Genomic DNA, 57,671 nt, shown 5'->3' on the forward strand with positions numbered 1-57,671 from the left:
CGCGTACGGAAAGCCGTGTGCATTGAAAGGTGCCCGCACGGTTTGGAGGGAGGCGTAGGGATATCCTCTCACGAGGTGTCCCGCGCCTACCCTACCGAGACGCTGCGCGGCTCGGTTCACGAGAGCCCGGTGCGGCTCTCGCCGCACGCGCCAAAACCTGAGCGAACGTGATGCAGGCAACGATACGAGAACCGCCCAGCATTTTCACAGGAGTCTCGCAATTATGGAAGAGAGCCCTGTGGGTGGAGTGAAAGCGAAGACGGGACGGGGCGAAAGAGGCACTCGCAGGAGGGTCAGCATAGCGCCGACGCGCAGCGGCGGGACCCAGGGCCGAGTGAGTGGCGAGACCGGTTAACAAGGCACCCGACCCGAAGGGCAGTGATAGCGACGCCGGCATGCAATGACGGCGGGCCCGAGGGCGAGTGCCTCCGGCGAGCGACTCAATGCGGCTTCACGTCTGCTTGGTATCAATTTTGCTTTTGTGATATCGTCTCACTCGTGCGCATGTCGATGCACGGCGTGGGCATGTTCACTGAGAGCCAATTCTTACAGAGGACGACATGGCCAAGAAAGCGAAGAAGGCAAAGAAGACCGCGAAGGCAGCTACCAAGAAGGTGGCAAAGAAGACTTCAAAGAAAAAGAAGTAGTCGTATCGGCTACTGATCTATCGCCGCCTCCGGGTCGCAACCCGGATGAAAAGCGAGACCTCCCAAAGGATATGAAGCGTCCTTTGCAGCCGTTCGGTATCGCGGCACGCTAAGATAAGGCCGGACCTTTGTGCAGGTGGCTGCTGCATAAAGGTCCGGTTTTTCGTTTCTGCACCGCGAGGAGCATGCTCTGCTCGTGCGCGACGGATCGAAGCCGCAAGGCCGAGACGCTGCGCGGCTCGGTTCACGAGAGCCCGGTGTGGCGACAGCCGCACGCGCAAAACGGATAAGACGTCTGAAATATCGGAAAGCAGTTTCTTCAGTTCGTTCTCGCCCACCCTGGCATCTGGCCGGCTGGAAAAGTCGACCTTTGAAGGACCACGAGATCCCACGATCCGGAATCCCAGTCGTGTGTTAGGGATGGGGAACGTCTGCGGGACTAAACGATTCGTCTCAGCGTGGGAGAACCTTTCAATGCTGATGACCAAGCAGAGACGGCCAGTGATCCGCACCCTGCGCGGTTGGGCGATCAACGTGCTGAACGAAGCTGGCGCCATCCGCGAGTGCGAGGAGCACGGTTGGATGCAGGACCGGGCCGATCCGCATGCCCGAGAGCGAGCCTTCGATATCGCCCGTCGAGATCCGCCAGCAGACGTATCCTGTCAAGCAGCGGAAGCCGCGCTTCGCGACGTGCTGGACTCGATTGGTGATGCCTGCCCAGAATGTCCCCCTGACGAGGAGGACCGGCGCTAGGTCCGACGCCGACCGATCTCCGAGTCAGCGGCCTAACCGTTTCTCTACGCGCTTGCGCGCGTTGCCGACCTTCTTGACGGCCTTTTTCACCGCTTGCGCCGACTTTCCAGTCTTCTTTGCCTCGTACTGCACTTCGTAGTCCTGCCCGCCGGCCACCCGCGCCCGGTCCTGTTTTCGTCCGCGCGCCGTCTTGCTCTTCTTCGCTCCTGCCATGGATGTCTCCTCCTGTTGTGACATCGAAGGCAACGCGACAAGGATTCGCAGGTTCCGGAACGATTCGAACTGTGCCAATTTGAATCGGCTGAAGCGTGGAGTTCTTCAGTGGCGTTTCACGCGTAAAAAGTCCGGCAGCTATCGGCGTCAAGGCGCTTTCCCCGGCTTCATCGAACCGGCCCTGTCACTTCGAGCGAAAAGGTGCCGTCCGTGCATTACGCAACACGCTCTGAAGGATTGGCCCTTGAATGAGCCGGACGTCGACCCTGCCCAAACGCTTACAGCCGATGCTCGCTACGCTCACCGACGCGCCATTCGATGACTCCGGCTGGGTTTTCGAGGATAAGTACGATGGCTTCCGGATGATTGCCGAAATCCGGCGGGGCAAGGTTGCGCTCTACAGCCGCAACGGGAAGATCATCAGCCGTAGCTATATCGAGGTCGCCAAAGCGCTGGAGGGCGTGAGGGGCGATGCCGTGATCGACGGCGAGCTCGTCGCAATCGGAAAGGACGGCGTCTCGCATTTCCAGCTGCTTCAGAACGCGCTCCGTCATGAAGCGAAGCTCCTGTATTGCGCCTTCGATCTCATGTTTCAGGACACAGTTGACTTACGCAAACAGCCTCTGCTCGAGCGCAAGGAGAGGCTGAAAGCGATCCTGCCGAGCCACCGGCTGATCGCCTTCAGCCGTCACCGCAAAGCGAACGGCACGAAATTCTTCGCCGAGGCCGAGCGGAAGGGTCTGGAAGGTATCATGGCGAAGCGCGCCAACAGCGCGTATGCGTCCGGAAGCCGGACGGCGGATTGGCTGAAGATCAAGACAGCAAAGCGGCAGGAGGTGGTGATCGCGGGCTTCACGGCGCCGAGGCGCACCAGGCCATTCTTCGGCGCCCTGGTCCTCGCCGTGCGGGAAGACGACACATGGCGCTATATCGGACATGTCGGCACTGGCTTCAGCCACAAGGTCCTGGCAGACCTCCATGCCAAGCTCGTGAAGCTGACGACCCCGAAATCACCCTTCCCTGCCAAAGTGAAGGACGAGGCCGCCACGACCTGGGTCAGGCCCTCGTTGGTTGCCGAGGTCAAATTCGCGGAGTGGACGGGCAAGGGCGAACTGCGCCAGCCCGTCTACCTTGGGCTCAGGTCCGACAAGCGGGCGAAGGAGGTCGTGCGCGAGCGAGAACGTCCGCGCAAATAGCGCTTCCCTCCGGGAGTAACCCGGCAAACGGAAGGATCGACGCACTCGCCTCCTCCGGCCCCCCGCAGTGGGCACTCAATCGCCTCCAAGGTCGTGGATTTCCGGTCGCATGCCGTCAGGCGTAAGTTCGAGCGTCGCAAACGTGATCGGCAGCTTGAAACGCCGAGGTCCCGCGCTTCCGGGGTTCAGATAGAGAACGCTATCGACCGTGTCGATCTTCGGCACGTGGGAATGCCCGGAGACGATGACGTCGATGCCGCCACCGGGATCGGCCTTCAGCGTCTTCAAGTCGTGCAGAACGTAGATCGACTTTCCCGCCAGGCGCACAAGGTTTGTGTCGGGGTAGTCGCGAGCCCACTCGCCACCATCCACGTTTCCACGAATGGCCGTGACGGGCGCGATTCGGCGAAGCGCGTCGACGATCTCCGGGCGCCCGATGTCGCCGGCATGGATGATGTGATCGACGCCCGTCAGACCTCGTTCCGCCTCGGGCCTCAACAGACCGTGCGTGTCCGAAATAATTCCAATCCTGAACATCATTTGACGGCGCTCTCAATCGCGATTGCCAGTAGACGATCGAGAAACTCTACCTGAGCGGACAGCATCTTGGTCCGCGCCATCTCGATATCAAACCATTCCGCGCGGTCGACTTCGGGAAAACTCTGGCGTCGACCGCTTCTGGGCGGCCATTCGATATCGAACCTATTGCTGGTCAGCGCCGCCGGGTCAAAATGGCCCTCGCCGGCGAATGCGATGACGCGCTTCCCTCCTCGCTGTCGGACTTCCCCTAGCGCCTTGAGTGGGCCAATCGAAGCGCTTGGGCCGAGTTCTTCGGCAAATTCGCGTCGAGCGACGTGCTCCGGAGCATCATTGGCATCGATTTCGCCCTTTGGAATGGACCAGGCGCCATCATCCTTCTTACCCCAGAACGGACCGCCGGGATGAACGAGCAGTACCTCGAGCCCACGAGCGCCCTTGCGGTATGCGAGAATGCCCGCGCTCCAGGTCGATCTGCTGGAAGTCTTTTTCACCGCAGCCATATCGCTCCTGCTTTGCAGAGCAATCGAGATTCGGCGAGCCGTCGCCCCACCATGCCGGACCGCGCTCGCCGAGCGCCTGCTTGGCCCGTCCACTGCCCTGTGCACCGTTGCTTCGGCCTCGCGGTCGGCCGCCTTCCTGGCGCGCGCGCCGACCCGCCGGGCCGCCATTGGACGGCCGACGAGAGCATCTCGCGTGACCACGTCGAGATTGGGATTTCCCATTCGCCAAAGCCTGCCGCGGACGACGAGGTAATGGCCGTCCGGCGTCACCGGATGCTTCACGACACCTAAGCCGACTTCCGCTGCGGTTTGGCTGCCGGCTTCTTCGCCGCGGTCTCCTTCGCCGGCTTCTTGCCTGCGATCGGCATCAGCATTTCCTTCTGCCCGGCCGCCGCCTTGCGCGGCTTTTTTCCGGATTTCTTGGGTGCCTCTGTCGCGGACGCGCCCTCTCTTCCGATGCTCTTTCGCAGCGCGTCCATCAGGTCCACGACGTTCTCGCCGCGGGGACGCGCTTTCGCGGTGATGGGTTTGCCGGCGCGCTTCTGATTGATGAGATCGATGAGGGCGGTTTCGTATTGGTCTTCGAACTTGTCCGGCTCGAAATGTGCCGCCTTCTGATTGACGATGTGCTTGGCAAGATCAAGCATGTCCTTGGTGACTTTGACATCCTGGATATCGTCGAAATACTCGTCCGCGGATCGAACTTCGTAGGGATAGCGTAGCAGCGTACCCATCAGCCCCTTGTCGAGCGGCTCTAGCGCGATGATGTGCTCGCGATTGGTCAGCACCACGCGGCCGATTGCAACCTTGTTCATCTCGCGGATGGTTTCTCGAATGACGGCAAAGGCATCGTGCCCGACTTTACCGTCAGGACGCAGGTAGTAGGGGCGGATGAGATATCGCGGATCGATCTCGCTGCGGTCGACGAACTCGTCGATCTCGATGGTTCGCGTCGATTCCAGCGCGACGTTCTCGAGCTCCTCCTTGGTCACTTCGATGAATGTATCTGTATCAACCTTGTAGCCCTTGACGATATCCTCGTTGTCGACTTCCTCGCCGGTGTCGGCATCGACCTTGGCGTATTTGATGCGGTGACCGGTCTTTCGGTTGAGCTGATTGAACGAGACCTTTTCGGATTCCGAGGTGGCTGGATAAAGCGCGACGGGACAGGTGACGAGGGAAAGACGCAGGAAGCCTTTCCAGTTAGCGCGGGGGGCCATGCCGGGGAACTCCGATACTAATACCGGATTCAAGACGAACGACCGGGCTTGGTTCCGACATCGCGACCTGTCCCACAGAAGGATTTTTCTCAGCGGTGGCTTGGTCGGACTCGACATTTGTTCCTGTTATGTTCTAATTCAGGCATGACCGAGCGACCCGCGAGCTGGCGCATGCCGACCCCGAAACAGATGGAAAAACTGGCCGTTGAAGCCGATCGTAGACGAGCGCCGTCCGCTGCGGGTCCAGATGCTCCCCTCCCGGCCGAATATTGGGAATCGGTCCTCCAAGATCCTCGCGCCGGCGCGACCCTGGCCCAGGCCCGACAGCGACGCCTTTCGGAAATTAAGGGTCACGTACTGCGCGTCTCATGCCGCCGCTGCGAGCGGACCGTGGAAATCCAGACCGCCGATGCCGTCCGCTTGTATGGCGGCAACGCGCTCTGGAAGGACGTGGCGCAGCGGTTGCTCGACAACACCTGCCAGCAGCGCACTGGCAGGCATGAAGAAGACGGGTGCTGGCCAGCGTTCGAGACGCCGTAGTGCTCTGGATTTGCCGATCCGATCTCTTTGCGCCTGGATGTCCGGATGGCCCCGAAGTATCACCCTACGCCCCTGTCGGGCGGCGATCGCAGGGCTCTGGCGAAAGAGCTCGGCAAGGCACGCGCGATGGCTAACATCCTTGCTACCCAATCGGCGGAGATGCGGGCCAAGGGCGAGGCGATGATCCAGCAAGCCGACAGGCTGCTTTGCGAAAGCTGGAACGAGCGGATGTGGAGTGACGGCGAACCGATCGATCCGTCGCCGACCATCGATCAGGCCGTGAACGGAGGCTTCCCCTGGCTGGAGATCAGGTGCGCGCGCTGCAAGACGCCAAGCGACGTGGACCTCGCGGCGATGAAGCACCCGCCGGCTACTTTCGTGCACGATCTCGCCAGCCGGCTGCGCTGCCGCAAATGCGCCAAGGCGGGCCGGCGTCCATCCGCGACTCTGCTACAGTTGACGTGGCAGCCGCGCCACCCTCGAACCGAATCCTGACCGATGTGCAATCTTTATTCGATCACGACCAATCAGGCTGCCATCAGCGCGCTGTTTCGCGTCGTGAACCGATACGTCGGCAACCTGGCGCCGATGCCGGGGGTTTTTCCCGATTACATGGCGCCGATCGTGCGGAACGGGGCCGAGGGCCGCGAACTCGCTACGGCGCGGTGGGGAATGCCATCGTCATCGAAGGCGTTGATGGACGCCACCAAGAAACGGGCCGAAAAGCTGCAGGCCAAGGGCAAGACGGTCGATTTCAAGGAATTGCTCAGAATGGAGCCGGACGGCGGAACGACCAACATCCGCAATGTCAAGAGCAAACACTGGGCGCGCTGGCTCGGCGTCGAGAACCGTTGCGTGGTGCCATTCAATTCCTTCAGCGAATTCAACAAGGCCGAGGGCGGCGACATCTGGTTCGCGCTCGATGAAACACGTCCACTCGCCTGCTTCGCCGGCATCTGGACCAACTGGACGTCGGTCCGGAAGGTCAAGGAAGGCGAGACGACCAACGACCTCTACGCATTCCTCACGACGGAGCCGAACGCCGAGGTCGGCGCCATCCACCCCAAGGCGATGCCTGTAATCCTGATGACGCCCGAAGAAGTCGATGCCTGGATGACGGCGCCGCCGGAGGCGGCGCTGAAACTGCAGCGGCCGCTGCCGGATGGATCGCTCCGGATCGTCGCCCGCGGCGTGAAGGAAGATCCTGCCGCCTCGGCGGATGAGTTACGGTCATGAAAGTTGAGGCGTCACTCCCTCGGGCGCAACACGCTGATCAGATCGCCAGCAACACGCCGCGAGCCGGCAATCCGGTCGACGCACTCACTGCCCTCGAATACAGTTGCACCTGCCGAACGTAACGATCATGGGCCTCAGCAAGCTCCCGATCCGTCTTGAAGTCCACCACTATCCATCCGGCGAAATCGGGCAGATCCTCTCGAAAAGCGAGGTCAACGACCCCTTCGACGAGGACTTCGTCTTGCATTAGCATTACCGGGATTTCCCGGCGCAATCGGCCGACTTTCGCCGCGTTCGCAGCTCGTTGCAATAGGGGATGCGCCTTGGCACGAGAGACGGTCGCAACCGCTGCGTCGATCTCTTCCTTCGTCGCGCCGACGATCTTGCCCTGAACAGTGGCGATCGCCGCTAGGTCAACACTGGACGACTGTAGGTCGATCAACGCCAGCACAGCGTGAACAAGTGTTCCAAAGCGTCGCCCCCCAGGACGATCAGTGCCATCCCGTGCCACCACGTGCACCTCGACGGCCTCAGCGCGCGGCTGTTGTGCTTCCCCGTCTTGAGACAACGAAGTGATTGTTCGCGTCCGCAATGTTGGCAACGATGATTTTGCCAACATCGTAAGTCGTTGCGCCTGCCAGGCATCATGTCTCCGAACGCTGTCAGTGGCAGTAATCTCGCCGGGATCCACTTCCAGAAGTCTCTGATGGCGAAGCGGCGCCAATTCTTCGGTCTGGAGATTGAGGGCAGCGGGGTCCCACCATGTGACCGGCACGTTGCCAGGTTCCCGCAGATGCAGGCCCGGCCTCACCGATCCGGACAGTGGCGGTTTGCCCTTTGGACCGCGGTCGAGGACGCTCTCTTCTCCGAAAGTTGGGCATCCAGCCGCAGGAACTGATGTCCGGCGCGCCGCATCCGCCGGATACAAAAGAGGGTTGAGGCTTTCGAACCATCCATCGATCGGTTCATCGCCGCAGGTCGGGACGACCAGAAGATCGCGGGCCCGCGTCGCAGCGACGTAAGCTACACGCACGGCTTCGGCCCGATCACGCTTCAGCTCGAGATCACTAGCTTCCAAAAGTTCGACTGGCGACGCCCCGCAGATTTGCTCCAACCAAATAGAACGGCTGGCATCAATGTGTCGGCTTGGGCGATCGCGCGAGGAGGGACAGGTTGGATCGCCAAGAATCACGACAGGAAACTCCAATCCTTTAGCCTTGAACACGGTCATTACGCGAACGCCTTCAGTCCCCTCCTCAACGATAGGAGCTTCGTCAACTCCACCACGCTCGGCGTCGATTTCGATGCTCTCGACGAACGCGCGGAACGAGGACGCGGTTCGCTCAAATCGCCGGGCTGTGTCTATCAGTCGTTGGCAATTGGCGAGCGCCTGTTCACCATTTTGCCAAAGAGCAATGCCAGCCTGCGCCCGGACTGCTTGCAAAAGCATCGTCAACGTTTCCGCAATCGGTCGGCTGTTACGGCCAGCGTGAAGTTGCCGAAGGAGATCAAGGGCGTCGGCCACCTCCAGCGCCGCCGGCCGGAGAGTGGCGCGATCGGCAACTCGCGTTGGATCGAGCCGCCGAATTATCAGGTTCCCTTCTTCATTGATTGACTGGCGATAGAGGAGAAGTGACTCGTCGCTCAAGGCGAACAGGGGGCCCCGGAGAGTCGCAAACACTTTGAGCTCATCGTCCGGCCATTCGATCGCAGTGACAGCATTTCGTAGCGCGACGACCTCCTCGCGGTCATGGAACGACCGACCGCCCACCAGCACGTGAGGTATGCGTCGGGCTTCCAGTTCGCGCACATATGGTCGCGTCACGTCAGTCCGGAAATTACGGAAACGGCGGAATAGAATGGCAATATGGCGAGGTCGGATCGCAGTTTCCTGGCCTGCCTCGTCGACCGTCCATCCGCTTTCGTTGACTAACCAATCAACGAAAGCACCCACGACGCCCGGCAAGGACTCGTTGATGCGCCAGTCGGTAACTTTACCGAAGTCTCCGTAGGGTCGCGGGGCAGGCAGTGCAACGATCGTCGGGCGGCCGCTCACCTCGGCTCGCGCTTGTTCCAGCGGAACGTAACCGTCAGCCTCTTCATCTGCGGCGATGGCGGGCGCGAACGCCGAGTTGATGAATGCCTGAATTGACGGCGTCGCGCGAAAGCTCGTAGTCAGATGAAGCAATTCAGCGCCTGTGCCGAGCAGGAGCCTCTTGATTTCTGCGTACAGCGCGACGTCCGCGCGTCGAAACCGATAGATGGACTGCTTCGGATCACCGACCAGGAACAGCTTTCCGGGCACGGCTCGACAGCCCGCCAATCCGTTACCGCGTGATCGTCGGCGGCAAGCAACATAAGAATTTCCGCCTGAAGCGGATCGGTGTCTTGAAACTCGTCGACAAAGAAATGAGAGAAACGGCCCTGCAGCTCCTTTCGGACCTTCTCATCGTTGCGGACGAGATTGCGCATCTTGATCAGCAAGTCCAGGAAGTCGAGAGAGCCCGTCTTCGACTTCAAGGATTCATAGTCCACGATCGCCTCTTGCAGGGCGTCGTGCACCAGAGGAGCAAGATCGGCGTCACTCGAGGCTACAAACGCCTTGAGCTTAGTCCGCACGCCGTCCCGGCGCGCCAGGACCTCGTCGCGGGACAGACGTCCGAATGTCGTCCTCGGAGCGCCCTTGTGATCCCAACCCTTGAACCGTCGTCGGTTCGTGGCAAGGTCGCGGAGATCCGCTTCAAGTCCGTCGTAATCGCGTCCGCGGACAGCTTCGAGACGTGTTGCCTCCCTGACGAAGGAAGCGATTTCAGCCAGATTGCGCGCGAGATAGTCGTCCGTCCAGGAGCTCAAGGACGCCAGCTCGCCAACTTCCGCCAACTCGTCGAGCAAAACGTCGATTGCCTTCTGGCGATCGAACGCATCCCGCCGCCAAGCCTGCGCGAAATCACGGTGGTTGCACAGCGCGTGCATCGCCATCCGGAGCTGTTCGTGCGGAGGCTCGCCGCCGGACCTCCTTCGCAGGATTCTCCTCGGGCCCTCGGGGGGATCCGCCAGGATCCTTTGCAGCCATCGCTCGAACGTCTGATCCGCGATCGCCTCGGCCGCCGCGTCATCGAGCATCTTGAAGGCAGGATCTATGCCTGCCTCCACGGGCCGTTCGCCCAAAAGGTCCCCGCAGAACGCATGGATCGTTCCGATATGCGCGAGCTCAAGCTCTTCGAGTGCTTTGTCGAGGCGATTCCGCTCCGCCGGGCCGGCATGGAGCCGAGCCTTTTCGAGCTCAAGGCGAAGGCGCAGCTTCATTTCGCCCGCGGCCTTTTCCGTAAACGTCACCGCGACGATGCGGGCCAACGTCCCTTTTCCGCTACGGATCAGGCCGACGATCCTGCCGACTAAGACCGTCGTCTTCCCCGTCCCTGCCGCGGCTTCGACGAAGAAGGTCGTTTCGTAGTCACTGAGAATCCGATCGCGCGCCTTGGCGTCAACTAGTTCGGTCATTCCCAAGCCCTCAGCGTCTTCAGCGTGTCAAGGTCGCTTTGAGGTTTTCGTCCCGAACGAATCTCCTCATAGGGACCGCAAACGGCCCGATAGTCACAGTGCCCGCACTGCCCTTCAGCGGGCGCCGCCGGGAGGAACGGTCTTTCGATGGCCCGTCCGATGATGGTCGCCACATCGAGCGCAGCGTCGCGCGCGTGCTGGTCGAGAGCAACGATTTGCTCAGAAAACTGACCTGTCGAAGTGCAGAAGTACAGGCGCCCCTCGGAGACCTTGTCGTCCTTGAATATTTTCTCCGCAGCTAGCGCGTACAAGACGGGTTGCAACGACTTCCCGCCGTCTATGACCACCTCGCCCACCACGGCGTTCCTTCCGGTCTTGTGATCGACGACTCTTAGCAAGCCGCTCGGATGGCGCTCCACAAGATCGATCGAGCCGCGAAGCCGAATGCCGCAGTCCAGCAGAACAGCGTCCGATACTGATCTCGGGTCTGCCTCGCCTCGGTCGGCACCCGAAGCGAGCCCGAACGAGAGTTCGAAATGCTTGGGAACGAAGCCTGACGTATCCTCGCTCATCCGTCGCAGCCACTCGCGGAGATCGGCCCGGATTTCGGTCACGGCGTTCTGCCAGACCTGATCGATGGCCGGCGCTAACTCGTCCTCGTAGCGATCGGTCACCTCTACCATGACCTCTTCGAGCAAGGCTCCCGCCCGTTCGAGATTGCCCGGGCGTACGGGCAATAGCCTCTCCGCTGTCAAGCGGGCGAACAAGGCGAACTGGACGTCATGAATCAGGGAGCCACGCTGGAGCGGATTAAGATCGTCGATCGCAAATGCGATATCACGAGGTGCGATTCTCTGAATGGCGTGAAGAAAGAAGCTGTATGGGCAGCGCGAGAAGGTCTGCAGCGCAGTCGGCGAATATCCACGAGCGTTGAGCGCGTGCTTGGCCATCAGAGATCGGACATCGGCCGAGGAACTGAGTAGCCCGTCCGCGACCGTCCAGCCCCGATTCCATCGCTGATAGCGGTTGCGCAAGGCTCGCGCGAGATACGGATTGGCCCCCAAGAGATAGCGCGCGCGGCCCGCGCCCCCGTCCGTCATACCCATCAGCCCGCCGAGGACCGCGAGATCGTGCTCCGCGTCGTCGATGGCCTCGTTCGGATCGTCCGGTGCCGGCCAACCGAGCCGGCTCGCAGCTACCGTCTCTGCTCGGCGCGTAAGTTCGGCGAAATCCGGCAGCCTGCCCTCCGCCGATCTCACAGCTTCCAGCGCGTAGAACGAGGGAACACGCGGACGCGATTGATCGAGATCGACGCGTGGGTAGGAGAAAAACATGCGCCGTTCGGCCGCGCCCACGGCAAGCACCAGCGCAAGCCGCTCCTGGTCGAGTCGGGACCGATTGGTCGCCAGACCGCTGCCGAGCTGCGCGCGGACGACATCGAGCAAGATCGGCTCCTCGACGATTTTTTTGGGAAACATCTTTTCCGCCAAGCCCGGGACGAAAACCGCCTCGAAGCTCAGTCCTCGAGCCGACTCAATGGTTCCAACAAAGAGCTTTCCGTACCGCTGCGAGGACGGCGGCTCAGCCGCCTCCAACAGAAGGCTTCTGAGGACAGCAAGAATCTCGTCTAACGTCACCGGACCCACCGACGCCATCGGCTCTAGCTCTGCCAGCACGGCGAGCACGCGCTGCGGCCGCCTGAGGCTTCGGGCCGCAAGGGCGCTCAAGCGGTCGAGCCATTCTCGCCAGGTCGCGGAGATCGGCAGGTTTTCAAGTTCATCGATGAGCGGGAGGGCAAAGCAGGAAAACGCCGTGAGGTCGTCCAACTCACGGGAGATCGCAGCGGCTCGCGCCTCCTCCAGTCCTTCAGTTGCCTCGAGTCTACGGCGCAGATCATTCGCGAAGCCGTCAAGTCGCCTCCGCCAACGATTGCTTCCACCTATGACCGCAGCCTCGACGAGCAGCCGTTCCCATCGCCGTGGCGCCCTGAGATGCCCATCCCGCACGGGCCCATCCGAGGGTTCCGAGACAGCCGAGCTCTGCGCTGGCACCGTCGTTGAGTGGCTCGTGCCAGCTAAAATCGAGGCCGGAGCGGTCTCGGCGTCAGGCGCGACCCACAAATCGCCCCGGAGCGGCGCCTCGGGAGGTTCACCCGCGACCGCATCGGGCACCTGGCCTAGCGAAAGGTATTCGGCGAATCTTTGCGCCGAAAGACCTTCGCTGGCACAATCGAGCAAACAGCAAAACGCTCGCCCGGCGGGCTCCGGCCTCACGGCACCGCGCGCAAAATGAACGGGGATCGCTGACCGCGAAAACGCTTCGGCGAGATGCGAACGATAGAGATCGGCCGACCGCAATAAAACGGCCATCCGATCGAACGGAAGACCATCCCGAGCAAGCAGTAGAATGCGGCGCGCGATCTCGACGCATTCGCGCCCCTCCCCTGGCGCCGAGAATATCTCGATCTCATCGCCCCCCTCTATCTCCGGCGGCTTGTCATTCTCGTTGAAGAGATGACGTTGAAGCCGCGCCAGCGCGTCGTTCGGTTCGCCGGCAGTCAGATCCAGATCATGGGTTTTGAAGCCCAATCGATCGCGAAACTGATGCAGAGTTTCCGCGTCGCCTCCGGGTACCGTTACCAGCGTTTCCTGAGCAGCGGAAACGAATGTGGAAAGAAATCCGAACTCCGCTTCGGTGCGTACCGCGACGTCGAACAACAGCGCTGGTAGTCCGACGAGACGATGCCGATCCAATCGAGCAATCGCACTCGTTGCGAGCTCGAGCGTGCCGGACCAATCAATAAAGCCGCCTTCCGCCAATTCGCGTTCATACTCGCGAACGATCAGCGCCAAATCTGGAGCGACGACATCGAGCTCGGCCGAACGGACGCCGGCGGAACGCAACTCAGCCACCACGCCGGCTATCGCTCGCGGAAAGCCGGGCGTGTTGCTTACGCAAGCATACCGGCCGAGCTTTCGCTCGCCCCTCAAACGGTGGATCAGCCGCGTCGAGATCGCGTCCGCCCCAATTTTAGTGAGCGGCACCACTCCCCGGCTCGCGAGCTCTTGAGCCGCCACGATCGAGACAAGTTGCGAAAGACTGATTCGATGCCAACCGAATACCGCGCCCCTTCGAGAGGCAACCTGGCGCGCGAGTTCATTGGCGGCGTCGACCGTGGCGCCCACTACGAGGAGTTCTTCATCTCGCTCGCGCGCCTCAAGCCAAACGAGGGCGCGCTCTAACCGGCGACGACTGGAGACCGAAGTGACAGCAAGCAAGCTCATCTAGATAGGACCAAATCCATGGACATACGAAGAGCTCCAGAAGCAATCAACGAAATTGGGCACGCGCACCTGTTATCGGCAGACACTCCTAATCGCGAGGCACATCCTTCTGACGAACCGCATCTGGCGGTTCGTCGCGGAACGCTTTCTGGTTTGGCAGTGGCTCAGCTGCTCCCCCAAATAGGGAAGCGGCAAGCCGGTCACCATCTTCCTCGCGCTTCCATTCTCTACTCGATCGATTTTTCGACGAACCCGAGCGTATTAGCGTTCTCGATCAGCGTTCGGACCTTTGCTCGGTCGAGCCCCGATGGGACTTCCGCCTCGATCTCGAGCCGGAGTTTTACTTGGCTGTTCGGCAGTGTGGTCAGCTGCTCGACAATCGCCTCGACGATCTGATGAATGTCCTTCGCCGGCCGCTCTGCCGAGATCATCACGGCGCCTGAGAATCGCGTCGGTTTCTTTTCCGCGGGAGGTGCCGTCAGCTCGCCGGCAGACGGTTCCGGCACGTTGTCGCCGAGTCCCGTGGGGGTGCCTCCGGTCTTGGGCTGTGACGCCGCCGGCCTGTGCGCTTCCGCAATATCCGGCTTGATGATGATGCTGTCGCCATCGATGACCACCGCCGCGTTAGCTGCCCGTTCGATCGCGAGCCCTAGATAAGTCTCTGTCTTCTCATCCCATCGTTCAGCGTAGGCGAAGGGGCCGGGTAGCATGCCGCTGACCGCCGCCTGCACTGCCTTGATCAGGACTTCTTGGTTCTTCAGACGCGGCAGATAGATGTAACGGTTGAGGTACTCGCGTAAGTCCTTCAGCGACAGGTGTGGCTTACCATTCCAGATATATTTCTGGAGCTCGCGATCAAGCCGTGCCGGGCCTAGCTCTGTGAGCAAGCCTTCCTCTGCAACAAGCTTCTTGCTCGCCCGGACGAGCAGGCCATCCTGCGCCGGAATCTTGCCCGACACCCACTCCACGTCGGCCTGGGCGCTCTCCTGTGCCGGATAGTGCAGGTAGCACCACGCCTCTTTCAGGCGCGTCTTCATCGTTTCGTTGGTCTCCGAAAGCTTGGCTTCGGCGAGCTTCTTGTCACTGTCTCGAAGATCGAGGCGCGCGGAGTCACGGACAATTTCTCCCCAGGCGATAGCGCCTCTGACGGCATCCCTCAGATTATCTAACTGCCGCGCATCCGCAGCGATGAACACCAGCATGTTGCGATAGACGCGCGGCGTGCTGCCGCGCTGCATCAGGATGTCCCTTGCCTCGGACAGCGCTTGCGAGTTATCGCGCCCGTTGTGGGGATGTGCGACGCCCAGCACTACCGCCCGTACACCGCCGGCTTCATCAGGCACCTCGGCCGACGAGGCTGGCGCGACCTGCCGAGTGTCAAAGTGCCCCCGGTCTGCGAGACCGTTCACATATTTTCCGAGCTCCGAGTCGATCGTCACATCGACCAACGCCGCCTCGATCTGCGCCGCTTTATCCGCTGCGATGCGGTTAAGGCTGGCCGACATGGAGTACCAGTAGCGGCCAAGATCGGCGTGCATAAACTTGGCCTGGTTGGTCAGCCGCCGGAGCGCATCTCCGAAGATCGACGGCCGCTCGCCGGGCTGCACGACACCGAGATTGATCTGCCGGTCGTCGAGCCCGGTGTTCTGCTGCTGGTGAGTTGGGGCTGTTGCCATGAAGACCGCGCGGGCAACGCGCCTAGTGGCCGAGTAGCGGTTCAGGTTCGGCGCGGACTGGTCGATCTTGTAGGGGGTGGACGTCGTGCCATCGACATCGCCGGCGATGATCGACTGCCAACTTACATCGAGATAGTGCAACAGCTCCGGCTCGACGCGTGGCGAGCTGACTCCGACGCTGCCCGGCATGATTATCACGGAGGGATCGCCATTCATCCAAAGCTCGTGGATGACCTGCGCCATGAGCCGCAGCACGCCTCGCGTGCGCTGGAATTTTTCGAGCGAGCCCCAAGTTGTGTAGAGTTGGTCGAACAGCTCGGGGTGGATCGGATACGCTTTCTCCAGCTTACGGCGATAGTCTTCGTCCGCGCAGCCCTGAGGGAAGTCGTTGGCATTCTCGCGGTAGAGCTTGGCGAACTGTTTCAGCGTATTGTCGCGGTGATGGAACCTATCTCCCGGGATTTCCTTGAACAGCCGCCGCCTAACGATCTCATAGCTCTCCTCCTGGCTCGCCGGACGCCATGAGGATTCGACGCGGCTAAAGGTCTGCTTCAGGCGGGCCAGAGCTTCCTGACCGCCTTCGCCGCCGACCTCGATCTGAGACGCCGGCAGCGAGGCCACCAGCAGCGTCCGGGGGCTGGCCTTCACCGCCTCGGTGAGCGACTGGACGAAAGAAAGGTTCGCATCGAACGAGCCGGACGGCAGCCCATCGACCTTGTAGATCTGGCGCAGATAGGCGACCCATTCGTCGATCAGGATCAGGCTCGGTGCATACTTCTTAAAGATCGCTTCGAGCACGTTGGAGCCTGGGGCGATGCCGCTGGCGTCGTTCTCGGCGATCATATCGAAAGCCTCGGCGCCGCCGAGCTGCCAAGCCAGCTCGCCCCAGGTCGTGCGAATCTTCCGACCGCCGTCGGCGCTAAGGACGTCTTGCGGCCCGCGCGATGTGCCGACGAGAACGGCCCGCTTAATGCTCTTGGACGCGCTTACCCCATGCTTCTCCAGCAACTGGTCCAGCCCCGGTAGATCGCTGACTGCCGTCGGGCCCGCCATGTGATAGAGGGCGAGCATTGAGTGGGTCTTGCCGCCGCCGAAGTTGGTTTGCAGTTCGACCACCGGATCGCCGCCGTTGCCGGCAAGCCGCTTGGCGGCGCCTATCAGGAGCGCACTCAGGCCCTCGGTCAGATAGGTGCGGCTGAAGAACTGCTTCGGATCGCGATACTCCGCTGGCGCGCTACCTGAGTGCACCTTAGCGAGATCGGCCGCAAACTCGGCTTGCTGAAACTCGCCGGTTGCAACATCCTGGTGCGGCTCGACCACCTCGCGCCAGGGGAGCAGGCCTGCCACGGTCTCGACCGAAATTTCGAGACGTTGCGTCTTCCTGCGCTCTTCGTTTCGTTGAAGCTCGCTGAATTTCGTGCGTAGGATGGTGTCGCGCATCTTGGAGAGCTGGTCGGCCGTCTCACCGGCGCTAATTGCTTCCATCAGGCGGCGCATCGAGTCGAGCGCGCGTTCGGCGTCGTCATAGGTAAAGCTCTCGTTATGCGAGAGCTTGTTGCGCACGTCGCCCAGCTCGTTCACCAACGATCGCTCGGCGCGGCCAAGAACCGCCCTGAACGCCTCGTTCCAAAATCGGTCCATCACATTAAACAGCGCGGCCTGGTCCCAGCCGACTTCGCCGTTGCTGTTGGGGCGAAGGCTAGGCAGCTTTTCAAGCGCCTGGACCTGCCAACGCTCCTTGAGCGAGCTTTCGAGCCTCTTCTCGACGAAGGGGACGAGCGCCGCCGGAAGCAGCTCCATCCCTTCGAAAACATATTGCCGCGTACTCTTGGCCACGTTCCGTTCCTCTCAAATGTTCAGCCGGATCTGGCGGTCGCCGCCTGTGTCCTCAATCGCGGCCGCCTGCCGCGTCAGCTCGGTCCAATCGGCGATCAATGCGTTGTAGGCCGTGGCCTCCTTGGCATCCTTCCGCTTGTTGGCGCTGATGTCGTACAGGCAGTAGGCGAGGTCCTTCACCGCCTCGGCAATTGCTTCGATCTTCTTCAAAACAACAGCGGTCTTGTGGGAAAGGCCGTCCTTTTCATGCTGTCGGACAAGATGCTGAAGACACTCCCACACCGTCAGGTGGCGGTCTTCTTCGGGGTCCCAATCGTCATCCAACTCGTCCCGCGAAAGGATGCGGACCTTTCCGGCCGAGCTTTCCACGATCCCGGCATGTTTGACGCTGTCGACTGCGATGCCCCGCGCACGGGCCAAGTTGTCGGCAACACCATAATCGCCCTTGCCACTACCGAACTGCTCGAACCAAGTGATCGCGAAGCGAGTGTCAGCATCGAATTCGCCCTGAATGCCGCCCAGATATTCGTCCAGTTCCTTGTTGATGAGCTGGAGCGCGGTTTTCACACTCATCGGGCTGTCGTCGGCTTCGAGCACGGCCTTGTAGCGTGAAAACACACCCATTCCAGGACCGATCGCTGACTGAGGCATATCGGCGGGAGCGATATTGGCGGCCTGAAGCTCGGCGATGGCCGGCGGCAACTCACGTTTAAGGGCGCGGATGAACTCGGCGCGAGTAATACCTTCGGCCGTGGCTTCCTTTTTCCGGCAAACAAGGACGACAGAGTTGGCGAGAGCGTTAGTGCCAGAGGCAATCATCCGACTCGCCATCTCCGTGCGGATCGGCCATGTGCCGACAACGGCATATCCGGCATCGATCACTGCTTGCAGGAACGTCGCCCAACCAGTCGAACTGATCCCGTCCTGCGCGACTTCGCTTTGCTTGAAGGCATAATAGATCGTCGCAGGAAACTGATCAGATGATTGAGTCGCCATATTGGTGAGAGCCCGCCTCATTCCATCAAGGAAAAACGCCTCTGCTGCTTCTTTCCCGCCATGCCGATACGGCGTCGCGATCAACTCCTCAGTTTTTGGGGTTGCCAGCACTCCAAAGGCATCTGGATAAACTGTACGGACAATCGGCTTGAGCCAACAGAAGAAGAAGTCTGATAGATCCGCATAACCTATGTTGTCGTAGTATGGAGGGTCGCTCGAAACCACCGCGCCGCTCGGCAGATCCACGGTTTGTGCATCATGCTGAATGATGAACCCTTCGGACGCCCGCTGCGGGAAGTACTGGATAGGTGTTACGAGGGTTTTCAGAACCGTCTCCAGCGCGCCGACGGATGAACTGAAGAAATTCACTTCAGCAAAATCCCATGTCATCGGAAGCGCCTGCCGCCCAAAGGTTACACGCACTGTCGCCACCCGCGCGGATCGTCCTGAGGCGGACTTGTTGGAGGTCGGACCTGCATCCCAAGTGCAAAGAGTCGAACCTTTGTCAGCAAGCTTAGAAATCAGAAAAGATAGATATATACTGACGGCCTCAGAGTACGCCTTGGCCCCCCTGCCACCATCGCGCAGCGGGGTGGCGTCGGCCGAAAGGCCTGCGGCTAGGGCGTTATCCTCTATCTCTGACCTTGCCTCACGTACGAGATCGCTGAAAGTATTAAGTGCTACCAATTGCCGGTCGGTGAACAGATCGCCGAAGGTCGCCATTCCGTAAGCCGGTGGCGAAAACCAGCGTGGATTCTCCGGTTGGCGCTGTTCCGGCTTCCAGCTTGGCTTGGCAGAGAAAGCGATTGCCTCGTGCTCCGCCTGCGGCGCCACATAGACGCGGCCGCCCTTGCCCTCCGCCACGATCGCGATCAACGCTTGGCCCATCTTCCCAGATTTGCCAGCCGAAGTTATGTGCTCGGCCGTGATCGCCGTATCCGACATCAAGCAGCGGAAATTCGCGCCGCGACCTGCCTTCGTCCCATCTTTGGCGGCAGCAATTTCGTCGTTCGTCCCACCATTCCTGATTCGGTAAGAGATGGTCTTAGCCTGCTTGTCGACGATTGGCTCCACCCATGCCTCTCTCCCTTTCATGGGAGTGAGTAAGAAACTAGATGCTATCGGCACCTGCACGTTCGAGAATGCGGGGTCAGGGCTGGGCACTGTCCGCGCCCAAATCCACGCGACCACTGTCGCTTTGCCGCCCCCATATTCCTTCGGCAGGTCTACCTGTGGGTAGAGATGCCCGATGCGTTCCCAAGCCTTCTCGCGCATCCACTCGCCATAGTATTTGACGTCCTCGGCCAGCCCCTCGGCATCGCGGTAGAAGTGACGTTGTTTAGCGCCTTCATGGATCGGCTTCATATCCTTAAACTTCGGCGGGATCTCGATCATCGCCTTGCCGACCATCACCGCGACCGGGTTCAGATCTGACCCGTAGGCGGGCAGACCGAGGCGTTGCGCCTCAAGCGGGATCGAACCCCCACCTGAGAAGGGATCGTAGATCGGTGGCAGGCTTCCGCCACAGCTCTTGCGGATTTCCGTCCGAGCGCGCTCCAGCACTTCCTCGTTGGTCGAATTCTCCCACTTCACTAGGTCCTCGATAATCCCGAACAGACGCTTGCGCTCACCCTCCTGTGCTTCGTGCGTCGGGAACGTCTTGAGATCGCTCGATGGATCGTCCACGAGTTGGGCGAACAGTACCGCGCGGCACGCCGCCAGCGGCCGCCTCGCCCACCACAGATGCAGCGTGGACGGATGCCCATAACGGATAGACTTCTCACGCGCCGAGGCCGCATTAATCGCTTCAAGAGGGATGGCGACCTCGATAAGCTTCTTCTTTGGGTTATTCGCCGAGGTCATAAACAAGCCTGTATGTTGCGGGATGAATGGTGATCTCGCCGCCGTCGCGGAGCGCGCGCAGGCGAACGCCAGTCATCTCGACGGGCTCACCATCTGGGTTGACGAGAACGAACGAGTAGACGTCGGGCTTTTGGTCGAGCAGACCCCAGACATCAGCTTCGATCTGGAGCGGCTCGTGCTCCAGACAATGTTCCTTCGGATAGTAGTGGCGCAGGACCTCGCCAACCGACGATCGCCGCTCCCAAGGAAACCTCGCTCCGTTGGCGCGACATATCCAGCTTCCGTCAGAGTGAAAGAATCGATCCTCGCCGTCGACCTTGTAACCTTGGGTCAACGCGAAACGCGTTATCACGCTCGGCCGTGATGGCTTCGCCGGCGGCCGCTGCCGTGCCACAGGCTCTGAGCCCAGCAAAACGCCTTCCTGGTCTTCCGGAGTCTGGTTCGGCTCCGCTGATGCCGCGGATCCATGATTCTCGGTTACGTGCGGCTCCTCCGCGATAACGGCGTCGCCAATCGGCGCAGCATCTTCACCGGCGACCCCGGAGCAGACGCCGGCTACATTCTCATCCACCGGCTCGGTTACGGGTCGCATCTCAACAACCGGTACGATCGCTTGCCGCTCGGAGCCGAGTGTAAAGTTCTCTTCGAGATACTCCTTGATGTCGTCGGGCGACCGCTCAAACGCATAGGCCAGCGCGGCCCGAATATCCACGTTCAGACTCCTTCCAATCTCCTCCGGCACGCGCTTGGCTAACTTGGCTTTCGTCAACGGGCTGACGAATAGCTTTCGGTCGAGCCACAGGATGTCCGCGAGCCGCGCCGTGCCAGCGGGCACACCGTCGAGATAGGGCAGGACCTCCAGCTTGGTCGCTGTAACCCAAGCTGTCGCCGCAATTGCTGCCGCAAGCTCGCGCACACGCTCGGTTTCGGCTAGGTCGAGCAACTCGATTCGCGCGAGATGCGTTCCGAACGCCGTCAGCCAGGCGCGCTGGTCTTCTGGGCCCGCGAGCAACGACGCCTGGTTGAACCTTTCTTCGACGAGATCCGACAGCGCCGGAAGCGCCGAGAACGGCGGCCCCTGCACGGTCTCCGCCGGCAGCCGCTGAAGGTCGGCGGTCTTACGCTTGACCCAGTCGTGTAGGTGGCCCCACCGGAATAGGGTCTGCATGCTTAGCCCGTGTGCGAGCATGTCGATTGGGACCCATTCGCCGAGCAGATTCACCCAATGGCCGCACTCTTCCCAGATGCGAGTTGGGTATCGCACCAGCAGCGAGCGGACCCGGCGAGCGTCATCGGTCGACAACGCTTTTCCCGAGGCCAGCGTGTCAAGCCATTGAAGCGCCAGGTCAGCGGAGGGCCTTTCGGCGACCCCGATGCGCCGCCACAGACTAAGATCGAGCACAGACAGCCGGATGACTGCCGCGCCGGGAACGTCTTCCTCATCACCGGCTAGGAAGACGCCGCCCGACGTCACCCAAGCTCCGTCTTGAGCGAGTATCAGCTTCTCGGTCTTGAAGACGTTTTTGATGTTCAGGGCGTCGGCGGTCGAGCAACCATCGAGCATTTGGTCGAGGCGGCGATACCACTTCTCGACTTCATGCACCGGGGCTTTGTCCGATTTCGCCAGCGCGCGCAGCCGATCGAGCAGGCGTCCGGAGCCGGTCGGCGTCCTGCGAACGCCAAGCAGGTCGAGCAGCGGGCGCGTCGTTTCCCGATCGAGCAGCCCATGCACGAAAGGCTCGACGTCGATCAACGCCTCGGTTTCGGGCGTCCTGCGTACCAGGTCCGCTGGAATCTGGATCATGTTGCGCGTGTCAGGCAGGCAGGGCTTCGCCCGCAGCTTCAGCAGCCAATCCACCAGCAGCGACTCTGAGGTGAGCGATCGTGTCGATCCCGTGGTCGCCACCTGCGACAGGCGGGCGCTCGAAGTACGCGACCAATAGGTGTCGCGCTGTTCCAGAACCTTTCCGGCGACCTTGGCCCAGACGCCAGGATCGCTCTTCGACAGCACCTCCCAGTGCTTCCAATAGTCGGCAGCGAAATCCCAATCTTCGATCACGAACTCGTTCGTGACATAGGGATAGTAGAGATCACCACGCAGCCCGCGCGCCTGCACTTCCGTCGTGAGTTGCTGTCGCCCATAGATTCGACGGCTCTTCTGAACTAGCGGCGCAAACGTCAGCAGACGGGCCCGGCCGGAGGCAACCCACCGAAGCCAGTCCTCCCGCGAGCAGGATTTGAAGGTTGCCACATAGTCGGCGTGCAGAAGCTGTGTCTTCTGGATAGCCTCCGGCAGTAACTCTTCCAGGGCGCCGTTCTCGTCAAACAAGACGTTATTGGCGACGGTCCGGAGCTTTAGATCTGTGCAAGCATAGCGGAAGGAGGCGCCGACGGTGACGCCGAGCTTGGCCGCGATCTGGGCAAGCTGGACGCACTCGGCCAGCTTCGCTTGGCCCGAGCTGAAATAGTCAGCGGCGACCCTCTCGATCACGGCATTGACGTCGCTCGTGTCATCGAGACCGATCTTCTTCAGCACCGCGAAAGCGCCCTGCGCGGGGTCTCCTCGGCCATCGCCGTCGGCCTTGTCGCGGCGCTGCTCGGCGAGGAAACGGGTCCAGTTCTGATTGAGGACGATCAGATGGCTGGCGAGAAACTCCCAATCCTCCTCCGACTGGAGGAGCTTCTTCTCACCGAGCCTAACGATTTCCGACGCCGCATAGAGTACCTCCTTGCCTTGGACGGGCACGATCCGCAGCCGGTCGGGATCGTGGCATTGCCAGCTCGTCACCTCGGGCGCGATGTAGGACCATAGGTTCAGCAGATGCCGCCAGGTCGTCGGCCGTGGGAGATGATTGCCCCGCAGCTGCTGAAGCAGGTCAGCTTTCGAGAATTCCTCGACCAGGCCCCAGCGGACGAGCTTAGTCCGGTCCTTGAACGACACATGCTGACACAACGCCGGCCGTGATTTGGCGTCGAGCAAGGCCATCGCCTGATCGGCCGGCCAGATGTCGAAGATCGGCTGCGGAACAGCGACCGCGGCCTCAGCAGCGACCAGGACGCCATCCTCGGTCAAAAGGATCGGCTTATCGTCGATCGCGTCGGCAAACGCCAGCTCAACGGTCGCACCGCAGGCTCCTTCGAGCGAGGTCGCTTCACGGTCCACATCGGGAAGCAGGCCATAAGCGTCAGCTCGATCCCGCGCGCTGGTCTTGGTCTGTTCGAGCCAGTCCATCATCGCGATCGCGGCGAGTTCGCCAGCGCGTTTCAGAAGCCAGCGATTGGTCGGCGAGGTCTCCGGGTCCTTGATCTTGAGACGCGCCGGATCCTGGATGAATGGGGCGTTGCAGGCGAAGGGAAGCGCCGTTTCGACTCCAGTAGGCAGCACAACGTAAAGCCTGCCTTTCGCCCCCAACACGATCTCGACCCGACAGGGTGGAAAATCGCCGCCGTCTTCGGCCCCGAGCATTCGTTCCTTGCGGATTTCATCAAGCGCGTCAGCCGGAAATGCCTCCTCGGCGGACCGCACCAGCAGGAAGTGGTCGTTCGCTTTCTTATCCAAAGCCATCCATTCGCTCTCAGCGATGGGGCCGGGGCCGAGGCTTTGCCAATGCACCTCGCTGTCACCGATCCGAAGGCGGCGAATCTTCTTGAAGAAGAGCAGCGACACCGGGCTCTTCAACCATTCGTCGAGGTTCCTCTCCACCTCGCGGCGGAGCAATGGGTTGGCGATGGCCACTTCGATGCGCGTGGTCCCGGACGTCAGGTGGCGGCCGTCAATCCACTGCGGCTGCGTGAATCGTGCGCGATCGAAGGCGACGGCCAGGGTTGGCGTGAAAAGCTCGACTCGATCGCCCAAGCTGAACGTGCTCTTAAACCCAATACCCCGAAACCCGATCGTGTGGAGCGCACGTTTATTGGAATAGCCGAAGCGGCAGATCGACGCGAAATGCGCCTCGATGAAGTCTTCACCGTTGTGCTCGAATACGAAGCGATCGTCTTCGATCGATACCCGCGCTTCGCTTGCGCCAGCGTCATCGGCATTCTGGAGCAGCTCGGAGAGAATATGCCGTGGGCTCTGCACCTGTTTGAATAGCTGGTGCCATGGTCCCGCAAGCTCCGGATCCGCCTCAAGCTGTTCCCACCGCTTGGACGCACGCTCCCTGATCGGCTGAAAATAGCCCGGTGGTGCGGCGACCGCCGCCTCTATCTGGCCGCGGGCACTCACAGCAGCAGTTCCAACGTCGACGGCGTGGCGACCAGTTCAGGTCCACGCGGTGGCGCGCTCTTGCGCCAGCCTCCCTTGACCGTCTGGATGGCGGAGATCGGCAGTCGTTGCGTGGCGGGTAGTTCATGCAGATCGCGAACGTGCCAGAACACTGCCCAATGGCCCCGATTGTCGGACGTGTATCGGCCGGTTGTAGGCGGGCGATGCGTCATGCCCATCGAATGCTTTCCATTGCTGCTTTCCTCACAGCCGACATACCAACCTACCCAGGACACGATGAGACTGTCCTTCGCCGGCAGGTCTTCATGCGAGGGATAGATCAGGACCGGAACGGGCGCCCCGCCGCGCAATTCGTCAACCTTTCGAAACAGCTCCCATTTGCGCGAGCCGAACGCGATGAAGCCCGCATTGCTGGCGATCTCAGCCCCCGATAGAAGGTGCTCCAGCGGCACGGGCGCGAGGATCGAGTAGTCCTGAATGTCGGTCATGTGGCCCCCTCTGCCGGCTCCCGCGCGCGCTCCAAGAGGCGCGGGAGGTCGAACTGAATCGCCGTTTCGAGAAAGCCCGGCTCCCGCTCCACGAGTGGGCCGTGCACATAGCGCGGCGCATGGGCAAAGCCGTCGGTAACGGAGACGATCGCGAGGATGAATTTTTCTGGCTCGTGCAGCGAAGTGATGACTTCCTGCCGCGTGATCATGACAGAGTCAGCCCCGTCGATCCGGCCCTTGACCTCGATGAAACGCAGATGCCCCGATTTCGGATCATGCGAGGCAATGTCGTAGCCGATCTTCTGCGCGGAAACGTCGACCGGAGCGTGCCCCAGAGCGCGCTCCGCGGCCATGACCGCCTGCATCGCGGCAAGCTCGATCTTCCTGCGGGCGACCGGATCTGCCGCGAATTGGTTCGGGGCCCGATGCGCCTTGCACACGTCGAGAAGGCCTCGCGGGATTACTATCATGCCGCCTCGCACGCGTGGCGGCTGCGATGAGATGAAACGCTCCTGCTGAAGCTGATCCATCCGGCGCTTCTGGCGTTCCGCCAGCTCCTCGGCGCGACGCTGTGCGTTCTGCCAGTTGAGGCGCGTCTTCTTGCCGGCCTTCTCCTCTTCCTTTAGCTCGAAGGCACGCGAATCCCAGTAGTTGATCTCCTTCTTGAGCCGGCCGCGCACCTCCTGCTCGACCTTTTCGATCTCGGGCAGGCGACGGGCCTTAACTTCGGCGACATGCCCCTGGGCCATTTCCACCGTGGCGAACCGGATGGCTGTCTTCTCTAATTCGCTCGTTAGCCAAGCCTCGCCAAGCTGGTCCCGCACACTTCCGACTTCTTCGGCCGTGGCCGGTCGAAGATTGAGGTGAGGGGCGATTCCGGCATTGACGGCCCCGCCTTTCTTATTGATCGCAGCGAATTGGAGGCGCTGTGAGATCACATGTGGCTTGCCCGCGCTCGTTGTGCGACCGTCCTGGACCGTATGTTCAAGTAAGAAGATCGCGGTGATCGCGTCGCCTGGATCGGTCTCGTCTACCAAAATCGCGCCCTGGCGCATGATCTGATCATATTGCTCCCGGATGAGGCTGATCACGGCCTCGAGCAGTGGGTGACCGGGACAGATGAAGGCCGCGACCGGCTGCAGATTGATGTGGCTCTTTTCGAAGCAGATCCTCTCATATTGCTTCTGGATCGGCGCGCCGGTACCGATCTGGCGGTCGCGCTCGCGAATTCGCACAGGAACGTGGGTGATCTCCCAGCGTCCTTCCTCGCGGCGCGTGAGGCGACCGCCGAGGTGCTGGAACGCCTCGACGAAGAAGCTCTGGATGTGATGCGGCTGAAGGCGCTGCGCTTCAGCTCGCTCCATCTCTAGCCGCAACTCGTCGACCTTGGCCGCGGGCATCGTGTCGTTGGTCAAAGCACGACGGCGAAGCAACTCCAGGAGATGTGATTGATCGACCGCTCCATCGACCTGGCGGAAAAGGTACGCTTTGACATCCTCGCGCTCGCCATATTGGATCGCTTGGAAAAGCAGGTCCTTAAGTGAGGTACCCTCAAACAGCTCGCCGAGTACGTCGTAAACGCGACCGCCCAGGGCCTCTCGCGCGGCTTCCAGCTTTTCCAGAAGACGGGCATAGACCTCGCCCTCGCGTGTATCGGCCGCCACCAGATTCCAGAGATGGCAAACCTCGGTCTGCCCGATACGATGGATGCGGCCGAATCGCTGCTCGATCTTATTCGGATTCCACGGCAAATCGTAGTTGACCATCAGATGCCCGCGCTGAAGGTTGACACCTTCGCCGGCAGCGTCATTGGCGATCAGTACCAGCAGGTCTCTGTCCTGCATGAACCGTTCGATCACCTTGCGGCGCTCCTCGCGCGACACGCCGCCGTGAATCACTTCGACAGCCTCGGGATTTCCGAGGCGTGCCCGCACCTTGTCGAGTAGATAGTGGAGTGTGTCCTTGGGCTCGGTGAAGATGATCAGCTTGCGGCGATTGCCCGCGGCGTCGATCATGAGCTCGTCGTCGAGAATGCGGTTGAGCTGTGTCCACTTTGTATCGACACCGGAGCGCAGCACGCCCAAGGCTTTAGACTCCAGATCCTTCAGCGTCTCGACTTCCAACGCGAGCTGTTCAATCGTCTCTGCTGTGGTCGCGCCGGTCGAAATCAGATCCTCAAGCTCGTCGATCTCCTCCTGACCGTACTCCTCGATATTGCCCAACACGTCCGCATTTATAGACGGCTCTCCGATTCCAGTCCGCCGACCTTTTGCAGCGAGACGCGCTTCACCCAGCTCTGTATCCAGCCGCTCGCGGCGGCGCTTCAGTGACTGGTAAATCGCGGCCGGCGACGAGGCGAGGCGTCGTTGGAGAATCTGCAGAGCGAAGCCGACGTTGTTGCGCTTCTTGCCATCGCCTTCGGCGAAACGCTGCACGCGATTCATCTCCGTGCGGACATATTCGGTGACAGCCGCGTAGAGGGCGGCCTCGCCCTGCGAGAGCTGGTATTTGACGGTGCGCGCCCGACGCGGAGGAAAAAGCGGTCGGCCGTCGAACTTGAGCAGCTCCTCCTTTGTCAGCCTTCTCATCATGTCTTCCGTGTCGGCATAGTGAACGCCGTCGCGGAACCGACCCTCGAAGCGATCACCGTCAAGCAGCGCCATGAAGAGCTGGAAGTCCTCTTCCTTTCCATTATGCGGCGTGGCCGACATGAGCAGTAGATGTCGGCAGACCTGTCCGAGCTTCTGCCCAACCTGATAGCGGCGCGTATATTTGACCTCACCACCGAAATAGGTCGCCGACATGCGGTGAGCTTCATCGCAGATGATGAGATCCCATTCGCGGGCGCTCATGAGCTTTTCCTGCAATTCCTCGTTGCGCGCCAATACGTCAAGCCGGACGATCAACCGGTCACGATCACTGAACGGATTGCCTGACCGCGATGTTTCGATCATGTCGCGAGTGAGGATGTCGAATTCCAAATTGAACTTCTGGCCGAGCTCGTCCTGCCACTGCTCGACGAGGCTGCCCGGCGCAACGACGAGACAACGTTCCAAGTCACTTCGGGCAGTCAGCTCCTTGATTAAAAGCCCGGCCATGATCGTCTTGCCGGCACCGGGGTCGTCCGCAAGCAAGAAGCGCAGCGGCTGTCGCGGAAGCATTTCGCCGTAGACCGCGGATATCTGGTGCGGCAGCGGATCGACTAGGCTGGTATGGATGGCGAGGTAGGGGTCGAAATAGTGCGCCAGCTTGATGCGATTGGCCTCCGTCACCAATCGCAAAAGCTCACCATCGGCGTCGAACGTCCAGGGCCGGCCGCTCTGCTCAATCTCGAGCCGATGCTCGTCGTCCCGGTAGAGAACTGCCTCTGCGACCGTTCCATTATGATCGCGGTAGACGACATTGATCGCCTGGTCGCCGATCCAATCGATCGAAACGATGTGTACCGGCTGCGCGGACGCGATGCCGCGAACCGACGCGCCGTTCTTTACGTCTTCAAGTCTTGCCCCCATCAGCTGACGCTTCCCCCAAATATCTTCACAGCTGAAGCTCCGCTTTTTCTAGCGCGGCCTCAGTCTCTTTGCGGTTTATCGTCACGATATGCTGCGTGCGAGCGCTTTGCTTTGCTGCATCGCCGAGCAAGCCAAGTCGTTTAAGAACATAGAATAGCATGGCGTAACGGACCGAGAGGATGCTGTTGCCGTGGTCCAAACCGTAGTCCTTGGCGACGACCCTCTTCTGGCCCTCGGTTAGATCTGGGTGCGGGCCGATGACGACGTCGAAGTAGTTGTTCCAGAGCCAGTCCTGCTCACCGGTCGCCCCAGCGGGACCCTTCTCGCCAACCTCCAAGATGCGTGGGAGCAGAAAATCCTTGAACTTGTGATCGACATGGCAATAGGCCCGGACATGCCAGCGGAGACCGTCATAGCCAAAGGCGTGCGGCGTGATCCTGCGCCAGATCGGGTCCGGACGCACCTTGTTCATTGACTGGTAAAAAACCTCCACGGAGACGCCTTCGCGCGCGGCGTCGAGAATCTTCCGCAAGACCGTAATGTCGATATCTCGCTTGGGGGTCAGCGCGACATCGGCTCTGGGAAGCGCCGCGATGAAGGAATCCCGGGAAGGAACGGTGCCTTCGGCAACGGCGCGGAGCTGCGCGAGATAGACGTAGGGGTCAGGATCCAGAAAGCGCAGCACGAACTTATCGGCGGCGACATAGCGCTTGACGCGGGTGTCATACTCTACGTTCCCAGGCGCGCGTTCTTGGTAGAGCGTCAGGTCTTTCGAGGCTTGCGGAACCGATACGCCAAAAAATTCCACTATGTCGGCGCGATTGATCGAGCCCTCCCAAAAGAGGCGAAACTCAATAAATTCAAGCCGTTGCTCGACACCCCAATGCACTCTTGCCACCTCATTAGTACATTAAGTATACTGACCTAATCGTAAATCAGTATAAAAACTATCTGGACACATATGAGTGTCCGTGTAATTATTATTCCCATCAAGGCTGCCCGTCAATGGTGGCGAGCGGTCGTTCCATTTGAGCGTAGAGGCCGGCTACGCAACAAAAATATCTAGGAGAACCGCGGTGACTGCCACCTTGACCTTTCACCCGCTCGGCAATGCCGATTGCACCCGCTTCGACCTCGCTGACGGCAAAAAGCTGCTCATCGACTACGCCGACATGAAGAACCGCGACGATCCATGGGATCGGCGCATTGACCTGCCGGCCGAGCTGAAGGCCGACCTGCGGGCGGCAAAGCGCAACGACTACAACGTCGTCTGTTACACACATCTCGATGACGATCATTGCCGCGGGTCGAGCGAGTTCTTCTGGTTCGACCATGCAGCGAAGTACCAGAGCAACGACCGCGTGAAGATTCAGGAACTTTGGGTTCCGGCGGCCGCGATTCTCGAAGACGGCTTGGACGACTGCGCCCGCGTGATCCGTCAGGAAGCGCGCCACCGCCTCAAGAAAGGCTTGGGCATCCGGGTCTTCTCCCGGCCGGCCAAGCTGAAGGCGTGGCTCGAGGCCAACGGCCTGACGCTGGAATCCCGCGCGCACCTCATCACCGATGCCGGCCAGTTCGTGCCCGGCTTCTCGCTCTTCGGAACGGAGCGGGTGCAGTTCTTCATTCACAGCCCCTTCGGCTGGCGGCAGAACGACAACGAGGTCGTCGATCGCAACCAGGACAGCGTCGTGTTTCAGGCGACTTTTCTCGAAGGCAGCCGCCAGACCCACGCGCTCTTCATGTCCGACATCGACCACGAGTCGATCGAGCAGATCGTGAAGACCAGCAAGCGGCATAAGAACGAGGACCGCTTGCTGTGGGACATCTTCAAGGTCCCGCACCACTGCTCCTACACTGCCATCGGCCCCGAGAAGGGCGTCGACGAGACCAAGCCGACCGACGAGGTCAAGTGGCTGTGCGAGACGCAGGGTCAGGAACGCCACACCATGATGTCCACCAGCAAGTCGATGCCGATCAAGGGCAGCGACGAGGACAAGGACGTCCAGCCGCCGCACCGGCAGGCCAGCGCCTACTACAAGCGGGTCGCCAACGCCAAGGACGGGCAGTTCAAGGTGACGATGGACCTGCCGTCCGCCCACAAGCCGAAGCCGACCAAGATCGAGATCACCGATCGCGGCGCGCGGCTGTTGACGGTGTCAGCCACCGTCGGCACGGCCAGCATCGTGTCGACCCCGGCGCGCGCGGGGTAGCATGGGACTTCACGGCTGGTGGTCCGAGTTCGGGCAGACGGTTGAAGCGGTGGGCGACCTTGTTTCCGTGCCGGCGCGGGAACTGGCCGCCGCCATAGGCGGCGGCATTCCGGGCGTCACCGTAAGCGGCTTCAAGGAATGCGCGACGACCGGCCACACCGCCGTCGGTCTTGAGGTCGAGGTCGAGCGGCCGCAGGACCTCGCGCATCCCATCCGCGCAATCGAACCAGTCGCGGTAGTGTTCACCGCGCAGGGGGGCCAACCGCGCGTTCTCGCGCTGCGCGACGACTTTCCCGACACCCCGCACCAGAACTGGACGCCCCAGGGCGCACCCTGTTCCCTCTGCATCGACGACCGGCCTTGGTCGGAGGCGAAGCTCACCTTCCGGCCTGCCGACCTAGTCCGGCGGATTCAGTTCTGGCTCGCCAAAGCCGCGCGCGGCGAGCTGCACGACACCGCGCAGCCGCCCGACCCGCTCTTCTTCATCTCGCAGCTTGCCATGATCGTTCCGCGCACGGCCTTGCTGCCGGCCGCGGAACCCGTCGAGCTCATCGGCTTCGTGCGACAGGATAATCCGGCCCTCATCATCACCCGCGTCGTCGCCGACACGGACCCGCGCCGCAGCGGCCTGCCGCGGATCGTGGTGGTAGCACTCCGTGCACAGCCGCAGTCGATGACGCGCTTGCGGCACGCGCCGGTGACCCTGGCTGCGCTCGATGCCGAACTGCAACAAGCCGGCATCTGTCTCGACGATGAAATCAGAACACGCCTGAAGGCCTGGGCGGGCATCGCCAACGACAGCGTTCGCCGTCTTTCTTCGCGGATCGCCATCGTCGTCACGTTTCCCGTCACCGCTCCGGACAGCACGATCACCGACGACGTCCGCGCCTTCATATCCTTCGAGACGGCTGGCCAGATCGGCGTCAAATGGGGACTGCTGGCGAATTCCAAGGCCGCCGGTGTTGCCGGCGCCGATAACGTCTTCGTCCGCGCCGTGCCCGAAGGCACGCCCAGCACGGATGACATCAAGATCGAACCGGCGCAGGTGCATCTCGCCTTCGACCGCGAACTTGCCGCCACGGTGGCTGGTCAGGAAACGCCTGACCGGCGCCGTGCAGTCCTGGTTGGAGGCGGCGCGCTCGGCTCGCAGATTGGCGTTAACTTGGCGCGCGAGGGTCGTTTTTCATGGACCGTCGTCGACAACGACCATTTGCTTCCGCACAACATGGCGCGCCACGCGTTGCTGGCCGATGAAATCGGGGCTCCCAAGGCTTTGGCGCTCGCGCGGCAAATGGGATGGCTCCTCAATGAATCTTTCACCGCCATGGCGGGCGACGTCACCAAGCCCGACGCGGAATTGGTCAAGGAATTGGCCGAGGCGGAGGTCATCATCGACGCCTCCGCTTCCGTCGCCGTATCGCGGTATCTCGCCGATCTGGAGAACGCCAGCGGGCGGCGGCTTTGCGTCTTCTTCAATCCGGCGGGGACCGCCGTGGTGCTTCTCGCTGAGAGCACCGACCGCTCGATCACCCTGCCGGACCTGGAAGCGCAATACCACCGCCTTGTTCAGACGGACCCGGTACTTGACGACCACCTCCGGGCCGAACCCGGTGTTCGCTACAGCGGCTCGTGCCGTGCACTGACCAACCGTATCCCCGCCACCAACGCAGCGCTGCTCTCCGCCTTGGGCGCCCGCGGGCTTGTCGAAGCGCTCAAGAGCGACCAGGCCGCCGTGCGTATCTGGAAGGTCGCCGATACCGGCGCCGTCCAGTTCATCGAGCGTCGCGGCGCCACGGCTCATCGCGCTGCCGTCGGCGATTGGACGATCATCTACGACGACGATTTCCTGGCAGAACTCGGCCGACTTCGCGACGGCCGCTTGCCGCATGAAACGGGCGGCGTACTGCTTGGCATCGCCGACATGAGCCGCAACTCCATTCATGTCGTGCACGCCTTGCCCGAGCCGGAGGACAGCCGCGGGAGCCCGGAAGGATTCGAGCGCGGCGTCGTCGGGCTTAAGGCTGCCGTAAGTCGCGCGGTCGAAAGCTCACTGCATCAACTCAGCTACGTAGGCGAATGGCATTCGCATCCGCGCAAATCGTCGCCGCTCCCAAGCGCGATCGATCTGGCGCAGATCGTCTGGCTAGGGGACGAACTCGAACACGAAGGCTTGCCCGGGCTCATGGCGATCGCCGCCGACGACGGCGCCTTCGCTTTTGTCATGCCCGGCCCAAGGTCTCACGCACCATGAGTGAAACCGCGGAACCCAAAATCGGCTTGGCGCTTTCGGGCGGCGGCGCCCGCGCAATCGCGTTTCATCTCGGTTGCCTACGCGCCCTTCACCGTCTCGGGCTTCTCGACCGCGTTGTGGTTCTATCGACGGTGTCGGGCGGCAGCGTGGTCGGTGCGTATTTCCACGCGCAGGTCAACGCAAAGGGCGACTTCGCCTCGTTCGAGGCGAACATCCGCGCCTTGCTGGCGCGGGGACTGGCCCGGCCGATGTGCCGCAAGCTGTTCAGCGTGCTTGGTATCAAGGTCGCTGTCGCATTCGCTATGATTGGCATCGTCGCGCTTGGCGTCACCTTGATCAAGATGCTGATGAAAGTCGCACGCTGGATCATACCTCGCGCGCTGGCGACGCATTTCGAGCGGTTTGAGATACGATCGCCGCTGCACCGTTTCGCGAGCCGAACGACTTTGCTTGAGGCGGTTCTCAACGACGAGCTGTTTAAGGAAGCCTCCCTCAACGACCTGCCCTCCCAGCCGCATCTCGTCATCAACGCCACGGAGCTCAGGACCGGCTCGGCTTTTCGCTTCGGCACCAAAGAGTCCGGTTCCTGGCGGTGGGGCAAGCTTCACCGCAATGACGCATCGGTCGCCCACGCGGTTGCCGCCTCGGCGGCCTATCCACTCTTTCTCCCAGCTTTCGACGAGACGCTGACCTTCGAAAAGGATGGCGCGCTCAATGCCAGCCGCATCATCCTCACCGACGGCGGCATATACGACAATCTCGGCCTCGGCTGTCTGTGGCCGGACCGCTCGCCGGACGTCAGCTTTAACGTCATTCCCGTTGACACGATCATTTGCTGCTCTGCAGGCTATGGGCTGAGGCAGGAGCCGCCGAGCCAGTTTTTGTTCGCGCGCATGCTGAGCGTATTCAGCGCGGTGTTCGATCGCGCCCAGAACGCGGCCATTCATCGGCTTCACGAGGCGCAGCGTACCAGCCAAATCAAGCGCTTCATCTTCCCTTATCTTGGGCAGCGGGACCGGCAGTTGCCGAACCCGCCCGCCGATTTGATCCGCCGCGAGGAGGCGCACGCCTATCCAACGGATTTCAACGCCATGCCGGACGAATGGATCGACCGCCTGAGCTTGCGCGGCGAGCAACTGACGTTGTGCTTGGCGCGAGCTTATCTTCCCGATCTGATCCGCGAACGAGCGGCGACCAATGCGCATTGAGATCTTTGATGTCGGACATGGCCATTGCGCCGTCGTCACTGCCCCGAATAGGCGGCGCCTGATGCCTGATTGCGGCGACCGCTAGGGCGAGCACAGATTCTGGACGTTCTCTTGGGCGATTTTCTCTAGTCCGAATATCGCCGATCGAGAACCGGTTCTGACTGCAGACGCGCGCCCTCTGGACGGTTGCAATTAAGGCCGCATGTAGCATGATGGAAGAAATCTGGGGGAAAGGCGATGCAAGGACCGGCGGTAACGCACCTTTCGGTGCGCGTGCCATGGCAGGACACGCGTTGGGATGGACGAGTTTGCACCGATCCCGCCAACAATCAATCCTGCGTGGTTCTGAAAGCTATCGCGGAAAACCGGAACGACGCCAAAGAAAGTGGTCTGCGCGGTCAATGGATGACCGATCTCGCCCTCGACGATAAGCCGCCCTGTTTTAAGGAGCGCGCGACCTTCCTGTCGGATCGCGAGGTTACGCTTCAGGTCAGACTAGATTACGCCGAATGGAGCGATCCACATAAGCATATTCAGCGCACGCCCGTAAGAGTGCCAGCCTATGGCGCGACCCTGGTTCCGTTTCGCTGGCTCTTGCGTGAAAACGCATACGACATTGCAAATGAGTTTGAGCTCGATGTCAGTGAAGACCGCGAGCCGACCGAGCCGGCGTTTCTCGCCAAAACGGATTGGGTGCAAAACCACGACAATCAGCAGGTGCTGCTGGATGCGTTTTCCGAGCGCTGCGTTGAGAATGAATCGCTTGTCTTTTTCTACGCCAAACGCACGCCACTTGCGGATGATGACCGCCGTGTGATCGTGGCGGTGGGCCTTCTCTCTCACAAGGGAAAGGTCGAGCAATACGACTATGACCGGCGGGCGCCCAAGGGCCATCTCCGCGCCATGATGTGGGAACGGCCGATCCAGCATTCGATCCGGCCGGACAAAGACAACCCCGGCCACTTTGTCGGCGGCATTGTGCTCCCTTATCACGCTATTCTGGAGCGCGCGGCTAGCGATGTGTCACTCGATACCGCGGCGTTTCTGGCCTGCGCGCCCGACGAAGCGCGGGCCCAGTTTTCGTACGCTTCGGAGCACGTATCGCACGGAGCTGCGATCACCTCGCTGACCGCGTGCAAGGCGGCCCTCGAGCGTGCCTCGAAGCATCTCACGGGGCCGTTTCCGCAACAGATCGCTTGGATCGACGAGCAGATCAACCGGCTCTGGAAACTGAGCGGTCCCTGTCCCGGTCTTGGCAGCGCGCTGTCCGCCCTGGAGGACGGCTTCAACGGCACGCTATTTGCGCTCGCCTTGTCTGCGACGCTCGAAGAAACCGACGACCCGTGGGCGATCACGGACAAGATCATTCGCAAGGAGCTTGCGCCTCCGTCTGGCGCGCCGAAGCTTTCCACCATGCTGCGCAAGCGCTGGGAACATCTTCACAAGAAAGAGCCTAAGCGCGCAGCGCTCTTGCGGCTCCTTTCACGCTTCGAGCTGACGCGCGATCAGGCGGTGCGGTGTTTTGAGCAGAAGGACGAAACGGAAGCCATCCTTAAGAATCCCTACCTTCTCTTTGAGCGCGATCGGACATCAGTCGATCCGATCGGCCTTTGGATGATCGATCGCGGGCTATTTTCGGATCACGAGGTATTCAAGCGTCATCGTTTGCCCGCGGAATGCACAATCGATCCTGACGAGCCCGACGATCCGCGCCGGTTGCGCGCGGTCGGCGTGATGATCCTTGAGACGGCCGCCAAAAATAGCGGGCATACGCTGTTGAGCGCGAACGATATCCACGAGATTGCGAAGGAATTGCCGGCAACGCGGCCGGTTCCGCTGGATGGCACCGCGATTGAAATTTGTGAGGACGAATTCAGCGACGAGATTGTCGTCACTTCGATCCCGACGCTGGGGGGAATGGCAGCGCAGCTCAAGCGGTATTCGGATTATGGCTCCGTCATCCGCCGAGCCTTGGGCGACCGGCTCGCCGGCAGGATTGCGCCGACCAAGATCGATTGGCGCGCAAAGCTCGACAAGGCGTTTGGGGCCATTGCGAAGGTCGATCAGGAGGAAGAGAAGGCGCGGAAGGAGAAGGCATTCGCGCTGGATGTGATGGCCAACAACCGCCTATCGGTCTTGATTGGTGCGGCCGGCACCGGCAAGACGACAGTGCTTCGCCATCTTCTGGAGCAACGCAAGATCGTGGGGTCGGGTGTCGCGCTGCTCGCGCCGACGGGCAAAGCGCGTGTCCGCCTTGGTCAGCAGACTGGCTTGCCCGATCAGACGCAAACCCTCGCTCAGTTTCTGAGGCAATACCAGAGGTACAACGGAGACACCGGACGCTATTTTGCGAGCAAAACGGCTCCCCAAGCGGATGGGGTGACCACTTGCATCGTCGACGAGGCTTCGATGCTGACGGAAGACCAGCTTGCGGCGCTGGTCGACGCCCTGCCGGTCTCGGCGCGGCTGATCTTTGTCGGTGACCCACGGCAGCTACCGCCGATTGGCGCTGGGCGCCCATTCGTCGATCTCATCTCGCATCTGGAACGCGAACACGGAAGACAGGGCGTTGCAGAACTGACCGTTCGCCGGCGCCACGCTTCCGCCAAGGCGGCGGCATCCGGATTGCGCGATCTTGCGTGTTCAGATGTGCAGCTCGCGGACTTATTCTCAGGCCGGGATCTCCCACCTGGCGAAGACGAGATTCTAGAGCGCGTCCTCACCGGGAAGTTCGACGAGCGCTTGCGAGCTGTCAGTTGGAAATCGCCGACGGATTTGCGGAACGTGTTGGATCAGGTGCTCATCGAGGAACTTGATCTTCCGAAAGACAAGGCGGAGAACGCGCTAAGCGTCTCGCTCGGCGGAAACGAGCAGAACGGATACGTCTATTTCAATCCCGGGCGGCAGATCAACAAGTGCGAGGAATGGCAGATTCTTACGCCACACCGGAACCAGTCTAGCGGCTCGCTCGATCTCAACCGGCATATCAAGTCGCGGTTTCGGAGCGGAATCCTGAGCTTCGCCAGAAGGTCGAACGAAGGACCTCCCTACTACATCAAATACCGCACGATCGTTCCGCGCGGTCCCGAGCAGATCACTTATGGCGACAAGGTTATCTGCATCCGCAATCACGATCATCAGGGCTATGACTTCGAGAAGGAAGAGAGACAGAAGGGTTACATTGCGAACGGCGAGATCGGGGTAGTTGTTGGGGACGCCTTCAAGGCAAACAAGCGTCCACGCCGGACAAATGTCCAGTTCGCCTCACAACCCGATCTGACCTACGGCTTCAGTGCCGGTTACTTCAGCGAAGAAGCGACCCCGATCCTTGAACTCGCTTACGCCGTGACCGTACACAAGGCACAAGGCAGCGAGTTCGGCAAGGTGTTCCTCGTATTGCCGGAGCGCAGCCGCCTCTTGTCGCGAGAAATGCTCTATACCGCCCTAACGAGGCAGATGGATCGTGTCGTCATCCTGCATCAGGGCGGTTTGACCCATCTTCGTGCCTACCGGTCCCCGTTCTTTTCAGAAGTCGCGCGCCGGGTGACGAACCTGTTCGCGCCCCCTAGCATGATCGAGGCTGCGCCGCCGTCCGGACTTACGGCGGGGCCGGTCGGCCGGACCTTCCTTGAGGAGAAGCTCATTCACCGCAGCGCGCGCGGCGACCTTGTGAGTTCGAAGTCCGAGCTGGTGATCGCGGACCTGCTATTAGAAGCCGAGACGAAATACGGAATCCGCTACTTCTTTGAACGCGCCGCTATCGGCGCCGACGGAGAAACGCGGTGGCCGGATTTCTCGATTGAAGATCGCAACGGCCAGACCTGGTACTGGGAGCATTGTGGAATGCTTGGTCAACAAGACTATGATGATCGCTGGAAGAAGAAGCTCGCGTTCTATGACCGCAACGGTGTGAAGCCTTGGAGAGAAGCAAGTCCGGGAGGTCGGTTGATTGTGACGGAAGACGGTCCGGAGAAGGGTTTGGACAGCGCGGCCATCCGCAAGATGATTGAAGCATTGTGGAGCCGTTAGCTGCTTCCGTCAGAAGCTTGGGATGAGCGATGATATCAGCTTAAGTCGCACGTCCATTAGTTCGACATGTTGGTGTCAAGCAGCGCCAGAAGTGAGCGCACCACTATTAATCGCCGACGCCCGATCGTTGTCGTGACGATACGCCCAGCTCCTATCAACTCGTAAAGCTTCGTGCGTCCCAAGCCGGTCACTTCGCATGCATCGCCAATCGTGCAGGTGAGCCGCTGTGCGAATGGCACCATGCTCGGTTCTGCGGCATTCGGAGCGGATAGACTGACTTGTGATCGTTGTCCGTCAAGTTTCTCTCGCCGACTGTATCTCACGTGGCCTCCTATTCGCACGATGCTCGACAGGACAAGGGTTGATTGTGCGACAAGCAACGTCAATGCGAACATCCGAGGGCGCTCGCGTACGACAGCGTACGTCAGCGGCGGTTTGAATATTTCTGGACACCAAGGGCGACGAGAAAATTTTAGCGCATGCGCCCGCCACAGCGGGGCATTGCGCCGAGGCCAGTCTGCTAAATGTCGGAGAGCAAATTTCTCAAGCGTTCGCCGCTGTTCACCAGCGTCTTATTCAACCATTATTCAACGAACGTGGCTGATGGCGACCTAAGTGCCTGAATTTGCTGGCGCTCCCTAGGGGAATCGAACCCCTGTTTCAGCCTTGAGAGGGTACAGCCGATCCGCTCGCGATAATCGTGAGGAGAGTCACGCGATGGAGACCTTACGGACGTCGAGCCCGGCTCGTCTTCTTGAGCACGTGAATTTATCGCGCGAGTCACGTGCGCAAATTGAATACCACCGACAGAACACGAACCGTCGGCGTCAGCAATTTCTCATGGCCGTGGACAAAGTTAGCATCGAATACAAGCGTATCTCCGTGATGCAGCTCCATTACTGCGTCACCATAACGGTAGATCATCGACCCTTCCAGCACATACATGAATTCGATGCCGGTATGCTGAAATCCGGGGTTGTTTGAACAATCACTTGTCAGCGTCACGAGATAGGGTTCGACATATTTCTCGCCAGACAATAGATGGCCGAGCAACTGATAGCTTAGACCAGAACGATGAGCCTGTCGGCGCACGTTGATGCCCTTACCCGATCGGACGAGAGAAAAATCGGTGGGCTGATTATAGGCCGCAAACAGTCGCGACACCGGCACCCTCAGCGCGGCCGACAACGAAGCCAGCGTCGTGAATGACGGCGTGGCGGATCCATGTTCTATCCTCGAGAGCATAGCGTTCGATAGACCCGCGGCGTCGGCAAGTTGATTTGCTGCCATATTCAGACTCAGCCTGAGGCTTTTGATCTCTTTGCCAACAGCCCGCGCCAGAGCATTGCTTTTCTCGGAGTTGTATTGGTCGGTGTCGCCCGACGCGTTCGTCTTCGCTGCGGGCCTGGTCATAACCGAGAGCGCGCCCCTGCGCATACGCTTGCCTGCAATCGGCTTCTGATCGTGCTTTCCACCGGCCAAACGATGCCCTCGCTACAGTGACTAATAGAGGAAGCATCACAGTATGCGATCTCGGCATCCAAACAAGAGGTTAGTACCAAGCACCGTACCTTGCCCTCGCTCTACCCGGCCGCGGCATGCCGCAGGAAGTCAGGCAGTCAGGCTGCTGATTTGCATCAGGTTAAAATATTCTCAGCGGCGTTGACGGTTCAAGCCCGGGGGCGGACATTTGAGCAGCTTGGCTGCACTTGAACGTTTGACGCGAGAGTAACATGAACATTTTGAGTCGTCGGATCGCTGCTCTCGGCTTTGCTCTTTTGACGCTCACTGCGTCAACTGCGATTGCTCAGGATTTGCGCATCGCTACTGAAGGCACTTATCCGCCGTGGAGTTATGTCGATGCCAAGGGTACTTTGACCGGCTGGGATGTCGATATTGCAAATGCACTCTGCGAAGTCATGAAGGCCAAATGCAAGATTGTCGCCCAGGAATGGGATGGAATTATTCCTGGCCTGAATGCCAAAAAATACGACATGATTGTCGCAAGCATGGGCGTGACCGAAAAACGCAGGCAACAGGTCGCCTTTTCCAAGAAATACAAGAACACGTCCAGCCAGTTTGTTGCCAGGAAGGGTACTTTTGCAGACACGAGCCCCGCCGCTTTGAAGGGCCGTGTGATCGGCGTACAGCGCGGCAGCATTCAGGACGCCTATTTGTCGGCGAGCTATCCCGATTCCCAGATTGTTCGCTATGACAAGACTACTGATGTCGAGATGGACCTAATTGCAGGGCGTATCGACTTGCTTCTGGCCAATCGCGTGACTTCGCTGCTTGGCTTCCTCAAGAGCCCGCAAGCGGCTGGCTATGAATTGGTCGGCCCGGAATATACCGGCGGTCTTCTCGGTGAAGGAAACGCCATCGCTTTGCGCAAAGATGACGCAAAACTTCTAGCGCAAGTGAATTCTGCCATCGATACGATTTTGTCGAACGGGACTTACGACAAGATCGTGAGAAAATACTTTGACTTCCCACTCATGTAGCAATCCAGCGTTCGAGACGATCAAGACGGATATTGAACGCTTTTAGATGTGCAGGCTAAATTCGATGATCACCTTCGCAACTCTCGGGCCGGCCGGGACCAACCATGAGTTTGTAACCAAAGAGTACATCAAGTTTCACGACATTCCGGAGGCCAACATTGTTCTCGTCCCAAATTTCAACGTAGCAATGCAGGGGCTGATCAATGGCGACTACGACTTCATCCTTCAGTGTGCCGTTCATCCCGATACGCCTCCGACACTCGGTACGCATTTCCAAAAGATGTTCGCCGTCGACAGCTTCATCTGTCGCAGCAAAGACCTAGCAGTTCTCACACGTTCGGATATCGAAACACCGAAGTCTATCGGCCTGCTGGCTCCGGCGACCGAGAGTTACATCGACTCCAGTCAGTGGCAGACTCGGGTATCCGAGCCTTCGCTGCCCATTATTTTTGAGAATCTTCTTAAGGAAAAATACGATTCCGGTCTCGTTTACCTCGAATATGCAGAACAATACCCGGATCGGGTGCGAGTGGACCAGGTGATCGGTTCTCCTGATGACGTCTGGATCGTCTACGCAAACGAGAGAACTTCCGGAGGAAAGCTTCAGGCCTGGCATGAAGGACCTATCCGTGAGTTGATCCGTCGGAAGGTTGAGAACAACACCTTAAAAGTCAGTAGGTCGACCCTATGACGATGGACTGGCTTTCCGGTTATGGCCTGCAGCTCATTTTTGGAGCGGTCACTATGCTCTCGGTGGCGCTAGTAGCACTTGTTGTCGGGACCGTGCTCGGCATCTCATTGGGGACCGCGAAAATTTATGGTGCGAAACCCCTTCGCTACAGTGCTGAAGCATACACCGCTGTAGTTCGGGGAGTGCCCGACCTCATCGTCATCTACCTGATTTATTTCGGCGGCACAGTAGCGCTGACCAAGATCACCGGCCAATATGTGGACATCAACGGGTTCGCTGCAGGTGTAGCGGCCCTTGCCTTCATTTTTGCCGCCTATGCTGGCGATATTTTTAGAGGCGCCATAGGACAAGTGCCGCGCGGACAAACTGAAGCGGCGCATGCACTTGGACTATCGCCACGGGCCGCGTTTTTTCGGATAATCCTGCCCCAGGCATGGCGGCTGGCCCTACCAGGCTTCGGGAATCTTGCCATCATCCTGATTAAGCAGACGTCTTTAATTTCGGTGATCGGACTTGAGGAACTACTGCGAGCGTCGTCCGTGATTTCCGGCGCGACTAGGCAGCCGTTCCTCGTCTATTCCGTGGCAGCGATCCTGTACCTCATTATTACGAGCATTGTCTCCTGGGGCTTTCGCAACGCCGGTATTCGGTCCAATCGAGGCTTTGCGTGAGAGCGCCATGCTAGATTTCTCAATCATGGCCGACGCGTTTCCGAACCTGCTTAAGGGAGCGGGAATGACAGGGCGGCTGTCCATACTCATCCTGCTTCTCGGGATGATGTTAGCTGTGCCTCTCGCTTATGCTCGCAATGCGCAATCGATTTGGCTCCATGGCCCTGCGAGTATCTACATTCTCGTCATTCGCGGGATCCCCTCTCTGCTGCAAGTCTTCATCGTTTATTACGGACTTGGCCAGTTCAGCTTCGTCCGAAACTCGGCTTTGTGGCCGATTTTTCGCGACCCCTTCTGGTGCGTCATCATCGCACTGGGTCTGAACTCAGCCGCCTATACGGCCGAAATCATCGCTGGTGCGCTGAGGCAGGTGCCAAAGGGGCTTGTGGAGGCCGCGCAAGCCCTCGGGCTCTCGTGGTTCCAGACTCAACGGAAGGTTACGATTCCACTCGCTGTGCGCGCAGCACTACCGGCCTATGAAAACGAAGTAATCCTGACGATCAAAGCAACTTCTCTCGCCAGCACAATTACCCTCCTCGATCTGACAGGCGCCGCACGCCTTGAGGTCTCGAATACCTTTGCGCCCTACGAGGTCTTTCTGACGGCGGGAGCAATCTACTTTTGTATCACCACCAGCTTGAGCTGGCTGTTGCGCAGGTTTGAGGTGCGGCTGTCAGCCGGCCACCGGAATGAGGAGCGGCGCGTCAAGGAGTTTCAACCCGTTTTGCCGGGCATACCCGATCATTAGTAGTGCCGGGCTCTCAAAGTGTCATTGTCGTTGATCCCCAATACAAAGCCAGAGAGATGGAGTTGAGCGTGCGAGTAATGGAAAGCTGCTCAAGCGAGGGCGGCACGGTCGTCATGTCCGCAGTCACCAAGCGATTCGGCTCGTTCGCTGCGCTCAAGGGCATCGGCCTGAGTGTGGATCGCGGAGAGAAGATCGTGATCTGCGGCCCCTCAGGATCTGGAAAATCAACATTGATTCGATGCATCAACCGTATCGAGAAGCATGATGGCGGCTCGATCGTAGTAGAGGGATGCCTGCTCGACCATCGGTTGACGAATATAGACAAGGTCAGACGAGAAGTCGGCATGGTGTTTCAGAGTTTCAACCTCTTTCCTCACATGACCGTGCTTGAGAATTGTATGTTAGCGCCGATGCTTGTCAGGGGGTTGAAAGCGGCCGAGGCAGAGGACGTCGCAATCAGCTATCTCAGAAGAGTAAGGATTGCCGATCAGGCTGCCAAATATCCCTCCCAACTCTCCGGTGGTCAGCAGCAACGTGTTGCTATCGCGAGGGCGATGTGCATGAAACCGAAGATCATGCTCTTGGATGAGCCTACTTCGGCGCTCGACCCGGAAATGGTCAAGGAAGTGCTGAACACGATGATAGAACTCGCAGGCGATGGTATGACGATGATCTGCGTGACCCACGAAATGGGCTTCGCCAGACAGGTCGCCGACCGGGTAATCTTCATGGATGAGGGCGCTATAGTCGAGGAAGGCGCGCCGGAGCAGTTCTTTCGTCAGCCCAAGACGCAGAGAGCACGAGATTTTCTGTCGCAGGTTCTGCATTGATCAGCCAGAATCTTCATGAAGCCGGTCGGCTGAGTTGCTCAGTTGCCGCATGCACCAGCTTGGCGTCAGTCGAAGCGCTCAACGCGATCGGTTGTACTGTGATGCCGGCCGGGGCTCTCGTGAGGTGATTGCATTTGCGAAGTGCTGACGCCATACGCCACCGTAGACTCTTGACCAGCAGCCACACCAGCCTGCCGCCGAGCCCTGCGCCAGTCGCTCGGATCCATACCGCGCGTGCTGAAGGGCCTATCGGCCATCATCGTGACGGCCCGGCCTCTATCATCTGCTCGCAACGGTTAAGCGCGAGCACAACGCGCAGCGATACTCGGCTAGGAGAACGGAAATGAAAGCACGCTTGTCGAAACGAATCGCTGTCTCTCTGGTTCTAGCCTGCACAGGATTGATGCTCGTCGGGCGCGCGCTAGCGGAGCAGGTGCTGAAACCACAAATCACTCAAGATCCGGTGTCGGATGTGCCGATCGGCATACAGAACCTTCGCTTCGGGATGCTCGATGCGGGCGTCAACGCGCTTACTTTCCATAGCATGGATACACTGTTCACGACACGCACGGTCGCACGCTCCGGTCCAGTCTGGCAGCTTCCGCGAGAAGAGCACGCACTTGATTTCAACTATCAGTACGACGGCAAAACGTTCCAGGCTAATCAGTTCCTTGAACGATCTTACACAAACGCACTTATCGTCTTGAAAGATGGAAAGATTGCCTTCGAGAGGTATCTCAACAATACGAACGATCGAACTCGCTTCATCGGCTTCTCCATGACGAAGTCGATAACTTCAATCCTGATTGGCTGTGCGCTGGCCGAAGGTCGGATCAAGTCGCTCGATGAGAGGATCGACACCTATTTACCGGAACTGAAAGGGGGCGGATACGAAAACGTGACGATCCGGCAGATCCTGCAAATGCGATCCGGCGTTGACTATGAAGAGCGGTACGATTTCCAAAACCCGGGGGTGGCGGCGAGTAGCTTCGTCGAAGCACTTGTCAAGAACGTCGTTCGCTTTGCGGATGCGGCACGCACGATCAGCCGAAAGCATTCGCCGGGCGAGGTTTTCCAATACAAGACGCTGGATACGGCGGTGCTTGGCCTTCTCTTGGAGCGCGTGAGCGGCGGCAGCAATTTGGCCGCCTATATGACGAAGCACATCTGGGAGCCGATTGGTGCAGAAGCCGATGGCTTCTTCATTATGGATGGAGCGCCGGGCGTAGGTCGAGAATTCAGCGGTGCAGGCTTCAACGCGACCCTTCGCGATTTCGCCCGGTTGGGCCTCATGATGCTTAACATGGGAGTCGCCAACGGTCAGCGAATTCTGTCTTCGGAGTGGATTGCGGAGTCGATCCGACCTACCGATCCGGCGCACTCGGAGCCACGGGGCTACGGGTACCAGTGGTGGACGATTGGCACCGGCGGTGCGTACATGGCAATTGGGCTGCAAGGGCAGTACATCTTCGTCGACCCCGCAACGCGCACGGTAATCGTCAAGCTCAGCTATTTTCCGCCAGCCGACAAGCTTGCTTCCGATGAGACCCTAGCGTTCCTTAAGGCGGCTTCGGTCTGGCAGCCGCATTGATGATGACAGGCCGGGAAAGCTAATGGTTCGGAGGAAACACATGCGGTGCAGAGGGCGGCGCTGCGTCCGGCACCCTACCTAGAAGGAGGCCTCCCGTCCTCAGGATTAGGAAGCGTTAGCCCGCGCCCGTTCTCGGGCTTCACGACGCTGCTCGCGACGTTCGCGTCGCCTCCTAGCGCGCTCCGCTGGCTGCGGAAGCGATGGTATGGGCGCATCCCTGTTCTCGGCTGACACCGTCTCTCTTGGTTGCTCGACGGCGGGGCGCGCCTCCATGAACTCCAGCACTGTCCGTCCCTTGAGGGTGATTTTCCAGCCGCCATTTTCGCGCTCGACGAGACCTTGCGAAAAGATGTCGAGATCCGGTACACGCGCAGCCAGCCGCTTTGTTCGATCGGCCCAGTCCCGGCCGCTGGTCGCCAGGATCGCCATGTCGCGCTTGAGATCGGCCATCGCGGCAAATCCATCCGGATAGCTCACGAGGATCTTCAGCACCGTGACCTGGAAATTCCCCCCCCGCCTCCGGTCAGCGCCACATGGTCGGCGCCTGCGAGAGAGCTTGGCGCCCGATCTGCTTGAGGCGATCCGGAGAGGTGTCCCCCTTGGTCGCGGCTTCCAGGATTTTCGAGGCCACGTGGGCACGGGCGCCCGTCTCGCTCCGCGAAACGTTTTCGCAGACCTCATCTAGGACCGCGCGCAAAAGTGCGGTGGTCACGGAATCGAACATGAGAACCCCACAAGCAAATTTACCATAACGCAATGGCGGCAGCGTCAAATTTAAGCGTGTTAAAAAAACCGTAAAACTCTACACCCCTGCTAGGACTTGGCAATACCGGCGCGAATGGCCGACGAACCAGAGGAACTATGAAGGCGACGGCTCCGGGTGCCTTGTCCGTCCGAGGTTTGCGAGCTGCGCCAGCGACTACGTCCCAGCTTACCGCGCGGACTGTCTCCGCCGCGTCAGGTTCCGGTCCACTGGCCTCGTTGCCGAGTCTTCGCACCTCGGCGGTAGCCGCCGTCTCCAATTGATCCGCATCGTCCTCTGCTGGGTCACAGTCACTTCCTTCGCAAAGGCCTTCCGCGGCGCGCCCTCGCGCCCGAGGCATGTAAGTCCGAATTGTCCTTTTCAGGCGCTGCACTACGCTCCTGTACGATCCGGTCGTCCTCGCGGTTTCAATCCTGCTGGTGATCATCATGATGGCCAAGACGAGCAAAGAGCGAATTTTTCAGCAGCTCACGCATATGCAATGACACGTCCTGCCATCATTCCAGCGGGTTCTTGGCCTCGCCGTATGTCTGCTGGAACCGCGGCAGCGTATTGCGGAGAAGCGACCGTGGAAGCCTTTCTCAAACGAGTCGGTAAGGAGTATCCTCGACCACGTGTGAAAGAAGGAAGGCGTCAGCTGTGGTTGAAGGACGATCTGGACCGGGCTATCGCGCCGGACATGGTGCCGGGCGACCTCGCCGAGGATTTGTGACCTTGGAACGGCCGCTTCCACGCTTTGTGGAGGTGCGTCGGCTTGCCTGCGGTTCGGTCGCGTTCTATTTCCGGATCCCCACCTATTACCGCAGTCTTGGCTGCGAGATGGCGAATGAGCCACTTGGGACGAGCTACGAAGCCGCATGCGGTCAAGAGGGAAAAGGCGGACGCGCTGCCACGCTCAATGCCCTCTTTGATGAATGGAACAATCACCGCAGGGGGGAGCCCGGTGAAGGTGAACAGGGAAAGATCGCGCGCTATGGCACGATCGATTGGCTATTCCGGCAATACAAGACGGAGAAGGCCTATACCGAGAAAGTCTCACCTCGGTCCCGCCCCGATTACGAACGGATCATGCAAATGATCTGCGACACGGTCGACAAGAGCGGACGGCGGATTGGTGAACGGCAGATCATGGAGGTTACGCCACGAGCTGCCGATAAGATCTACGACAAAATCATCAACGGGCCGAACGGCATCAGGCTGCGGCAGGGAGAAAAGGTCGTCGGCCTCTGCCGAAAGGCGTGGCGGATCATGCGTCGTCTACACCCGGAGTTGTTCGACAAAAAGCATCCGAACCCCTGGGACGATTTCACCCTCAAGAGCCGCACCAAGACCAAGAAGCACGCGGTGACTCGAGAAGAGGTTTATAAATTTGCATGGGGCTGCATCAAAGAAGGGCGGCCTGAACCCGCAGCCGTCGCGGTGATCTGCTTTGAATGGCTGCAACGGCCGGAGAACGTAGTGGCCGGGTTTTTGACGTGGCCGGACTACCGCAGCAAGAACTGGCCAAACGCGGTACGCATCGAGCACCACAAGAATAAGGCGCTGGTCTGGCATCCGCTCGAAGAGACTCTCGATGGTGAGACCGTCAAGTTTTATGCCGAAGCGGAGGACGTTTTGAGTCATCTACCAAAGCTTGGCGTGCCGATGATCATGCGTCGGATCCAAAAGGGTGAACGCAAGGGCGATGCCAAAGTGTGGTCCTACCCTGGCATGGAAAAAGTAGTGCAGCAGATGCGCAAGAAGATCGACGGCGTGTCAAAGCTGTTCACGCTTGATTCCTGTCGACACGGCGGCATGACCGAACTCGAGGAAGCGGAGCTGACAGACGGCCAAGGTCGTGCGCTCTCGGGCCACAAGACCGCACAGGCCTATCGCGGCTATGCCAAGGAGACGATGATGCGAGCGTTAGCTGCGACCCGTAAGCGGCATGCACATCTCTTGGCACAGAAGGAACTCGATCAGCAGAATGCTGATGGAGCAGCATCACCTCGAGACGAAGCGCAGACCTCCCCAATTTCGAATACTGGCGTCCGATCTCAAGGATAGACTTCGCGCTTCGTTGAACGCTGCAAAAGGCGGCGGGGTTCTGCGATTGTTGATCCCGCAAGCGACGTCAACGGCTGCGGTGGGAAGCTTCGAACGCGCAGACGGCGTTCATCCGCTCAATTCGTATTTTGATAAGTTGAGCGACGTTCCACGCGCGACGACTTTCATCTGGCTTCCGGCAAAAAACGAAACCAGCACAGAATTTCCAAATGGGAGGCAAACGGAATTTCCAAATGCGCGGGAAATTCTGCCTTGGGCAGAGCCGTTTTCGTAACAAAATCAGCGAGTTGTCTCTGGCTGGGGCGGGAGGGATCGAACCTCCGAATGGCGGAATCAAAATCCGCTGCCTTACCGCTTGGCTACGCCCCATCAGGTGGCCGAGGGAACGGCGAAGCACTCGCACCCGCAGATTCCCCTCGGTCGCAGCCGGTCTATAGGGAGCGGCGCGGCATTTCAACCGCCTGGAGGGCAAAATACCACCGTCCGGAATGCGGCGCGGCCACACCCCATTCTAGGTCCCGGCCAGAGGCCGATGCGGTCCCGTATCGCGGCCATTGAGACCTCTCCCGTTTCGTGAGAATACGGCGCCAAACCTGACCTCGGGAGTGAGCCATGACCTACCGCGCGCCGATTTCTGACATGCTGCTGTCGCTCAACCATGGCGCCGGGCTGAAGGCCGCCGTGGAAGCCGGCCATTACGGCGATTTCGACGCCGACATTACCGCAGCCGTGCTGGAAGAAGCCGCCAAATTCGCGACCGACGTGCTGGCGCCGTTGAACAAGGTCGGCGACGAGCACGGCATCAAGCTTGACGACGGCAAGGTCACCACCGCGCCGGGCTGGCCCGATGCCTATAAGCGTTGGACCGAGGGCGGCTGGAACGCGGTCTCGGGCCCGGAAGGTTTCGGCGGCCAGGGCCTGCCGCTCGCGATCAACGCCGCCTGCACAGAGATCTGGAGCGCCGCCAACGTCGCCTTCGGCCTCTGCCCGCTGCTGACGGCATCCGCGATCGAAGCGCTCGATGCGCATGGCAGCGACGAGCTGAAGAAGATCTATCTCGAAAAGCTCGTGTCCGGCGAATGGACCGGCACGATGCAACTCACCGAGGCGCAGGCCGGCTCCGATGTCGGCGCGCTGCGCACCCGGGCCGAAAAGCAGGCCGACGGCACCTATCGCATCAAGGGGACGAAGATCTTCATCACCTATGGCGAGCACGACATGACCGACAACATCGTGCATTTCGTGCTGGCGCGCCTGCCGGACGCACCTGTTGGCACCAAGGGGATCTCGCTGTTTCTCGTGCCGAAGTTCATGGTCAATCCTGACGGCTCGCTCGGCGCACGCAACGACATCTTTGCCTCGGGCGTCGAGCACAAGCTCGGCATGCACGCCTCGCCGACCTGCACCATGACCATGGGCGATCACGGCGGCGCCATCGGATTCCTGATCGGCGAAGAGAACCAGGGCATGCGCTGCATGTTCACCATGATGAACCAGGCCCGCCTCGGCGTCGGCCTGGAGGGCGTCGGCGTTGCCGATCGTGCCTATCAGCAGGCATTGTCCTACGCCCAGGAACGCAAGCAGGGGCGCGCAATCGGCAAGAAGGGCGACGGGTCGGACGCGATCTTCGTCCATCCCGACGTCAAGCGCATGCTGATGCGGATGCGGGCGCAGACCGCAGCCGCGCGCACTATATGCTATGCCACGGCGGTCGCGCTCGACGTCTCCATGCGCGCCAGGGATCCGAAGGTGCGCGCCGATGCGGCCGCGCGCGCGGCACTACTGACCCCGATCGCAAAAGCCTATTCGACCGATATCGGCAATGAGGTCGCCTATCTGGGCGTGCAGGTGCACGGCGGCATGGGCTTCATCGAGGAGACCGGCGCTGCGCAGCATTATCGCGACGCGCGCATTACCGCGATCTACGAGGGCACCAACGGCATCCAGGCAATCGACCTCGTTACGCGCAAGCTGGCCGTCAATGGCGGCGCGTCGGTGTGGACGCTGATCGAGGAGCTCGCGGCGATCGTCAAACAAGTCGAGGCCTCCAACGATCCCGCTTTCGGCACGACAGGCGCGAAATTGCGCGAGGCACTGGATGCGCTGACGCGCACCAGCAAGTGGTTGCTCGAGCGTGTCGCGTCCGCGCCAAACGAGGCGCTCGCCGGGGCGACGCCGTATTTGCAGCAGTTCGGCGCCACGCTCGGCGGCTGCATGCTGGCCTCCGAGGCGCTGGCCGCCAAAGCCGGCGGCATCTCGGACGCCACACGCTACGTCGCGCTGGCGCGCTTCTTCGCGGAAAACATCACCGTGCAGGCCGGCGCGCTCGAGCGTACCGTCACAGAAAGCGCGGAGTCGGTCGCGGCGGCGGATGCGGTGCTGTTGGGGTAAGGCATCGGCGAGCGTGGACTAATCGACGCTGCTTTCCTGTTCGGGCGCGAGAGCTCGCGCGCCAGCTGCGCGTCTCCCCGGCCGCCACAGCACGAGCCCGGCCGCGACGACATCGAGCGCTGCGCACATCGCGAACGCCATCGTGTAGTCTCCGCTCACGCTGCGCACGAGGCCGACGATGCCGGGGCCGAACGCGCTGACGATGCCGCCAATCGACGTTCCCAGTCCCATTGCGGCTGCGAAGGCCGTGCTGCCGATCTCACGCTGGATGATCAGGGGTGGGAACGTGATCATGTTGCCGATCGAGAAGCCGTAGACGGCGCAGCAGCCGAGGAGCACGACGGGGCTGGTGCTCTGGAGCAGCACGAGGAGCGCTGCCGCCTGGCTGGTCATCGATGCCGCGCAGGCGAGCCGCGGATCGAGCCGGTCGACAAACAGGCCGAGCGACAGCCGCCCGACCACCGCCATCGCCGCCATGATCGTGACGGCGAAGCCCGCACTGGCGCGGCCGATCAGCGGTTCGAGAAACGTCACCTGATGAATGATGAATCCCATCTGGGCCAGCAGCGCGAGCGCGATCGGCACCACCATGGTCCAGAACGATGCGTTGGCGAGCAGGTCCTTCCGAGAATGCCGCGCCGGCTTGCCTCTGCCGGGTGAGCCTTCGGCTGAATTCAGAGCCGCATCGGCCGGCCAGCCGGTGAAAACGACAACCACCGGCAACACCAGCACCACCATGGCGATCGTGGCCGCCAGCATGGCCGAGCGGAAGCCGACGCTGCCGCTCAGCGCCAGCAGAACCGGAACGAGGACGATGCCGCCGCAAGTGGCGCCGTTGAAGGCAAGGCTGAGCGCGAGCCCGCGCCGCCGCACGAACCAGGAATTGAGCACGGTCGCGATGACCACCGTACCCATGCCAGTCCAGCCGACCGACATCAACGCATAGGCAAGATAGAGCTGCCAGGGCGCCTGCATCAGCCCCAGCAGGGCTGTCGAGGCGCCAAGCGCGATCAGCCCGCACAGGACCAGCGCGCGCAGCCCGATGCGGACGAGCAGATCGTCGGTGAAGATGACGAGGACGGAGGTCAGCAGGAACGACAAGGTGCTGGCTGCCGACACCAAGGTGCCGGGCCAGCCATGGACGCGCTGAAGCTCGGCGAGATAGACGCCCTGACCGTAGAGGCCGAAGCCGAACATGAAGAAGGCCATCAGGAAACAGGCCAGCACCACGCGCCAGCCGCGGTAATGCAGCGAGGATTCGTCAACGCCCGTTGCGGCAATCATCGATCGAGTATGCGCCAAAAGGAACGAGATGGCCGATCGTGCCGCACAACCCTCGGTCTTTCAAATGAAACATTGTCGCCAGTTGTTGCAACGCGCAAAACACCGCATGAGATTTAACCAGCTTCACCGCCGCGGTTCCCCCATGAATGCAACCGCCGGACGGGTGTCATGCAACCGCCCACGGGGGGTTACTGCCGAAATGGCCGATCGCAGCATTGGCAGGCCTGCCGGATCATGTAGGCTGAGCCTTGCAAGACTCGCCGATGGCATTCGCCGCGGCGGCCGCAGGGAGTGTTCATGCCGAACGGCAACATCATCGTCACGGACGAGGGCGCCACGCGCGTCATCACCCTGCGCCGGCCGGGCAAGAAGAACGCGATCACCCAGGACATGTATCGAGAGATGAGCCGCGCGATCGATACCGCGCAGAACAATCCCGACATCCGCTGCATGATCATGACCGGCGGCTCCGGCGTATTCACGGCGGGCGACGACATCGACGACTTCTTGAAGGCGGACGCGTCGCGTCCCGAGACGTTATCGGACGGTGCCAAATTCCTGTATTCGCTGGCGCTCAACGTCAAGCCGATCATCGCAGCCGTCGACGGCGCATCGATCGGCATCGGCACCGTCATGCTGTTTCACTGCGATTACGTGCTCGCATCCAACGCCGCGACCTTTTCGGCGCCTTACATCAATCTCGGGCTCGTTCCCGTCGGTGCCGCCAGCCTCTTGATGCCGAGCACGATGGGCTACCAGCGCGCCTTCGCCATGCTGGTGATGGGACGCAGCTTCACCGCCGCCGAGGCCCATGCCGCCGGCTTCGTCAACACCGTGGTTTCGCCGGGACATACCGAGGTCGAAGCCCGCAAGGTCGCGCGCGAGATCTGCCGGCTGCCGGCCGACGCGGTCGCGACGTCGCGCAAGCTGCTGCGCGCTCCTCCGGAGGAGCTGACCCGCCGCATCGACCAGGAAAGCCATCTGTTCGGCGAACGACTGAAATCCGACGAGGCGATCGCTGCGTTCAATGCGTTTGCGAACAGGAAGAAACGGTAGGGCTGTCCGGCGCCTCATCAATCCCTCGTCATTCCGGGGCGCGACGAAGTCGCGAGCCCGGCATCCATTCATCCACGGTCGCTGCCGCCCGAGGATTCCGGGCTCGCGCTACGCGCGCCCCGGAATGACAGCGACAAGTTTCGTGAAATCTTTGCGCTGAACGATTAGTCTTGCTCCATGCGACATCTTCTCCGCCTGACCAGCTTCGCCCTCGCGTTCTGCACCCTGCCCGCCGCGGCCCAGACCGGGGCCCCGGTCGAGCTGCGCATTCTCGCGATCAACGACTTCCACGGTAATCTCCGTCCGCCGCCGGGCGGCATCCGCATCAACGACCCAGAAGACGGGAGCAAGAAGGTGACGGTGGCCGCCGGTGGCGCCGAGTACATGGCGACGCTGGTCAAGCAATTGAGCGAGGGGCACAAGAACACCATCTTCGTCGCCGCCGGCGATCTGATCGGAGCGAGCCCCTTCCTGTCGGCGATGTTCCACGACGAGCCGTCGATCGAGTCGCTCTCGATGATGGGGCTTGCGATCACATCGGTCGGCAACCACGAATTCGACGAGGGCAAGACCGAGCTGCTCAGGATGCAGAACGGCGGTTGCCATCCGGAGGACGGCTGCCAAGGGCCACATCCTTTCACCGGTGCCAAATTCCACTATCTCGCAGCGTCCACCGTCGAGAGCGCGACAGGCAAGAGTATATTGCCACCCTATGAGATCAGGGAGTTCGAGGGCATTCCGGTCGCCTTCATCGGGCTGACCTTGAAGGAAACCGCCGGCATCGTTTCTCCGTCGGGGATTGCCGGTCTCGAATTCCGCGACGAAGCCGAGACCGTGAACGCGCTTGTGCCGCAATTGAAGGCGCGGGGCGTCGAAGCCATCGTGGTGCTGATCCACCAGGGCGGCGAGCCTTCGGGCGGCTACAATGAATGCCCTGGGATCACGGGGCCGATCGTCGACATCGTGAAGAAGTTCGACCGCGCTGTCGACGTCGTTGTCAGCGGCCACACCCATCGTGCCTATGTCTGCGACATCGACGGCCGGCTCGTCACCAGCGGCGACAAATACGGCACGCTGGTCACCGCAATCGACCTCAAGCTCGATCCTGCAACCCGCGACATCATCAGCGCCAAGGGAGAGAACGTCATCGTCGCCAACGCCTCGCTCGCCAAGGATCCTGAGCAGACCGCGCTGATCGATGCTTATGACAAGCTCTCCGCACCGATCGCCAATCGCCCGGCCGGATCGGTGACGCAGACGCTGTCGCGCATTTCGAACGAGGCTGGCGAAAGCGCGCTCGGCGATGTGATCGCCGATGCGCAGCTTGCCGCCACCAAGGATGCCAAGAATGGCAGCGCTGTCATCGCGCTCACCAATCCCGGCGGCATCCGCACCGACATCGTCCCCAAGGAAAACGGCATGGTGTCCTTTGGCGACCTGTTCGCCAGCCAGCCGTTCCGCAACCGTCTCGTGACCATGACCCTCACCGGCAGCCAATTGAAAGATATGCTGGAGCAGCAATGGCTCGATCCGAAGCGGCCTCGGATCCTTCAGGTGTCGAACGGGTTCAGCTACAGCTGGGATTCGTCCAAGCCGTTCGGCGAACGCGTAATGGCTGAGAAGATGACACTCAATGGCAGGTCGATCGAGCCAGCCACCGGCTACCGCGTCACCGTCAACGATTACCTCGCCGTCGGCGGCGATGGCTTTACCGTCGCCAAGCAGGGCACTTCACCGCAATATGGCGGTTACGATGCCGATGCGCTGTTTGCCTTCTTTAGGGCACATGGTCCGATCGGTCCGCTACCGCCGACCCGCATCCTGCGCGTGAATTGATCCGGATCAAACGGTGAGGCCCGGGACAGCCCTTTGCCATTGGCTAGGGAAAGCATAGATTGGATTTTGCATTGCGTTTTGGCGCCGGATGCGCCAAGCGACGTCGAGAGTTCGTTCCCTGCGAGGCCGACCTGATGAGCACGCTTCTCCTCTCCCACAAGGCCTGCCTCGACCACGTCACGCCGCCGGGACACCCTGAAAGGCCGGACCGCCTGCGCGCGGTCGAGGAAGCGCTGTCGCATGAGCGCTTCCAGTTCCTCGCTCGCGACCTCGCGCCGGAGGGCGATCTCGATCTCGTCACGCTCTGCCACAACGAACATTACGTCACCGAGCTGCGCCACATCGCGCCGACTAGCGGTCAGGTCTATGTGGACGGCGATACCTCGATGTCCCCCGGCACCTGGGAAGCGGTGATGCGCGGCGTCGGCGGCGCGGTGGCAGCGACTGAAGCGGTGATGAAGGGCGAGCATCGCAACGCCTTCGTCGCGGTGCGCCCGCCCGGCCATCACGCCGAGATCGGCAAGCCGATGGGCTTCTGCTTCTTCGACAATGTCGCGATCGCCGCGCGGCACGCGCAGCGCAAGTACGGCATCAAGCGCGCGGCCATCGTCGATTTCGACGTGCATCACGGCAATGGCACCCAGGACATCTTCTGGTCGGACCCATCAGTGATGTACTGTTCGACCCATCAGATGCCGCTATTTCCGGGCACCGGCGCCAAGAGCGAACGCGGCGACCATGACACCATCGTCAACGCGCCGCTCGCCTCGGAAGACGGCGGCCCGGAATTCCGCAGCGCGTTCGAGAATCTGATCCTGCCGCGCCTGACGGAATTCAGTCCGGAGCTCCTCATCATTTCGGCCGGCTTCGACGCGCATTACCGCGATCCGCTGGCCTCGTTGAACCTGCGCGCGGAGGATTATGCCTGGGTGACGCGCAAGCTGATGGACCTCGCGGACAAGTCCGCCGGCGGGCGCGTTGTTTCTGTGCTGGAAGGCGGCTACGACCTGCAAGGACTGAAAGAATCTGTTACGGCGCATGTCGGCGCCCTGATGGGCGCTTGACGGACCCGCCACATTAAGCCCGCAAAACTCTGTTGTTTTGCATCAGAAACGAATCGGGCAATCGGAAAGTTATATGGCCGAAAATACCCAAATCGACGTCGGCAGGCTCACCTTCGAGCGCGCGATCGAGGAACTCGAAACGATCGTGAAGCGGCTCGAGGATGGCAAGGTGCCGCTCGAGGAATCCGTCACGATCTACGAGCGCGGCGAAGCCCTGAAACGGCGCTGCGAGGAGCTGCTGCGCCAGGCCGAGGCGCGCGTCGACAAGATCACCACCGATGCCAGCGGCCAGGCGACCGGCACAGCTCCGCTCGACGTGCAGTAGGGGACGCCATCGACAGACCCATTTGGGCGGGTACGCCTGCGTTTTTCAACATCGCACCCCGGCCGTCTCCCTCTCCTGGAAACGCGGTTGCGGATACCAGAATTGAAGAATTGTCTCGCCGGCGCTTTTCGGTCCGCGAATCCCGCCAAAATATCTGTCTTTTCGCCCGGAATTCTGCCAGGGAACCGGGTAGAACTGGAACCTCCGCCCCGGGGCCGCAATTAACCAAATTGGCCCGCCGGTTGCATCTGCATACCCCTAATCTGCCCGGCGGGTTGGCTTTGACCCAAGCTTTGGTGTAAAGCTGCGCGGAGTGTGGCTTTTTGTTTGCCTTGACGTGGGGACCGATCACCAACGACAAGCGCCTCAAATCGCTGATGAAATTGGCTTGGACGGACGAAGCCGATCTACGTGACAGGGATCACAGAGACTGAACCGGAGCGCACTTAAGCTCACCTAAGCTTGAAGACGGGGCATTGCCCCATGCAGGTGGCTCCGACGGTTTAAGGACTCGCGCTGCGCCGATATTGTGCAAACCCATCGCGCACCGGAATGACCTTCCGGCGCTGAAAAATTGGAAATCGCCGTGAACGCATACAGCAAGACGCCGCTTCTCGACACCATCCGGACGCCGGAAGACCTGCGCAAGCTCAAGGTCGAGCAGGTTCGCCAGGTCGCTGACGAGCTGCGTCAGGAGACCATCGATGCCGTCTCGGTCACCGGCGGTCACTTCGGTGCAGGTCTCGGCGTCGTCGAGCTCACCACCGCGATCCACTACGTCTTCGATACGCCGCGTGACCGCCTGATCTGGGATGTCGGCCACCAGGCCTATCCGCACAAGATCCTCACCGGGCGCCGCGACCGCATCCGCACGCTGCGCACCGGCGGTGGGCTGTCCGGCTTCACCAAGCGCAGCGAAAGCGATTACGATCCGTTCGGCGCCGCGCACTCGTCGACCTCGATCTCGGCCGGCCTCGGCATGGCCGTGGCGCGCGATCTTTCCGGCGGCAAGAACAACGTGATCGCGGTCATCGGCGATGGCTCGATGTCGGCAGGCATGGCCTATGAGGCGATGAACAATGCCGGCGCGATGAACTCCCGCCTGATCGTCATCCTCAACGACAACGACATGTCGATCGCTCCGCCGGTCGGCGCCATGAGCGCCTATCTGTCGCGGCTCTACTCCGGCAAGACCTACCGCACGCTGCGCGAGGCGGCGAAGCAGATCAACAAGCGACTGCCCAAGATCATCGCCAACCGCGCCAACCGCGTCGAGGAATATTCCCGCGGCTTCATGATGGATGGCGGCACGCTGTTCGAAGAGCTCGGCTTCTACTATGTCGGCCCGATCGACGGTCACAACCTCGACCATCTGCTGCCGGTGCTGAAGAACGTGCGCGACATGGAGACCGGCCCGATCCTGGTCCACGTCGTGACGCAGAAGGGCAAGGGCTACGGGCCGGCGGAAGCCTCCGCCGACAAGTACCACGCCGTCGTCAAGTTCGACGTCGCCACCGGCACGCAGGCCAAGGCCAAGCCGAATGCGCCGGCCTACCAGAACGTGTTCGGCCAAAGCCTCGTCAAGGAAGCGCAGAAGGACGACAAGATCGTCGCCATCACTGCGGCCATGCCGTCGGGCACCGGCGTCGACATCTTCAACAAGGCCTTCCCGGACCGCACCTTCGACGTCGGCATCGCCGAGCAGCACGCCGTGACTTTCGCCGCCGGTCTTGCGACCGAAGGGTACAAGCCGTTCTGCGCGATCTACTCGACCTTCCTGCAGCGCGGCTATGACCAGATCGTGCATGACGTGGCGATCCAGAGCCTGCCCGTCCGCTTCGCCATCGACCGCGCCGGTCTGGTCGGCGCCGACGGCGCCACGCATGCCGGCTCGTTCGACAACGCCTATCTCGGCTGTCTGCCGAACATGGTGATCATGGCGGCGGCGGA

At 60.8% G+C, this 57,671-nt stretch carries 42 protein-coding genes and 1 tRNA gene (1 of these 43 running past the window's edge); 24 read left to right on the forward strand and 19 right to left on the reverse strand.

Going from position 1 to position 57,671, the window contains the following annotated elements:
* The first annotated feature begins 1,121 nt into the window (after positions 1 to 1,121).
* A complete protein-coding gene (locus tag BM374_RS24805; protein ID WP_092298913.1) occupies positions 1,122 to 1,400 on the forward strand; it encodes a hypothetical protein in 279 nt (92 codons plus the stop codon).
* A 24-nt stretch (positions 1,401 to 1,424) separates the two neighbouring features.
* Here the strand turns inward: BM374_RS24805 and BM374_RS24810 are convergent, their stop codons facing one another.
* A complete protein-coding gene (locus BM374_RS24810; RefSeq protein WP_092298916.1) occupies positions 1,425 to 1,613 on the reverse strand; it encodes a DUF3606 domain-containing protein in 189 nt (62 codons plus the stop codon).
* Between the two features lie 248 nt (positions 1,614 to 1,861).
* Here BM374_RS24810 and ligD point away from each other — a divergent pair, with 248 nt between their 5' ends.
* On the forward strand, positions 1,862 to 2,809 hold the full coding sequence (ligD, locus tag BM374_RS24815; RefSeq protein WP_092298081.1) for a non-homologous end-joining DNA ligase: 948 nt from the start codon (positions 1,862 to 1,864) through the stop codon (positions 2,807 to 2,809).
* Positions 2,810 to 2,884: 75 nt separating this feature from the next.
* Here the strand turns inward: ligD and BM374_RS24820 are convergent, their stop codons facing one another.
* From BM374_RS24820 to ku, 3 genes are all read right to left on the reverse strand, one after another.
* Positions 2,885 to 3,349, reverse strand: a complete 465-nt coding sequence (locus BM374_RS24820; RefSeq protein WP_092298084.1) for a metallophosphoesterase family protein — start codon at positions 3,347 to 3,349, stop codon at positions 2,885 to 2,887.
* Entirely contained in the window at positions 3,346 to 3,849 is a 504-nt protein-coding gene (locus tag BM374_RS24825) for an NUDIX hydrolase (protein ID WP_092298087.1), read from the reverse strand. Before BM374_RS24825 ends, BM374_RS24820 begins: the two co-directional genes overlap by 4 nt.
* Positions 3,850 to 4,136: 287 nt before the next feature.
* A complete protein-coding gene (ku, locus tag BM374_RS24835; protein ID WP_092298093.1) occupies positions 4,137 to 5,069 on the reverse strand; it encodes a non-homologous end joining protein Ku in 933 nt (310 codons plus the stop codon).
* A 144-nt stretch (positions 5,070 to 5,213) separates the two neighbouring features.
* Between ku and BM374_RS24840 the strand changes: the two genes are divergently transcribed.
* Genes BM374_RS24840 through BM374_RS24850 form a run of 3 tightly spaced genes read left to right on the forward strand, consistent with a single transcriptional unit; the run spans position 5,214 to position 6,845 of the window.
* Positions 5,214 to 5,609, forward strand: coding sequence for a hypothetical protein (locus BM374_RS24840; protein ID WP_177248518.1), 396 nt, complete (start codon positions 5,214 to 5,216; stop codon positions 5,607 to 5,609).
* Between the two features lie 45 nt (positions 5,610 to 5,654).
* Positions 5,655 to 6,104, forward strand: a complete 450-nt coding sequence (locus BM374_RS24845) for a hypothetical protein (protein WP_092298096.1) — start codon at positions 5,655 to 5,657, stop codon at positions 6,102 to 6,104.
* A gap of 3 nt (positions 6,105 to 6,107) precedes the next feature.
* A complete protein-coding gene (locus BM374_RS24850; protein ID WP_092298099.1) occupies positions 6,108 to 6,845 on the forward strand; it encodes an SOS response-associated peptidase in 738 nt (245 codons plus the stop codon).
* 37 nt (positions 6,846 to 6,882) lie between these two features.
* On the opposite strand, the gene BM374_RS39510 is transcribed toward BM374_RS24850, so the two are convergent.
* The 9 genes from BM374_RS39510 to BM374_RS24890 form a co-directional block, all read right to left on the reverse strand.
* Positions 6,883 to 9,138: a UvrD-helicase domain-containing protein gene (locus tag BM374_RS39510; RefSeq protein WP_349509999.1), complete on the reverse strand. Its 2,256-nt coding sequence runs from the start codon at positions 9,136 to 9,138 to the stop codon at positions 6,883 to 6,885.
* On the reverse strand, positions 9,021 to 10,346 hold the full coding sequence (locus BM374_RS39515) for a UvrD-helicase domain-containing protein (protein ID WP_283807089.1): 1,326 nt from the start codon (positions 10,344 to 10,346) through the stop codon (positions 9,021 to 9,023). The genes BM374_RS39510 and BM374_RS39515 overlap by 118 nt, the downstream gene beginning before the upstream one ends.
* On the reverse strand, positions 10,343 to 13,630 hold the full coding sequence (locus BM374_RS24860; protein ID WP_092298102.1) for a PD-(D/E)XK nuclease family protein: 3,288 nt from the start codon (positions 13,628 to 13,630) through the stop codon (positions 10,343 to 10,345). Before BM374_RS24860 ends, BM374_RS39515 begins: the two co-directional genes overlap by 4 nt.
* A 227-nt stretch (positions 13,631 to 13,857) precedes the next feature.
* Entirely contained in the window at positions 13,858 to 17,142 is a 3,285-nt protein-coding gene (locus BM374_RS24865; protein WP_092298105.1) for a DUF499 family protein, read from the reverse strand.
* Positions 17,143 to 17,154: 12 nt separating this feature from the next.
* Positions 17,155 to 20,001: a DUF1156 domain-containing protein gene (locus BM374_RS24870; protein ID WP_092298108.1), complete on the reverse strand. Its 2,847-nt coding sequence runs from the start codon at positions 19,999 to 20,001 to the stop codon at positions 17,155 to 17,157.
* The gene (locus tag BM374_RS24875) at positions 19,985 to 24,226 is read right to left on the reverse strand and encodes a sacsin N-terminal ATP-binding-like domain-containing protein (RefSeq protein ID WP_092298111.1); all 4,242 of its coding nucleotides are present in this window, start codon (positions 24,224 to 24,226) and stop codon (positions 19,985 to 19,987) included. The genes BM374_RS24870 and BM374_RS24875 overlap by 17 nt, the downstream gene beginning before the upstream one ends.
* Positions 24,223 to 24,714: a hypothetical protein gene (locus tag BM374_RS24880; RefSeq protein WP_092298114.1), complete on the reverse strand. Its 492-nt coding sequence runs from the start codon at positions 24,712 to 24,714 to the stop codon at positions 24,223 to 24,225. The genes BM374_RS24875 and BM374_RS24880 overlap by 4 nt, the downstream gene beginning before the upstream one ends.
* On the reverse strand, positions 24,711 to 28,226 hold the full coding sequence (locus tag BM374_RS24885; protein ID WP_092298117.1) for a DUF8742 domain-containing protein: 3,516 nt from the start codon (positions 28,224 to 28,226) through the stop codon (positions 24,711 to 24,713). The genes BM374_RS24880 and BM374_RS24885 overlap by 4 nt, the downstream gene beginning before the upstream one ends.
* A 25-nt stretch (positions 28,227 to 28,251) precedes the next feature.
* The gene (locus BM374_RS24890; protein WP_092298120.1) at positions 28,252 to 29,115 is read right to left on the reverse strand and encodes a BrxR family helix-turn-helix transcriptional regulator; all 864 of its coding nucleotides are present in this window, start codon (positions 29,113 to 29,115) and stop codon (positions 28,252 to 28,254) included.
* A 187-nt stretch (positions 29,116 to 29,302) separates the two neighbouring features.
* On the opposite strand from BM374_RS24890, the gene mblB reads away from it, so the two are divergent.
* The 4 genes from mblB to BM374_RS24910 all read left to right on the forward strand — a co-directional run bounded on the left by mblB (position 29,303) and on the right by BM374_RS24910 (position 37,924).
* Complete coding sequence (gene mblB / locus BM374_RS24895; protein WP_092298123.1) at positions 29,303 to 30,436, forward strand: anti-phage 6A-MBL system MBL-fold protein; 1,134 nt, start codon at positions 29,303 to 29,305, stop codon at positions 30,434 to 30,436.
* Between the two features lies 1 nt (position 30,437).
* A complete protein-coding gene (gene cap2-3 / locus BM374_RS24900) occupies positions 30,438 to 32,687 on the forward strand; it encodes an anti-phage 6A-MBL system cap2_3 protein (protein ID WP_092298126.1) in 2,250 nt (749 codons plus the stop codon).
* Entirely contained in the window at positions 32,684 to 33,895 is a 1,212-nt protein-coding gene (locus BM374_RS24905) for a patatin-like phospholipase family protein (RefSeq protein ID WP_092298129.1), read from the forward strand. The genes cap2-3 and BM374_RS24905 overlap by 4 nt, the downstream gene beginning before the upstream one ends.
* Before the next feature lie 237 nt (positions 33,896 to 34,132).
* A complete protein-coding gene (locus BM374_RS24910) occupies positions 34,133 to 37,924 on the forward strand; it encodes an AAA family ATPase (protein WP_092298132.1) in 3,792 nt (1,263 codons plus the stop codon).
* Between the two features lie 56 nt (positions 37,925 to 37,980).
* Here the strand turns inward: BM374_RS24910 and BM374_RS40295 are convergent, their stop codons facing one another.
* Together BM374_RS40295 and BM374_RS24920 are read right to left on the reverse strand one after the other, a co-directional pair.
* Positions 37,981 to 38,319, reverse strand: coding sequence for a helix-turn-helix domain-containing protein (locus BM374_RS40295; RefSeq protein WP_502689459.1), 339 nt, complete (start codon positions 38,317 to 38,319; stop codon positions 37,981 to 37,983).
* 385 nt (positions 38,320 to 38,704) lie between these two features.
* Complete coding sequence (locus tag BM374_RS24920; RefSeq protein WP_092298138.1) at positions 38,705 to 39,406, reverse strand: helix-turn-helix domain-containing protein; 702 nt, start codon at positions 39,404 to 39,406, stop codon at positions 38,705 to 38,707.
* Between the two features lie 251 nt (positions 39,407 to 39,657).
* On the opposite strand from BM374_RS24920, the gene BM374_RS24925 reads away from it, so the two are divergent.
* From BM374_RS24925 to BM374_RS24950, 6 genes are all read left to right on the forward strand, one after another.
* Positions 39,658 to 40,425 (forward strand): transporter substrate-binding domain-containing protein, encoded by a 768-nt coding sequence (locus tag BM374_RS24925; protein ID WP_092298140.1) that lies wholly within the window; start codon positions 39,658 to 39,660, stop codon positions 40,423 to 40,425.
* A gap of 64 nt (positions 40,426 to 40,489) precedes the next feature.
* Positions 40,490 to 41,116 (forward strand): type 2 periplasmic-binding domain-containing protein, encoded by a 627-nt coding sequence (locus tag BM374_RS24930; protein ID WP_092298143.1) that lies wholly within the window; start codon positions 40,490 to 40,492, stop codon positions 41,114 to 41,116.
* Positions 41,113 to 41,787: an ABC transporter permease gene (locus tag BM374_RS24935; protein WP_092298146.1), complete on the forward strand. Its 675-nt coding sequence runs from the start codon at positions 41,113 to 41,115 to the stop codon at positions 41,785 to 41,787. The genes BM374_RS24930 and BM374_RS24935 overlap by 4 nt, the downstream gene beginning before the upstream one ends.
* 7 nt (positions 41,788 to 41,794) lie before the next feature.
* Positions 41,795 to 42,535 (forward strand): ABC transporter permease, encoded by a 741-nt coding sequence (locus tag BM374_RS24940; RefSeq protein WP_244552687.1) that lies wholly within the window; start codon positions 41,795 to 41,797, stop codon positions 42,533 to 42,535.
* A gap of 77 nt (positions 42,536 to 42,612) precedes the next feature.
* A complete protein-coding gene (locus BM374_RS24945; RefSeq protein ID WP_283807091.1) occupies positions 42,613 to 43,365 on the forward strand; it encodes an amino acid ABC transporter ATP-binding protein in 753 nt (250 codons plus the stop codon).
* A gap of 343 nt (positions 43,366 to 43,708) precedes the next feature.
* Positions 43,709 to 44,956 carry a serine hydrolase domain-containing protein gene (locus BM374_RS24950; protein ID WP_210188593.1) on the forward strand — a complete coding sequence of 416 codons (1,248 nt, stop codon included), beginning with the start codon at positions 43,709 to 43,711 and terminating at the stop codon, positions 44,954 to 44,956.
* 105 nt (positions 44,957 to 45,061) lie between these two features.
* Here BM374_RS24950 and BM374_RS24955 read toward each other — a convergent pair whose 3' ends face one another.
* Together BM374_RS24955 and BM374_RS24960 are read right to left on the reverse strand one after the other, a co-directional pair.
* Positions 45,062 to 45,406, reverse strand: a complete 345-nt coding sequence (locus BM374_RS24955; RefSeq protein WP_092298926.1) for a hypothetical protein — start codon at positions 45,404 to 45,406, stop codon at positions 45,062 to 45,064.
* 73 nt (positions 45,407 to 45,479) lie between these two features.
* Positions 45,480 to 45,680 (reverse strand): hypothetical protein, encoded by a 201-nt coding sequence (locus BM374_RS24960; RefSeq protein WP_092298154.1) that lies wholly within the window; start codon positions 45,678 to 45,680, stop codon positions 45,480 to 45,482.
* A gap of 607 nt (positions 45,681 to 46,287) precedes the next feature.
* Here BM374_RS24960 and BM374_RS38725 point away from each other — a divergent pair.
* From BM374_RS38725 to BM374_RS38045, 3 genes are read left to right on the forward strand one after another with little or no spacing between them, the layout of a single operon-like run.
* Positions 46,288 to 46,431, forward strand: a complete 144-nt coding sequence (locus BM374_RS38725; protein ID WP_164939085.1) for a hypothetical protein — start codon at positions 46,288 to 46,290, stop codon at positions 46,429 to 46,431.
* A 2-nt stretch (positions 46,432 to 46,433) separates the two neighbouring features.
* On the forward strand, positions 46,434 to 47,765 hold the full coding sequence (locus tag BM374_RS24975) for a site-specific integrase (protein ID WP_092298163.1): 1,332 nt from the start codon (positions 46,434 to 46,436) through the stop codon (positions 47,763 to 47,765).
* Between the two features lie 13 nt (positions 47,766 to 47,778).
* Complete coding sequence (locus tag BM374_RS38045) at positions 47,779 to 48,039, forward strand: hypothetical protein (protein ID WP_143270239.1); 261 nt, start codon at positions 47,779 to 47,781, stop codon at positions 48,037 to 48,039.
* 20 nt (positions 48,040 to 48,059) lie between these two features.
* Here BM374_RS38045 and BM374_RS24980 read toward each other — a convergent pair.
* Positions 48,060 to 48,134 (reverse strand) — tRNA-Gln (locus BM374_RS24980).
* 243 nt (positions 48,135 to 48,377) lie between these two features.
* Between BM374_RS24980 and BM374_RS24985 the strand changes: the two genes are divergently transcribed.
* Positions 48,378 to 50,156: an acyl-CoA dehydrogenase family protein gene (locus tag BM374_RS24985; protein WP_092298166.1), complete on the forward strand. Its 1,779-nt coding sequence runs from the start codon at positions 48,378 to 48,380 to the stop codon at positions 50,154 to 50,156.
* A gap of 18 nt (positions 50,157 to 50,174) precedes the next feature.
* Here the strand turns inward: BM374_RS24985 and BM374_RS24990 are convergent, their stop codons facing one another.
* Positions 50,175 to 51,440, reverse strand: a complete 1,266-nt coding sequence (locus tag BM374_RS24990; protein WP_092298169.1) for an MFS transporter — start codon at positions 51,438 to 51,440, stop codon at positions 50,175 to 50,177.
* 297 nt (positions 51,441 to 51,737) lie between these two features.
* On the opposite strand from BM374_RS24990, the gene BM374_RS24995 reads away from it, so the two are divergent.
* The 5 genes from BM374_RS24995 to dxs form a co-directional block, all read left to right on the forward strand.
* Positions 51,738 to 52,496 carry an enoyl-CoA hydratase-related protein gene (locus tag BM374_RS24995; RefSeq protein ID WP_092298929.1) on the forward strand — a complete coding sequence of 253 codons (759 nt, stop codon included), beginning with the start codon at positions 51,738 to 51,740 and terminating at the stop codon, positions 52,494 to 52,496.
* 177 nt (positions 52,497 to 52,673) lie between these two features.
* Positions 52,674 to 54,332, forward strand: coding sequence for a bifunctional metallophosphatase/5'-nucleotidase (locus BM374_RS25000; protein ID WP_092298172.1), 1,659 nt, complete (start codon positions 52,674 to 52,676; stop codon positions 54,330 to 54,332).
* 134 nt (positions 54,333 to 54,466) lie between these two features.
* On the forward strand, positions 54,467 to 55,396 hold the full coding sequence (locus tag BM374_RS25005) for a histone deacetylase family protein (protein WP_092298932.1): 930 nt from the start codon (positions 54,467 to 54,469) through the stop codon (positions 55,394 to 55,396).
* 73 nt (positions 55,397 to 55,469) lie between these two features.
* On the forward strand, positions 55,470 to 55,721 hold the full coding sequence (locus BM374_RS25010) for an exodeoxyribonuclease VII small subunit (RefSeq protein WP_092298175.1): 252 nt from the start codon (positions 55,470 to 55,472) through the stop codon (positions 55,719 to 55,721).
* Positions 55,722 to 56,307: 586 nt separating this feature from the next.
* Positions 56,308 to 57,671 carry the 5' portion of a 1-deoxy-D-xylulose-5-phosphate synthase gene (gene dxs / locus BM374_RS25015; protein WP_092298935.1) on the forward strand. Its footprint extends 565 nt past the window's final position, so 1,364 of the gene's 1,929 nt are visible here — the first part of the coding sequence; it begins with the start codon at positions 56,308 to 56,310; its stop codon lies off the right edge, out of view.

Origin of the sequence: Bradyrhizobium sp. Ghvi (assembly GCF_900115265.1) — a bacterium.
Taxonomy (GTDB): Bacteria; Pseudomonadota; Alphaproteobacteria; order Rhizobiales; family Xanthobacteraceae; genus Bradyrhizobium.

Bases quoted from the DNA above. Each gene is read 5' to 3' on its own strand.
- BM374_RS24805 (WP_092298913.1), top strand. From the start codon at position 1,122: ATGCTGATGACCAAGCAGAGACGGCCAGTGATCCGCACCCTGCGCGGT.
- BM374_RS24810 (WP_092298916.1), bottom strand. From the start codon at position 1,613: ATGGCAGGAGCGAAGAAGAGCAAGACGGCGCGCGGACGAAAACAGGAC.
- ligD (WP_092298081.1), top strand. From the start codon at position 1,862: ATGAGCCGGACGTCGACCCTGCCCAAACGCTTACAGCCGATGCTCGCT.
- BM374_RS24820 (WP_092298084.1), bottom strand. From the start codon at position 3,349: ATGATGTTCAGGATTGGAATTATTTCGGACACGCACGGTCTGTTGAGG.
- BM374_RS24825 (WP_092298087.1), bottom strand. From the start codon at position 3,849: ATGGCTGCGGTGAAAAAGACTTCCAGCAGATCGACCTGGAGCGCGGGC.
- ku (WP_092298093.1), bottom strand. From the start codon at position 5,069: ATGGCCCCCCGCGCTAACTGGAAAGGCTTCCTGCGTCTTTCCCTCGTC.
- BM374_RS24840 (WP_177248518.1), top strand. From the start codon at position 5,214: ATGACCGAGCGACCCGCGAGCTGGCGCATGCCGACCCCGAAACAGATG.
- BM374_RS24845 (WP_092298096.1), top strand. From the start codon at position 5,655: ATGGCCCCGAAGTATCACCCTACGCCCCTGTCGGGCGGCGATCGCAGG.
- BM374_RS24850 (WP_092298099.1), top strand. From the start codon at position 6,108: ATGTGCAATCTTTATTCGATCACGACCAATCAGGCTGCCATCAGCGCG.
- BM374_RS39515 (WP_283807089.1), bottom strand. From the start codon at position 10,346: ATGACCGAACTAGTTGACGCCAAGGCGCGCGATCGGATTCTCAGTGAC.
- BM374_RS24860 (WP_092298102.1), bottom strand. From the start codon at position 13,630: ATGAGCTTGCTTGCTGTCACTTCGGTCTCCAGTCGTCGCCGGTTAGAG.
- BM374_RS24870 (WP_092298108.1), bottom strand. From the start codon at position 20,001: ATGACCTCGGCGAATAACCCAAAGAAGAAGCTTATCGAGGTCGCCATC.
- BM374_RS24880 (WP_092298114.1), bottom strand. From the start codon at position 24,714: ATGACCGACATTCAGGACTACTCGATCCTCGCGCCCGTGCCGCTGGAG.
- BM374_RS24885 (WP_092298117.1), bottom strand. From the start codon at position 28,226: ATGGGGGCAAGACTTGAAGACGTAAAGAACGGCGCGTCGGTTCGCGGC.
- cap2-3 (WP_092298126.1), top strand. From the start codon at position 30,438: ATGGGACTTCACGGCTGGTGGTCCGAGTTCGGGCAGACGGTTGAAGCG.
- BM374_RS24905 (WP_092298129.1), top strand. From the start codon at position 32,684: ATGAGTGAAACCGCGGAACCCAAAATCGGCTTGGCGCTTTCGGGCGGC.
- BM374_RS24910 (WP_092298132.1), top strand. From the start codon at position 34,133: ATGCAAGGACCGGCGGTAACGCACCTTTCGGTGCGCGTGCCATGGCAG.
- BM374_RS40295 (WP_502689459.1), bottom strand. From the start codon at position 38,319: ATGTTCGCATTGACGTTGCTTGTCGCACAATCAACCCTTGTCCTGTCG.
- BM374_RS24925 (WP_092298140.1), top strand. From the start codon at position 39,658: ATGAACATTTTGAGTCGTCGGATCGCTGCTCTCGGCTTTGCTCTTTTG.
- BM374_RS24930 (WP_092298143.1), top strand. From the start codon at position 40,490: ATGATCACCTTCGCAACTCTCGGGCCGGCCGGGACCAACCATGAGTTT.
- BM374_RS24935 (WP_092298146.1), top strand. From the start codon at position 41,113: ATGACGATGGACTGGCTTTCCGGTTATGGCCTGCAGCTCATTTTTGGA.
- BM374_RS24940 (WP_244552687.1), top strand. From the start codon at position 41,795: ATGCTAGATTTCTCAATCATGGCCGACGCGTTTCCGAACCTGCTTAAG.
- BM374_RS24945 (WP_283807091.1), top strand. From the start codon at position 42,613: ATGGAAAGCTGCTCAAGCGAGGGCGGCACGGTCGTCATGTCCGCAGTC.
- BM374_RS24950 (WP_210188593.1), top strand. From the start codon at position 43,709: ATGAAAGCACGCTTGTCGAAACGAATCGCTGTCTCTCTGGTTCTAGCC.
- BM374_RS24955 (WP_092298926.1), bottom strand. From the start codon at position 45,406: ATGGCCGATCTCAAGCGCGACATGGCGATCCTGGCGACCAGCGGCCGG.
- BM374_RS24960 (WP_092298154.1), bottom strand. From the start codon at position 45,680: ATGTTCGATTCCGTGACCACCGCACTTTTGCGCGCGGTCCTAGATGAG.
- BM374_RS24985 (WP_092298166.1), top strand. From the start codon at position 48,378: ATGACCTACCGCGCGCCGATTTCTGACATGCTGCTGTCGCTCAACCAT.
- BM374_RS24990 (WP_092298169.1), bottom strand. From the start codon at position 51,440: ATGATTGCCGCAACGGGCGTTGACGAATCCTCGCTGCATTACCGCGGC.
- BM374_RS24995 (WP_092298929.1), top strand. From the start codon at position 51,738: ATGCCGAACGGCAACATCATCGTCACGGACGAGGGCGCCACGCGCGTC.
- BM374_RS25000 (WP_092298172.1), top strand. From the start codon at position 52,674: ATGCGACATCTTCTCCGCCTGACCAGCTTCGCCCTCGCGTTCTGCACC.
- BM374_RS25005 (WP_092298932.1), top strand. From the start codon at position 54,467: ATGAGCACGCTTCTCCTCTCCCACAAGGCCTGCCTCGACCACGTCACG.
- BM374_RS25010 (WP_092298175.1), top strand. From the start codon at position 55,470: ATGGCCGAAAATACCCAAATCGACGTCGGCAGGCTCACCTTCGAGCGC.